The 57671-nt window shown below is 61.2% G+C and carries 49 protein-coding genes (1 of these 49 running past the window's edge); 37 read left to right on the top strand and 12 right to left on the bottom strand.

All coding sequences use genetic code 11. The annotated features are described in order from the left end of the window. Positions 1-733, bottom strand: the 5' portion of a protein-coding gene (locus tag WBF69_RS08945) for a hypothetical protein (RefSeq protein ID WP_424263337.1). Its footprint begins 179 nt before the window's first position; only the first 733 of its 912 coding nucleotides appear in the window; it begins with the start codon at positions 731-733; the stop codon falls past the left edge of the window. Between the two features lie 40 nt (positions 734-773). On the opposite strand from WBF69_RS08945, the gene WBF69_RS08940 reads away from it, so the two are divergent. The 14 genes from WBF69_RS08940 (at position 774) to purL (ending at position 22496) form a co-directional block, all read left to right on the top strand. After that, positions 774-2045 carry a lipoprotein-releasing ABC transporter permease subunit gene (locus WBF69_RS08940; protein ID WP_424263336.1) on the top strand — a complete coding sequence of 424 codons (1272 nt, stop codon included), beginning with the start codon at positions 774-776 and terminating at the stop codon, positions 2043-2045. Next, complete coding sequence (locus WBF69_RS08935; protein WP_424263335.1) at positions 2038-2730, top strand: ABC transporter ATP-binding protein; 693 nt, start codon at positions 2038-2040, stop codon at positions 2728-2730. The genes WBF69_RS08940 and WBF69_RS08935 overlap by 8 nt, the downstream gene beginning before the upstream one ends. Before the next feature lie 63 nt (positions 2731-2793). After that, complete coding sequence (locus WBF69_RS08930; RefSeq protein ID WP_424263334.1) at positions 2794-3630, top strand: TatD family hydrolase; 837 nt, start codon at positions 2794-2796, stop codon at positions 3628-3630. A gap of 77 nt (positions 3631-3707) precedes the next feature. Beyond that, positions 3708-6398: a ComEC/Rec2 family competence protein gene (locus WBF69_RS08925; RefSeq protein ID WP_424263333.1), complete on the top strand. Its 2691-nt coding sequence runs from the start codon at positions 3708-3710 to the stop codon at positions 6396-6398. Positions 6399-7809: 1411 nt separating this feature from the next. Continuing rightward, entirely contained in the window at positions 7810-9939 is a 2130-nt protein-coding gene (locus tag WBF69_RS08920) for a P-loop ATPase, Sll1717 family (protein WP_424263331.1), read from the top strand. Positions 9940-10200: 261 nt separating this feature from the next. Then, positions 10201-10551, top strand: a complete 351-nt coding sequence (locus WBF69_RS08915; protein WP_424263329.1) for a Spx/MgsR family RNA polymerase-binding regulatory protein — start codon at positions 10201-10203, stop codon at positions 10549-10551. 211 nt (positions 10552-10762) lie between these two features. Beyond that, the gene (locus WBF69_RS08910) at positions 10763-11995 is read left to right on the top strand and encodes a 3-methyl-2-oxobutanoate dehydrogenase (2-methylpropanoyl-transferring) subunit alpha (protein ID WP_424263327.1); all 1233 of its coding nucleotides are present in this window, start codon (positions 10763-10765) and stop codon (positions 11993-11995) included. A 2-nt stretch (positions 11996-11997) separates the two neighbouring features. Further along, positions 11998-13035, top strand: a complete 1038-nt coding sequence (locus tag WBF69_RS08905; RefSeq protein ID WP_424263325.1) for an alpha-ketoacid dehydrogenase subunit beta — start codon at positions 11998-12000, stop codon at positions 13033-13035. Next, positions 13036-14382: a dihydrolipoamide acetyltransferase family protein gene (locus WBF69_RS08900; RefSeq protein ID WP_424263323.1), complete on the top strand. Its 1347-nt coding sequence runs from the start codon at positions 13036-13038 to the stop codon at positions 14380-14382. Between the two features lie 5 nt (positions 14383-14387). Then, positions 14388-15800: a dihydrolipoyl dehydrogenase gene (gene lpdA / locus WBF69_RS08895; protein WP_424263321.1), complete on the top strand. Its 1413-nt coding sequence runs from the start codon at positions 14388-14390 to the stop codon at positions 15798-15800. 106 nt (positions 15801-15906) lie between these two features. After that, a complete protein-coding gene (locus tag WBF69_RS08890; protein ID WP_424263319.1) occupies positions 15907-16845 on the top strand; it encodes an alpha/beta fold hydrolase in 939 nt (312 codons plus the stop codon). Between the two features lie 46 nt (positions 16846-16891). Further along, positions 16892-17722: a PHP domain-containing protein gene (locus WBF69_RS08885; protein WP_424263317.1), complete on the top strand. Its 831-nt coding sequence runs from the start codon at positions 16892-16894 to the stop codon at positions 17720-17722. Positions 17723-17737: 15 nt separating this feature from the next. Continuing rightward, complete coding sequence (gene greB / locus WBF69_RS08880; protein WP_424263315.1) at positions 17738-18298, top strand: transcription elongation factor GreB; 561 nt, start codon at positions 17738-17740, stop codon at positions 18296-18298. Between the two features lie 151 nt (positions 18299-18449). Continuing rightward, positions 18450-22496: a phosphoribosylformylglycinamidine synthase gene (gene purL, locus WBF69_RS08875; RefSeq protein WP_424263313.1), complete on the top strand. Its 4047-nt coding sequence runs from the start codon at positions 18450-18452 to the stop codon at positions 22494-22496. On the opposite strand, the gene WBF69_RS08870 is transcribed toward purL, so the two are convergent. Then, positions 22497-24833 (bottom strand): acyl-CoA dehydrogenase, encoded by a 2337-nt coding sequence (locus tag WBF69_RS08870; protein ID WP_424263311.1) that lies wholly within the window; start codon positions 24831-24833, stop codon positions 22497-22499. A gap of 188 nt (positions 24834-25021) precedes the next feature. Between WBF69_RS08870 and guaB the strand changes: the two genes are divergently transcribed. Then, on the top strand, positions 25022-26482 hold the full coding sequence (guaB, locus tag WBF69_RS08865; RefSeq protein WP_424263309.1) for an IMP dehydrogenase: 1461 nt from the start codon (positions 25022-25024) through the stop codon (positions 26480-26482). Between the two features lie 50 nt (positions 26483-26532). Here guaB and WBF69_RS08860 read toward each other — a convergent pair whose 3' ends face one another. Both WBF69_RS08860 and WBF69_RS08855 read right to left on the bottom strand, forming a co-directional pair. Further along, positions 26533-27264, bottom strand: a complete 732-nt coding sequence (locus tag WBF69_RS08860; protein ID WP_424263307.1) for an alpha/beta fold hydrolase — start codon at positions 27262-27264, stop codon at positions 26533-26535. Continuing rightward, positions 27261-28490: a YbfB/YjiJ family MFS transporter gene (locus tag WBF69_RS08855; RefSeq protein ID WP_424263305.1), complete on the bottom strand. Its 1230-nt coding sequence runs from the start codon at positions 28488-28490 to the stop codon at positions 27261-27263. The genes WBF69_RS08860 and WBF69_RS08855 overlap by 4 nt, the downstream gene beginning before the upstream one ends. Before the next feature lie 181 nt (positions 28491-28671). Here WBF69_RS08855 and guaA point away from each other — a divergent pair, with 181 nt between their 5' ends. The 4 genes from guaA (at position 28672) to WBF69_RS08835 (ending at position 31668) form a co-directional block, all read left to right on the top strand. Then, on the top strand, positions 28672-30264 hold the full coding sequence (guaA, locus tag WBF69_RS08850; RefSeq protein ID WP_424263303.1) for a glutamine-hydrolyzing GMP synthase: 1593 nt from the start codon (positions 28672-28674) through the stop codon (positions 30262-30264). A 182-nt stretch (positions 30265-30446) separates the two neighbouring features. Beyond that, positions 30447-30767 (top strand): ArsR/SmtB family transcription factor, encoded by a 321-nt coding sequence (locus WBF69_RS08845; RefSeq protein WP_424263301.1) that lies wholly within the window; start codon positions 30447-30449, stop codon positions 30765-30767. Next, positions 30764-31195, top strand: coding sequence for an SRPBCC family protein (locus WBF69_RS08840; RefSeq protein WP_424263299.1), 432 nt, complete (start codon positions 30764-30766; stop codon positions 31193-31195). The genes WBF69_RS08845 and WBF69_RS08840 overlap by 4 nt, the downstream gene beginning before the upstream one ends. Before the next feature lie 80 nt (positions 31196-31275). Continuing rightward, positions 31276-31668 (top strand): VOC family protein, encoded by a 393-nt coding sequence (locus tag WBF69_RS08835; protein WP_424263297.1) that lies wholly within the window; start codon positions 31276-31278, stop codon positions 31666-31668. Here the strand turns inward: WBF69_RS08835 and WBF69_RS08830 are convergent. Both WBF69_RS08830 and WBF69_RS08825 read right to left on the bottom strand, forming a co-directional pair. Then, positions 31646-32065, bottom strand: a complete 420-nt coding sequence (locus WBF69_RS08830; protein ID WP_424263295.1) for an ACT domain-containing protein — start codon at positions 32063-32065, stop codon at positions 31646-31648. The two genes, WBF69_RS08835 and WBF69_RS08830, sit on opposite strands and share 23 nt — an antisense overlap. A 59-nt stretch (positions 32066-32124) precedes the next feature. Next, a complete protein-coding gene (locus WBF69_RS08825; protein ID WP_424263293.1) occupies positions 32125-33528 on the bottom strand; it encodes an MFS transporter in 1404 nt (467 codons plus the stop codon). Here WBF69_RS08825 and WBF69_RS08820 point away from each other — a divergent pair. After that, positions 33527-34681 carry a GGDEF domain-containing protein gene (locus WBF69_RS08820; RefSeq protein WP_424263291.1) on the top strand — a complete coding sequence of 385 codons (1155 nt, stop codon included), beginning with the start codon at positions 33527-33529 and terminating at the stop codon, positions 34679-34681. The two genes, WBF69_RS08825 and WBF69_RS08820, sit on opposite strands and share 2 nt — an antisense overlap. An 85-nt stretch (positions 34682-34766) precedes the next feature. After that, positions 34767-35993 (top strand): chromate efflux transporter, encoded by a 1227-nt coding sequence (gene chrA / locus WBF69_RS08815; protein ID WP_424263289.1) that lies wholly within the window; start codon positions 34767-34769, stop codon positions 35991-35993. A 22-nt stretch (positions 35994-36015) separates the two neighbouring features. On the opposite strand, the gene WBF69_RS08810 is transcribed toward chrA, so the two are convergent. Further along, a complete protein-coding gene (locus tag WBF69_RS08810) occupies positions 36016-36882 on the bottom strand; it encodes an aldo/keto reductase family oxidoreductase (protein ID WP_424263287.1) in 867 nt (288 codons plus the stop codon). 76 nt (positions 36883-36958) lie between these two features. On the opposite strand from WBF69_RS08810, the gene WBF69_RS08805 reads away from it, so the two are divergent. After that, positions 36959-37606, top strand: coding sequence for a TetR/AcrR family transcriptional regulator (locus WBF69_RS08805; RefSeq protein WP_424263285.1), 648 nt, complete (start codon positions 36959-36961; stop codon positions 37604-37606). 14 nt (positions 37607-37620) lie between these two features. On the opposite strand, the gene WBF69_RS08800 is transcribed toward WBF69_RS08805, so the two are convergent. Genes WBF69_RS08800 through rfbA form a run of 3 tightly spaced genes read right to left on the bottom strand, consistent with a single transcriptional unit; the run spans position 37621 to position 39718 of the window. Continuing rightward, positions 37621-38310 carry a DNA-3-methyladenine glycosylase I gene (locus WBF69_RS08800; protein WP_424263283.1) on the bottom strand — a complete coding sequence of 230 codons (690 nt, stop codon included), beginning with the start codon at positions 38308-38310 and terminating at the stop codon, positions 37621-37623. Beyond that, the gene (rfbC, locus tag WBF69_RS08795; protein ID WP_424263281.1) at positions 38307-38843 is read right to left on the bottom strand and encodes a dTDP-4-dehydrorhamnose 3,5-epimerase; all 537 of its coding nucleotides are present in this window, start codon (positions 38841-38843) and stop codon (positions 38307-38309) included. Before rfbC ends, WBF69_RS08800 begins: the two co-directional genes overlap by 4 nt. Further along, positions 38840-39718, bottom strand: a complete 879-nt coding sequence (gene rfbA, locus WBF69_RS08790; RefSeq protein ID WP_424263279.1) for a glucose-1-phosphate thymidylyltransferase RfbA — start codon at positions 39716-39718, stop codon at positions 38840-38842. The genes rfbC and rfbA overlap by 4 nt, the downstream gene beginning before the upstream one ends. Positions 39719-39938: 220 nt before the next feature. Here rfbA and tehB point away from each other — a divergent pair, with 220 nt between their 5' ends. Next, positions 39939-40499, top strand: a complete 561-nt coding sequence (gene tehB / locus WBF69_RS08785; RefSeq protein WP_424263277.1) for a tellurite resistance methyltransferase TehB — start codon at positions 39939-39941, stop codon at positions 40497-40499. A 1-nt stretch (position 40500) separates the two neighbouring features. Here tehB and WBF69_RS08780 read toward each other — a convergent pair whose 3' ends face one another. Continuing rightward, entirely contained in the window at positions 40501-41391 is an 891-nt protein-coding gene (locus WBF69_RS08780) for a lipid A biosynthesis lauroyl acyltransferase (protein WP_424263275.1), read from the bottom strand. 76 nt (positions 41392-41467) lie between these two features. Then, on the bottom strand, positions 41468-42850 hold the full coding sequence (gene dbpA / locus WBF69_RS08775) for an ATP-dependent RNA helicase DbpA (RefSeq protein ID WP_424263273.1): 1383 nt from the start codon (positions 42848-42850) through the stop codon (positions 41468-41470). Positions 42851-43020: 170 nt separating this feature from the next. On the opposite strand from dbpA, the gene WBF69_RS08770 reads away from it, so the two are divergent. The 14 genes from WBF69_RS08770 (at position 43021) to WBF69_RS08705 (ending at position 57496) form a co-directional block, all read left to right on the top strand. Next, entirely contained in the window at positions 43021-43293 is a 273-nt protein-coding gene (locus WBF69_RS08770) for a type II toxin-antitoxin system Phd/YefM family antitoxin (RefSeq protein WP_424263271.1), read from the top strand. Further along, a complete protein-coding gene (locus tag WBF69_RS08765; protein WP_424263269.1) occupies positions 43290-43610 on the top strand; it encodes a type II toxin-antitoxin system RelE/ParE family toxin in 321 nt (106 codons plus the stop codon). Before WBF69_RS08770 ends, WBF69_RS08765 begins: the two co-directional genes overlap by 4 nt. Positions 43611-43808: 198 nt before the next feature. Then, positions 43809-44582, top strand: coding sequence for a glucose-1-phosphate cytidylyltransferase (gene rfbF, locus WBF69_RS08760; RefSeq protein ID WP_424263267.1), 774 nt, complete (start codon positions 43809-43811; stop codon positions 44580-44582). Further along, the gene (rfbG, locus tag WBF69_RS08755; protein WP_424263265.1) at positions 44564-45667 is read left to right on the top strand and encodes a CDP-glucose 4,6-dehydratase; all 1104 of its coding nucleotides are present in this window, start codon (positions 44564-44566) and stop codon (positions 45665-45667) included. The genes rfbF and rfbG overlap by 19 nt, the downstream gene beginning before the upstream one ends. Further along, positions 45664-46230: a dTDP-4-dehydrorhamnose 3,5-epimerase family protein gene (locus WBF69_RS08750; RefSeq protein WP_424263263.1), complete on the top strand. Its 567-nt coding sequence runs from the start codon at positions 45664-45666 to the stop codon at positions 46228-46230. The genes rfbG and WBF69_RS08750 overlap by 4 nt, the downstream gene beginning before the upstream one ends. Then, positions 46227-47450, top strand: a complete 1224-nt coding sequence (locus WBF69_RS08745; protein WP_368641924.1) for a class I SAM-dependent methyltransferase — start codon at positions 46227-46229, stop codon at positions 47448-47450. The genes WBF69_RS08750 and WBF69_RS08745 overlap by 4 nt, the downstream gene beginning before the upstream one ends. After that, complete coding sequence (locus tag WBF69_RS08740) at positions 47447-48562, top strand: DegT/DnrJ/EryC1/StrS family aminotransferase (protein WP_424263261.1); 1116 nt, start codon at positions 47447-47449, stop codon at positions 48560-48562. The genes WBF69_RS08745 and WBF69_RS08740 overlap by 4 nt, the downstream gene beginning before the upstream one ends. Next, a complete protein-coding gene (locus WBF69_RS08735) occupies positions 48563-49318 on the top strand; it encodes a WbqC family protein (protein ID WP_424263259.1) in 756 nt (251 codons plus the stop codon). A gap of 10 nt (positions 49319-49328) precedes the next feature. Next, the gene (locus WBF69_RS08730) at positions 49329-50051 is read left to right on the top strand and encodes a class I SAM-dependent methyltransferase (protein WP_424263257.1); all 723 of its coding nucleotides are present in this window, start codon (positions 49329-49331) and stop codon (positions 50049-50051) included. Further along, positions 50048-50932, top strand: a complete 885-nt coding sequence (locus WBF69_RS08725) for an NAD-dependent epimerase/dehydratase family protein (protein ID WP_424263255.1) — start codon at positions 50048-50050, stop codon at positions 50930-50932. Before WBF69_RS08730 ends, WBF69_RS08725 begins: the two co-directional genes overlap by 4 nt. Positions 50933-50973: 41 nt before the next feature. Then, entirely contained in the window at positions 50974-51936 is a 963-nt protein-coding gene (locus WBF69_RS08720; protein ID WP_424263253.1) for an ATP-grasp domain-containing protein, read from the top strand. After that, positions 51917-52633 (top strand): metallophosphoesterase family protein, encoded by a 717-nt coding sequence (locus WBF69_RS08715; protein ID WP_424263251.1) that lies wholly within the window; start codon positions 51917-51919, stop codon positions 52631-52633. Before WBF69_RS08720 ends, WBF69_RS08715 begins: the two co-directional genes overlap by 20 nt. Beyond that, a complete protein-coding gene (locus WBF69_RS08710) occupies positions 52620-53402 on the top strand; it encodes a cephalosporin hydroxylase family protein (protein WP_343835055.1) in 783 nt (260 codons plus the stop codon). Before WBF69_RS08715 ends, WBF69_RS08710 begins: the two co-directional genes overlap by 14 nt. A gap of 113 nt (positions 53403-53515) precedes the next feature. Next, positions 53516-57496, top strand: coding sequence for a glycosyltransferase (locus WBF69_RS08705; protein WP_424263249.1), 3981 nt, complete (start codon positions 53516-53518; stop codon positions 57494-57496). Positions 57497-57671: the final 175 nt, after the last annotated feature.

The following is a 57671-nucleotide window of genomic DNA, read 5'->3' as shown; positions in this document are numbered from 1 at the left end:
AGTTTTGCGTGGTGGCCGCATCCTGCAGTGTCGTGTCGATGCGCAGATCGGCAGGCGGGGACTGGGTCAACTGGCTGGGCCGGGCGCCGCCATACAGCCAGAGGCTGTTGATGGGCGGCAGGCCGTCCTGCTGGCGGGCCTGATTGACGGGGTGGTCGAACCAGGCCATCTGCAAGGTGTTGACCAGGCGGCGCCAGGGTTGCGCCACCGGGTCCTGCGGCCACCAGTCGTTGACGGCGCTGACGGCGACCAGGGCGGGGCTGGCGCAGGCCAGTTGCACGGGTTGCGGCCAGCGCAGCCGCCAGGTGTCGGGGCGCAGCATCTCCAGCTGCAGGCCGCTGTCGTCCAGGTATTCCTGCGCCGTGTGCAGCAGCGCGGCGGAATGTTCCGCCGTCATGTTCAAAGAGGCCGCCGGCAGCAGCGCCGCGCCGTCGCGCGAGGGCGCCATATGGATCAGTTCGGCCAGCCAGACGGGTTCGTCGTCGGGCTCTTCGGCGCGCAGGGGACCCAGACCTGCGCTAATATGCTCGGCTTGTGCTGCGACAAAACCGTGTGCTTGCAAATGCCAGTGTTCCAGCGGCGTGCACCAGGTGTCGGCGGCGGGACTGGCGGTCGCCACGGCCTTGCCGCGTGCCAGCCAACGAGCCAGCGTGGGCGCGCGTTGCGCCAGATGGGGCGCCAGTTCGGCAGCCACTTCAGGATCGGGCCAAGCCCCGGGAATCACGATATGCATGTCGGAATTGTAGAGTCAAACAGAACAAGAGGCGGTGCGCATGGCCTATGAGTGGTGGATAGGGGCGCGGTATGCCGGTCTGGCCCGCGTCGGGCGCGGCGGCCGCCGGGGCGACCGCTTCGTGTCGTTCGTGGCGGCCAGTTCCATGGCCGGTATCGGGCTGGGGGTGGCGGCCCTGATCATCGTCCTGTCGGTCATGAATGGCTTCCAGACGCAGGTGCGCGACCGCATGCTGTCGGTGCTGCCGCACATTGAACTGTATGTGCAGGGCGGCAATCACCAGCAGGTCCTGGATCATTGGCAAGATCTGGCGCAGGCCGCCAAAGAAGACCCGGATGTGCGGGGGGCGGCGCCCTTCGTCGCGGCCCAGGCCATGCTGGCGCGCGGCCAGTCGCTCAGCGGCGTGCAGATCCGGGGCATCGATCCAGCCATCGAACCGCAGGTCTCCGATTTGAAAGGCCAGTTGGAATCCGGTGCGCTGGACAGCCTGTCGCCTGGCTCCTTTCATGTCATCATCGGCAGCCAGATCGCCCAGTCCCTGGGCCTGATGGTCGGCGATACGGTGCTGATGCTGGCGCCGCAAGGCTCGATCTCGCCCGCCGGTTTTGCGCCGCGCATGCGCCAGTTCACCGTGTCAGGCGTATTCGCCACCGGCTATTACGAATATGACGCCACGTTGGCCTTTGTGAATGTGCAGGATGCGGCCCGCGTCTTTCGCGACAGCGGCGTGAGCGGCGTGCGGTTGCGCATCGCCGACATGCAGCAGGCGCCGCAGGTGGCGCGGCGTGTGTTGAACCTGATGCCCTCGGGCGTCCAGGCGATGGACTGGACGCAGAACAACCGTACCTGGTTTGCCGCCGTGCAGACGGAAAAACGCATGATGTTCCTGATCCTGACGCTGATTGTGGCCGTGGCGGCCTTCAATCTGTTGTCGTCGCTGGTGATGGCGGTCAAGGACAAGCAGTCCGATATCGCCATCCTGCGCACCCTGGGGGCGACGCCCGGAGAGATCGCCCGGATCTTCCTGATCCAGGGCAGCCTGATCGGTGTCGTGGGCACGGCGGCGGGCGTTGCGCTGGGTACCCTGACCGCCTACAACATCGATGTCATCGTGCCTTGGATCGAACGCCTGCTGGGCATTCAGTTTTTGCCGCAGCAGATCTATTTCATCAGCGAACTGCCATCCAATCCGCAGGTGAACGACATCGCGGTGATCGGCGTCACGTCGCTGGTGCTGTCGCTGCTGGCGACCCTTTATCCCAGCTGGCGGGCATCCCGCCTGCAGCCTGCCCAGGTGTTGCGTCATGACTGATGTGGTGAACGATGTGAAAACGGTGCTGCGCGCCGAACACCTGGTCAAAACCTATGACGAGGGCGCAGGCCGGGTCGACGTCCTGCAAGACGTCAGCCTGGACGTCCGCGCACACGAAATGGTGGCCATCGTGGGCGCGTCCGGTTCGGGCAAGAGCACGCTGCTGCACGTGCTGGGCCTGCTGGATCAGCCCGATGACGGGCAATTGTGGATCGCCGGCGAGGCCAGCAACGGCCTGAACGAGCGCAAGCGCAGCCAGCTGCGCAACCGGGCGCTGGGGTTTGTCTACCAGTTCCACCACCTGCTGCCCGAGTTTTCCGCGCTGGACAATGTCGCCATGCCGCTGATCGTGCGCCGCCTGAGCCGCGCCCAGGCGCGGGAACAGGCCGCCCATCTGCTGGAACAAGTGGGCCTGGGCAATCGCGCCACCCATTTTCCCGGTCAATTGTCGGGGGGCGAACGCCAGCGGGTCGCGCTGGCCCGCGCCCTGGTGACGCAGCCGGCTTGCGTACTGGCCGACGAACCCACCGGCAATCTGGACCGTCATACGGCGGACGCCATGTTTGACCTGCTGGGCAGAATCAATCAGGATCTGGGGACGGCTTTTGTCATCGTGACTCACGACCCGGCCTTGGCGGCGCTGGCGCATCGCCAACTGCACATGCAGGCGGGGCGGCTGGTCTGACGATTGCGGAACAGGGCGGCTGGCGCGGGTCCAGGGGGCCTTGCAGGCTGAACGGAGGCGCGGATGCTCATCGATACGCATTGCCATCTGGATGCCGCCGAATTCGATGCGGATCGGATTCAGGTCATCCGTCGGGCGCAGCAGGCGGGCGTGCGCAGCATCGTCATCCCCGCCGTGTGCCGCAGCAATTTCCAGACGGTGCGAGATCTGGCCGCGTCTTTGCCGGGCGGCGCGTATGCGCTGGGCATCCATCCCCTGTACATGCTGCAGGCGGATGAGGCCGATCTGACGGTTTTGGAAAACTGCTTGCAGGCCTGGCGGGACGATCCCCGCCTGGTCGCCATTGGCGAAATCGGCCTGGATTTTTTCGTCCCCGAAATCAGCACTCCGGCGTTGCGGGCGCGGCAGGAATGGTTCTATACCCGCCAACTGGATCTGGCGCAGCGTTTTGATTTGCCGGTGCTGCTGCATGTGCGCAAATCCCAGGACATGCTGTTGAAACACCTGCGCCGTCGCCCGCCGATCGGCGGCATCGCTCATGCCTTTAACGGCAGCTTTCAACAGGCCGAACAGTTTCTGGAACTGGGGTTTGCGCTGGGGATCGGCGGGGCCATGACTTTCGACCGTGCTCTGCAGATCCGCCGCCTGGCCGCGCAGTTGCCCGCGACGGCGCTGGTGCTGGAAACCGATGCGCCCGATATTCCGCCCGCCTGGCTGGGGCGCGATGCGGACGGTCGGCGACAGCCCGCCCGCAACGAACCGGCAGAGGTCGCTCGGATCGCCCAGGAGTTGGCTGCCTTGCGGTCGGAATCTCAGGACGACGTGATCGCGCAGTGCGCTCGCAACGCGGTGCGGGTGCTGCCGCGTTTGAACGGGTTGCTGCCTACCGACCGGGTGTGATGAAAATGGCCTGAGGGCCTGGTTTTGTCGCACTCGCGCCCCTTAGTCTTGGTGGTCTGGGGCTTCAGGGGCGGGACATGATCGGACGGCTGGCGGGGGTGGCAGGGCTGCTGGGGGTGGGGGCCGTGCACCAGTTGCCTGAGCTGCCTGACTGGCCTTGGGCTGCGGCGGCGGTGCTGATTCCGGCGGCTTTGTTGGGACTGGCCTGGTATCTGGGGCATCGGCTGGGTATTCGCGCGGTTTGTGTGCTGCCTCCGGCAGGTGCTGCCGGTTTGTTGCTTCGCCGGTTTTCCCTGCCGATCCGCCTTTTGCGCATTCTGGCGTTCTGGCTGCTGGCCGCCGGTCTGGCCTTTGCTATCACCGTTTTCTGGGCGCAGCAGCGGCTGGATCAGCGCTTGGCCGACGATAATGTGGACCGGGTGTCGCGGGTCACGCTGCGCGTGCAGGGGCTGCCCCGTCTGCAGCCGGACCGGGTTCGCTTCGAGGCCGACGTGCTGGATGCGCATCCGACCGGCGTGCCGCCGCGGATCCTGGTCAGTTGGTCCGCTTCAGGCTGGCGCAGTCCTTATGCGGCGGCGCAGCCTGCCGATCCCCCGTTTCCCGAGATCCGGGCGGGGCAGGTGTGGCGCATGGCGCTGGTCCTGCGTCCTGTGCGGGCAGCGCAGAACGTGGCAGCTTTCGATTACGAAGGACATGCCTTTGCGGCAGGCATCCGGGCGACCGGGACGGTGCGCGGCGAGCCGGAGCATCTGCATAACGATGACTGGCACAGCATTGCGGTCGTCGCAGACCGGGCGCGACACCGGATCCGCCAGGCCATGACGCCGCACCTGGATGGCAAGCGCTACGGCGCCGTGCTGCGGGCGCTGGCGATCGGGGATCAGGATGGGATGGGCGACGCCGACTGGCGCATCTTCAACCGCACCTCGTTGACACATTTGGTTTCAATATCCGGGTCCCATATCACGATGCTATCCGGCGCGGCTGCCCTGGCCGCATACTGGCTATGGTGCCGTCTGTCCTGGCGCGGCAGAGTGCTGGCCGAACGCTGGCCCGCCCGCAGGGCGGCGGCCTGCGCCGCCCTGATCACTGCCTGGCTGTATTGCCTGCTGGCCGGCTGGGGCGTGCCCGCTCGCCGCACCTTCATGATGTTGGCGGTCGTGGCGGGCGCCCAAGCCCTGCAGCTGCGCCTGAATGGCTCGCGGGTGTTGGCCTTGGCCGCCGTCGTCGTGGTCGCGCTGGATCCTTGGTCGGTGTTGGCCAGCGGTTTCTGGCTGTCTTTTGCCGCCGTCGCGGTACTGCTGGCCGTGGGGCGGGATGCCACGGCCTCATCTCTCGTGCTCGACAGCCAGCAGGGCGCCGTCGCAGTGGCTGCTCCTCCGGTCGTGTCGCGTTCAGGCCGCTGGCTGCGCGGCCTGCGCCTGGCAGCCCGTTTGCAATGGGCCATCACCCTGGCTCTGGCGCCGGCTCTGGCCTGGCTGTTTCACGAGGTATCCCTGGTATCGCCGTTGGCCAATGCCTATGCCATTCCCGTGATCGAACTGCTGGTCACGCCGCTGTCCTTGTTGCTGGCTGCCGTCTCCCTGGCGCCGGGTCTGGAGGGGGCTGCCGCCGGTCTGGCCTGCTTGGCCCACGGTGTGCTGTCCCTGATGATGCAGCCCACCGAATGGCTGGCGGGTTTGCCGACCTTGCCGGTGGCGGCAGTGCCGGTGTGGCTGTATTGGCTGGCAGCGGGCGGGGCGGTGTGTGCCTTGTGGCCGGGATCGCACGCCTTGTGGCCGGGTTCGTCGACCAGGCAGGACTCGGGTGAGCCGCCTTTGGGTTGGACAGGGCGGGTGGGCGCGACCGTACCGGCTGCGGTGCAAAGCCTGTGGCGTCGGCGTCGTTGGGCCTGGTTAGCCCTGCTGCCGATGGCGCTGTGGACGCCGCCGCGTCCCGCCGAGGGAGAATGGGACCTGCACGCTCTGGACGTCGGCCAAGGCAGCGCCCTGTTGCTGCGCACCGCCCGGCACGCCATTGTCTTTGACGCCGGCGCCCGCCATGCGCGAGATGCGGACGAGGGCGCCCGCACCGTCGTGCCTGCCTTGAAGGCGCTGGGGGTGCGGCGGCTGGATGCCCTGATTATTTCCCATGCCGATCTGGACCATGCCGGCGGCGCGCGCAGCGTGTTGGAAGCCGTACCGGTAGAACAGACCTTCAGTTCCTTTGATCTGGACCGCTGGCTGGACAGGGAATCCCGACTGCTGCAGGCCGAACCCGCACCGCGCCCCTTGGCCGTCAGCCCCTGCCTGTTCGGCGGACGCTGGCAAATTGACGGTGTCAGTTTTGAATTCCTATGGCCGCTGGATGTGCGCCGCGAACGCAAGGGCGTGCAGGCCAACGCCGGCAGCTGTGTGCTGCGGGTGCGCGGCAAATATCACAGCCTGCTGCTGACGGGCGATATCGAGGCCCGCACCGAAGCGGCCCTGGTGCAACGTGGCCTGACGCCCGCCGATGTGGTGGTGGCGGCGCACCACGGTTCTCGGACTTCTTCGACGGCGCCCTTTGTCCAGGCGGTGAGGGCGCAGCATGTGATTGTGCAGGTGGGGCGCTGGAATCGTCATGGGCATCCGAATGATGCCGTGCTGGAACGCTGGGGGCAGGGGGGTGCGGTGATTTGGCGTACTGACTGGCAGGGGGGGATTAATGCACAGTCGACCGGGACTGGGCTGACGGTGAGCAGTGTTTTGGAGTGGTCGCGGCGGTATTGGCATGGGGGGCGCCCGTAGGTTAACTCTCAGCGTTCTTTATAAAAAATGCATTCTTAAAGGCCTTGGCAGAGGTGGGTGGTGGGGACGACTTCTTTTCAGGCAGCTATCTTCCAAAAGCGGAATCTTGTATGAACCTAAGAAATTAGAAGCAATTGATTCGCACCGGTTGCCGAGTGCGCGGTGAAGCTTTGTGAGCGTTACAATCGGAGTTTCAAGAGAACGATTTATAAATTTTGACTAAGGCCGCTACGTTAAGCGTATGTCCATCTAGATCACTTAATCGCTGCTGACCATTAACGGGGGCCATGGTTTAGTGGCGCGTAATATTCTGAAGCAGATTGGCCTGCGTACTAGCATTTTGGAGTTTCATTTGGATCTGCCTCTTCCGTTCAACTTGATCGTGAAAGCCGCTTCCTGGGTTTGGCAGCGCGTAACCAAGGTGCTGCTATACAAGACCTATGTTGGGTCACATCGAAAATGGAATTCTCGTCATCAACTAGGATCCTGGTGGGAGCCATTAGGAAACCACTTAGAGTATTCCTTGAGACTGGCGCAGCCTACAGATCACAAGCCCCAGGTCTCTAAGCTTGCCTTAAGATCAACCGGTCAGAAACTGTCAAATGTGAGTCTTTATTTCGAGGCCCGTGGCGCTGGCGTCCGCTATCAGGATAAAATATCTGTTTGTGACGTTGACCAAACACCAATGGTCTGGAACTTGATAAATGTTCCAGTTCTAAATTTTGTTGGAGGTCCTCGAGAGGGGATAGCATTCTCTGTCGAAGAGGTCGAGTTGCGGCAGTGTGTTGTAAGGCTTTCGAGCGGAGAGGCTTTGCCACCTTGCAATACTATGTGTTCTTACCTATCTCAAAGTTGGATCCTGAGTGACGAGTGGGTGTATCAGTGGGGGTATTGGTGGAACTGTAACACGATAAAATTTGCTAAGGAAGAAATTGCTATATATTGGTGTTTCTGCTTTGGGCTTCTCAGAAATCGAGTGCATTCGCCTTATGTGATAGGCCCACGTCGCAGAGCATTCATGCAGGTACTCATTCGAGGTATTGGGTGGGTCATGGCACTACCCCCGCTTGTGACAGCTCAGTTTTGGTTGGCTATCTGGTCAGGACTGTTTGTGATAGATCGCGATGACATTCTCAGCTTCAGGTGGGCAGCAGGCAAGAAGGATAAAGTCGACACTGTTTGACTGTCCCGGCGGACTCCCTTGGCCGGAGGTGGCTTGGGGCCATATGTTTCTTGCTACTGGCCTTAGCATAGGCGACAATCGGCCAGGATTGGTCGTTAAGTATCACTTTCCCTGTATCACTCAATGTTTTCGGCGGACCCCAGAACTTGAGGTAGGTATGTGTCATTAAGCGTATTAATTGGCATGTAAGAAGGTGTGCAGAAAAATTTTTCTGAGGAAACAAATTAAATGGCTAAACCACTATCAAATCCGTTAGGGGATATTCGAGCAGAAGCTGATCACGCCATGCTTGCAAAAGCCTTTTATGAAACTCCAGACTATCTTTCGCTACTGGAGTCCGATGAAAAAATAGTAGTGGTTGGTCGACGAGGAACTGGAAAAAGCGCTCTTACTTATCGACTCAAAAAACAGTGGTCTGATCCAAAAAATTCTGTTTTTTCATTGATCTCTCCTGAGGAACATCAAACTCTCGCTCTTGCCCCCCTCATCGCCAGAACTGGGAGTAAATTTCTTTCAATTCGTGCTAGTTCGCGGCTGCTATGGCGATATGGCCTAATGCTCGAAATAACACAGATATTAAGATCAAAGTACAAGCTTCGAGATATGGTTAATAATTCAAAGCTTTTAACAAAACACCTGTCCAGCTGGGGGAAGGTGGATCAACCATTTTTCGGGAAGCTTCGTACCTTACTACAAAAAAATCTGCTCAGCACACTTTCCCCCGATGATGTGATTGGTCATTTAGCTGATGTGCTGGAAATAGCGCAAATAGAAAAAGAACTAAAAAAAATTCCTCCAGCAGCATCGAAAATGTATTTAATAGTGGATCGCCTGGATGAGGGTTTTGATCCAGACGGTACAAACATCGCATTTATCGATGGGGCGATAACGGCTGCCATCGATGTGGGTACGATTTTTAAGGGGGTGATTCGCCCAGTTGTTTTCTTGAGAGACAATATCCATAGAGCCGTTGCACATTATGATCAGGATTACGCCAGGAATATTGAAGGGCAAACTTTACGCTTGCACTGGGATGCTGGAAATTTGTTTTACTTGGTTTGTAATCGTCTCCGCGCTGCGTTCGGTGATGAAACTCAAAATAACAAGCGTTTGTGGAGTAGGTATACTGCCCATGAGCTGCAGGGTGAGGATGGGTTTAAGCAGTGCCTCAAGTTCACGCTTTATCGACCGCGTGATATCCTAATACTATTAAATTCAGCCTTTGAAAATGCGAGCAAAAGAGACCCAGAAGCTGCGGTGACTACCATTTCCCTCGTTGATTTGGAAAAGGCTGCGAAAACAATTTCAAATAATCGGCTTGATGATCTTCAGAAAGAATATCGCCATATATTTCCTTCTATTGAATCTGCAATTTCTGTTTTTGGAAATAGAAATCCTGAGTTGCTGTTTCCGGAGGCTTGCGAGCTGCTAGATGGGGTTATAACTTCTCCGCCTCCTGGCATTGAAAGCCATATAGAGTTGGCAATTCTTAATCAGGCAGAAGATTTGGTTCGCGCATTATATGGAATTGGATTCCTTGGGGTTCAAGATGCCTCCACTGGGAGCTATGTATTTTCCCATGATGGGCGACGTCCAGATACAGAGTTTGAGTCAAACCATCGTCTTCTTATACATCCATGCTATTGGATAGCGCTTAATCTTACTCGTAACGTACTGAGCCAAGATGAAGCAACCGATATTAATGACGAGTATGAAATTAAAGTCTCATCGGTTACCCCAATTCTGCGAAATGCGCGCCTAGGTAGGCTCATCTCAGAATACCAAAAAATAAACAGTGGTGCAGAAGGTGCTGCCGATTTTGAGCAATGGTGCTTAGATGCTTTGAGAATATGCTTTGCGGGTAGATTGGATAATATAGTTCTCCACCCTAACAAAGATGCCGTTAATCGTCGAGACGTAGTGGGAACTAATCTTGCTCAAACTTCATTTTGGAAGCGAATCCAACAGGATTACGAAACTCGACAGGTCGTATTTGAGATAAAAAATTACGAATCCCCTACACTCGATGACTATCGTCAAGTGCTTTCATATTTGTCGGGTGGATATGGTAGGTTGGCATTTATCATTTGCCGAGGCTGGAATACAAATCTTGAAAGGGATAAAGAGCTTTCATGGGTAAAGAGTATTTATTCTGATCATCGAAAGATAATTGTAAAAATCACGGGAAAGTTTCTTTCAGACATCCTTTCAAAATTTAGGAATCCACAGAAGCATGATTCTGCAGAGATTGCTCTAGGGTCGCTAATGGATACCTATGAAAGAATGTATTTGGGTCAACAGTCCGGGGGGACAGCAAAGAGACCACGGCAATATCGGAGCAGAAGTCGTAAAAAATAGTGTTACATAGCTCGCTTAGAAAGCGTTTTGAGATTAAATCCCATAAAGCTTGGTGGCGACATTGCTAATGTTGCGTTACGGATGGCCGCTTTGAGTCGGTACCTGACTTTCTCAGGGCCTTCTAACCGTTAGCGGACATCCTCAGCTCCTATGGGCAACTGCCGTATAGTCGCCTGTCACTCTCCCCAACAGTCAGCATCGGCGCGGCCCTCACGCCCCCCTCCCAAGAACAAATCCACACCCAAAAACGAGCACTCCAATATGACGGTTACCATCTACGGCATCAAGAACTGCGACACGATGAAAAAGGCCTTCGCGTGGCTGGGTGTTCAGGGCATTGATTACACATTCCACGATTATCGCGTCGCGGGCATCACCCGCGCCGAGGTCGCGGCGTGGGTTGCCGAAGCGGGGCTCGACAAGGTGCTGAACAAAGCGAGCAAGACGTTTCGCGCTCTGCCTGAAGCGGTACGCGACGGTCTGGATGAAGCCAAGGCTATCGATCTGATGGTCGCGGAACCGACGATGATCAAGCGTCCGGTGCTGACGACGCCGCACGGTATCGAGGTCGGTTTCAAGCCCGAGCGCTATGCAAGGATTTTCGGGCGCTGAAAGGACTGGGTAAATGCCCAGTCGCGCAGCACCGGTCTGTCGATGTACAGTGGTTCCAGAGTCGTCCCGCCGGGTTGGACACGGACGGCGCCCGTAGTGGTTTACGCGATCTTGCGCTGCCTGGCGGGATCGGCGATCATGCGGCAGCCGTCCACAAGACGACTGCTGCCCGCTAACGGGCCTCTGGCAAATCCACAAGATTCTTGCGACCATGACACAGACACCGCTGAAGTTCTACGTCCCTGAACCCTCGGGGCGTCCCGGTCAGGAAACCGATTTTTCCTATCTGCGGCTGCAGCCGGCTGGCGCTGCCCGCAAACCTCCCATCGACACCACTCCCTACGACACCCGTGATCTGGCCCAGGGCCTGATTCGTGTGCTGGATGATGACGGTCACGCGCAGGGGCCCTGGGCCGAAGATCTGCCCGATGATGCGATCCTGCGGCGCGGCATGCAGGCCATGATCAAGACGCGCATCCTGGATGCGCGCATGGTGATCGCGCAGCGGCAGAAAAAGACATCTTTTTACATGCAGGCGCTGGGCGAGGAAGCCATCGCCATCGGTCAGTCTCTGGCGCTGCAGCCAGGCGACATGCATTTTCCGTCCTATCGCCAGCAGGGGCTGCTGATCGTCCAGGATTACCCCCTGTTCGACATGATGTGTCAGATCTTCTCGAACGACAAAGACCCCCTGAAGGGCCGCCAGTTGCCGGTGCTGTATTCGGTGCCGGAAAAGGGTTTTTTCACCTTGTCGGGCAACCTGGGCACACAGATGCCGCAGGCGGTCGGCTGGGCGATGGCGTCCGCCATCAAGGGCGATACCCGCATCGCCTGCGGCTGGATCGGCGATGGCGCCACGGCTGAATCCGACTACCAGACGGCGCTGCTGTTCGCCCACGTGTATCGGGCGCCGGTGATCCTGAACGTCATCAACAATCAATGGGCCATTTCCACTTTTCAGGCCGTGGCCGGGGGCGAGGGCACCACGCTGGCGGCGCGCGGCATCGGGTCCAATGTGGCGTCTTTGCGGGTGGACGGCAACGATTTTCTGGCGGTGTACGCGGCGTCGCGCTGGGCGGCGGATCGCGCGCGCGGCAACTACGGTCCGACCTTGATCGAATGGGTCAGCTACCGCGCCGGGCCGCATTCCACGTCCGACGATCCGTCGAAATACCGGCCCGCCGATGATTGGTCGCGCTTTCCCCTGGGGGATCCGATTCCCCGCCTGAAGCAGTACATGATCGGGCGCGGCATCTGGTCCGATAAAGAACATCAGGACACGCAAAAAGCCTGCGAGGCCGAGGTCGTCGCGGCCCAGAAAAAAGCGGAAGCCCACGGCACGCTGGCCACGGGACGCACGTCCAGCGTGGCCACCATGTTCGAGGACGTCTACAAAGACATGCCGGAGCATCTGCGCCGGCAGCGTCAGGAATTAGGGGTGTGATCATGGCAAAAGACCAGATGAAGACACGCCCCATGACCATGATCCAGGCCTTGCGGTCGGCCATGGACATCATGCTGGACCGCGATGACGATGTCGTCGTGTTCGGCCAGGACGTGGGGTATTTCGGCGGTGTGTTCCGCTGCACCGAAGGCCTGCAGGCCAAATATGGCCAGTCGCGGGTGTTCGATGCGCCGATTTCCGAAAGCGGCATCGTCGCCGCCGCCGTCGGCATGGGGGCCTATGGCCTGCGCCCGGTGGTGGAAATCCAGTTCGCCGACTATTTCTATCCAGCCGCCGATCAGATTTTTTCAGAAGCCGCCCGGATGCGGTATCGCTCGGCGGGCGGGTATACCGCGCCCCTGACCATCCGCATGCCCTGCGGCGGCGGCATTTTCGGCGGGCAGACCCATAGCCAGAGCCCCGAGGCCCTGTTCACGCACGTGGCCGGCCTGCGCACCGTCATGCCGTCCAACCCCTACGATGCGAAAGGCCTGCTGATCAGCTCCATCGAAAATGACGATCCTGTCATCTTCCTGGAACCTAAGCGTCTGTATAACGGCCCGTTCGACGGCCATCACGACCAGCCGGTCGTGCCCTGGTCCAAGCACCCGTTGGGCAACGTGCCCGAGGGCTATTACAGCGTGCCGCTGGACAAGGCCGCGCTCTATCGCGAAGGCCGGGAATTGACCGTGCTGACCTACGGCACCATGGTCTATGTGGCGGAAGTCGCCGCCCAGGAAGCCGGCATCGAGGCCGACATCATCGACCTGCGCAGCCTGTGGCCGCTGGACCTGGACACCATCCTGGCCTCGGTGCGCAAGACCGGGCGTTGCGTGGTGCTGCACGAGGCCACGCGCACCAGCGGTTTCGGCGCTGAATTGTGCTCGCTGGTCCAGGAACATTGTTTCTATCATCTCGAAGCTCCGATCGAGCGCATCACGGGGTGGGATACGCCGTATCCGCATTCCCATGAATGGGCGTATTTCCCCGGCCCCAAGCGGGTGGCCGAGGCGTTCAAACGTGCGTTCCGGGAGGCATAAATGGGTATTCACATCATCAAGATGCCGGATATCGGCGAAGGCATCGCAGAAGTCGAACTGGTTGAATGGCACGTCAAGGCGGGCGATGCGGTGGTCGAGGATCAGATCCTGGCCGACGTCATGACCGACAAGGCCACCGTGCAGGTGCCGTCGCCCGTCCACGGACAGGTTGTGTCGTTGGGCGGGCAGGTCGGTCAGATCATGGCCGTGGGGGCGGAACTGATCCGTCTGGAAGTCGAAGGCGAGGGCAACGAACACCTGTTCAAGACACGCGCGGCGCCGACTCAGGCGCCGGCATCTGCAAAGCCCGCGACGGCCAGCGCCACCGCGCCCGCCGCTCCGCAAGCAGCGCTTGAGCCAGCCGCTTCGGCGCCGGTCCAGCAACAGGCCGCCGCTCACGTTGAACCGGCTCTTGCCGTTGAAGCGCCCGCTGCCCCGGCATTGCATGCGCCCGCACGACCCGAGGGCCAGCGGCCCCTGGCTTCGCCCGCCGTGCGCCGCCGCGCCTGGGATCTGGGCATCACCCTGCAGTATGTGCCGGGCAGCGGGCCGGCGGGCCGTATCACCCAGGGGGACCTGGATGCCTGGCTGGCGCGCGATCGCAACGATACCTCGCAGCGGACCACGGGGTCTTTGTACCAGTCCCACGACGAAGAAACCGCCGTGCCCGTCATCGGCCTGCGCCGCAAGATCGCGCAGAAGATGCAGGAATCCAAACGACGCATTCCGCATTTCACCTATGTCGAGGAAATCGACGTCACGGAACTGGAATCCCTGCGCGCCCGGCTCAATACCCGCCACAGCACCGAACGCGGGAAACTGACCCTGCTGCCGTTCCTGGCGCGGGCGATGGTGCTGGCGTTGCGGGAATTTCCGCAGATCAATGCGCGGTTTGATGATGATGCGGGCGTCGTGACGCAGTTCGGCGCCGTGCATCTGGGCGTGGCGGCGCAGACGCCCTCGGGCCTGATGGTGCCGGTAGTCCGTCATGCCGAAACCCTGGATCTGTGGTCTTGCGCGGCGGAAATCGCCCGCCTGGCAGAAGCGGCCCGCGAGGGCAAGGCCGCGCGCGACGAATTGACGGGCTCCACCATCACCATCACCAGCCTGGGGCCGCTGGGCGGCATCGTGTCCACCCCGGTGATCAATCACCCCGAGGTCGCCATCGTGGGCGTCAATCGGGTGGTCGAGCGCCCGGTCTTCCAGGAAGGCCGGGTCGTGGCGCGCAAGCTCATGAATTTGTCCTCGTCCTTTGATCATCGCGTGGTCGACGGCATGCACGCCGCCGAGTTCATCCAGTGCATCCGGCGTTATCTGGAATGCCCGGCGCTTCTGTTTGTGGAGTAAGCAGCATGTCCAATCCGATCACTACCACCTTGCTGATCATCGGCGGCGGCCCCGGCGGCTATGTCGCCGCCATCCGGGCGGGCCAGTTGGGCATTCCGACCGTACTGGTCGAAGGCGACACCCTGGGCGGCACCTGCCTGAACATCGGCTGCATTCCGTCCAAGGCGCTGATCCACGTGGCGGAACAATTCCATGCCCTGCAGGGTTATGCCGGGGATTCTCCCTTGGGCATCCGCGCCCAGGCGCCGGAACTGGATCTGGAGCGCAGCATCGCCTGGAAAAACGGCATCGTCAAAAAACTGACGACCGGCATCGGGGCGCTGCTGAAAAAGCACAAGGTCACGGTCGTTCAGGGCTGGGCGCATATCGTCGACGGCAAGACCGTGGACGTGAATCCGGTGGCCCAGGGCAAGGCGGGCGCGCCCCAGCGCATCCGCTGCGAACATCTGTTGCTGGCCACGGGGTCCGAGCCGGCGGCTTTGCCCTTTATGCCCTTCGGCGGTCCGGTGATTTCGTCCACCGAAGCCTTGTCACCCAAAAAACTGCCCAAATCCCTCGCCATCGTTGGCGCCGGATATATCGGGCTGGAACTGGGCACGGTCTATCGCAAACTGGGCGTCAAGGTCGACGTCATCGAGTCCCAGGACCGCATCTTGCCGGCTTATGACGCGGATCTGGTCAAGCCCGTGCACAAATCCCTGAAGTCCCTGGGCATGGGGCTGCATTTGCAAACCCAGGTGCTGGGGCTGACGGAAGACGGCAAGGGGCTGCGCATCCAGCCGCCCAAGGCCGAAGAACAGGTGCTGGCCGCCCAGCAGATCCTGGTGGCGGTGGGCCGCAAACCTCGCAGCCGGGGCTTCGGACTCAGTTCTTTGATGCTGGATATGGACGGTCTGGCCGTGCGGGTGGATGATCGCTGCCGTACTTCCATGAACGGCGTGTGGGCCATCGGCGACGTGACCGGCGAGCCCATGCTGGCCCATCGCGCCATGGCGCAGGGCGAATGTGTGGCGGAACAGATTGCCGGTCAGACCCGGCGCTTCGCGCCCGCCGCCATCCCGGCGGTGTGCTTCACAGACCCGGAAGTCGTCACCGCCGGACTGTCGCCGCAGCAGGCTGCTGCAGCCGGCGTCGACGTCATCGAGGGCGTCTTTCCGCTGGCGGCCAACGGGCGGGCGATGACGCTGGAATCCACGGATGGCTTTGTGCGGGTGGTGGCGCGACGCGACAATCACCTGATCCTGGGCTGGCAGGCTGTGGGGCGGGGCGTGTCTGAATTCGCTGCCGCGTTTGGCCAGTCCATCGAAATGGGCGCCTGCCTGGAAGACGTCGCCCATACCATCCATGCGCATCCGACTCAGGGTGAAGCCATCCAGGAAGCGGCCCTGCGGGCCTTGGGGCAGGCGTTGCATATATAGCGGGCAGGCGGTTTGCCTGCGCCGGATGGTCGCGGGCAAACCGCCGCGCGAATACTGGCCGGACGACTACAATCAAAAGATCGTGTTTCAGCCAAAGGCCGTGCCCATGTCCGTCCCTTCGATCACCGAGCCCCGCCTGGATTCCGTCGCCTGCGCCAGTCCCGCCGGGCTGCACCGTATGGCCTACTGGGAATGGGGCGACCCGGACAATGACCGGGTGCTGCTGTGTGTGCATGGCCTGACGCGCACCGGGCGTGATTTCGACCTGCTGGCCCAGGCGCTGCAGCATGACTATCGGGTGGTGTGCCCGGATGTGGTCGGGCGTGGGCGGTCCGACTGGCTGATCAATCCGGCAGGCTATGTGGTGCCGCAGTATGTGGCCGATATGGTGACGCTGATCGCCCGCCTGGCGCCGGCCCGGCTGGATTGGGTGGGCACGTCCATGGGCGGGCTGATCGGTCTGGGTCTGGCAGGCGCGGCGGTGGCATCGCCGTTGATGCGCCCTGGGCGAGATGCCTGGGGGCTGGGCGGCGCGCCGGACATTCCCTGGGGCCGCATGGTGTTCAACGATATCGGCCCCGCTCTGAATCTGGATGGCCTGGCGCGCATCGGCGCCTACGTGGGCCAGGATCTGCGCTTTGCCTCGTTTCAGCAGGCGGTGGATTACGTCCAGTCTGTTTCCCAAGGTTTCGGCCCGCATGATGCGGCTGGCTGGGCCGCGTTGACCGAGCACGTCTTTCACGAGCAGGACGGACAGTGGGTCAAGCATTACGATCTGCGCATCGCCCAGCCCTTCGCCCTGCAGACGCCGGAAGCCATGACGGCTGCCGAAGCGCTGCTGTGGCAGGCCTGGGATCATCTGCCGATGCCGGTCCTGGTGGTGCGGGGCGCGCAGTCCGATCTGCTGTTGGCGGATACCGCGCAGCAGATGATTCGCCGCAACCCCCATGCCCGCTGCGTGGAATTCCAGGGGGTCGGGCATGCGCCCACGCTGCGTGCCGATGAGCAGGTTGCCGCTGTGCGGGAATTCTTGCTGGCGCCGTGATGGGCGGCACGATCCAGCGGGGTCGTGTACAGTCTGGTGAATGACTTTGAATATCGATTTACATAGCCATTCCAGGCAATCCGATGGCGTCCTGTCGCCTGCGGAACTGGCTGCGCGGGCGCATGCCAACGGGGTGGACTGGTGGGCTTTGTCGGACCATGATGAGACCAGCGGTTTGGCCGAGGCCGCCCAGGCAGCTTCCGATCTGGGGCTGGGCTTTATTCCCGGCGTGGAAATTTCCGTCACCTTCTGCGAAAAAACCGTCCACATCCTGGGGCTGCAGATTGATCCCGGCAATCGCGATCTATCCGCAGGCCTGGCGGCGATTCGCCGCAGTCGTTTCGAGCGGGCGGGGCAGATGGCCGATCGCCTGGCCGATTGCGGCATCCCGAATGCCCTTGAAGGCGCCTTGCGCCATGTGGATAATCCGGACCTGATCAGCCGGGTGCATTTCGCCCGCCATTTGTTGGAACAGGAACACGTCAAATCCTTGCAGCAGGCCTTTGATCGTTACCTGGGAGATGGCAAGCGAGCCTTTGTTCCGATTCAATGGGTCAGCCTGGAACAGGCGCTGGGCTGGATTCGGGCAGCAGGCGGCAAGGCGGTGATCGCGCATCCGGGGCGCTACAAATACACGCCCCAGCAGCACGACGCGCTGTTTCAGGTCTTCAAGGATCTGGGAGGGCAGGGGGTGGAAGTGATCACCGGCGCCCATACGCCGGCGCAAAGCAAGCGGTACGCCAAACTGGCGGCGGCCTATGGTTTTCAGGCCTCGCGCGGTTCGGATTTTCATGCGCCCGGCGTTGGCAGAGTGGATCTGGGCGCCATGCCGGATCTGCCCGAAGGCCTGGTTCCGGTCTGGCAAGACTGGATTTGAGGTGGGGAAGTCATCATGAACAAAGCCTTCGTCAAAGAGTCCGACCGGGATGACGACGATGATCTGCCCGAAGTCCAGCCGCTGCCGTCCGGGACAAAGAACTACATGACCACGACGGGCTACAGAACCCTGAGCGCCGAATTGACGCATCTGCTGAATGTCGAGCGCCCCGAGGTCGTGCAGACTGTGTCCTGGGCGGCGTCCAACGGCGACCGTTCGGAAAACGGCGATTACATCTACGGCAAAAAACGTCTGCGGGAAATCGACCGCCGTGTCCGCTTTCTGACCCGTCGCCTGGAATCGGCAGAGGTCGTAGACCCCTCGCAGCAGCCCAATCGCGATCAGGTGTTCTTTGGCGCCACCGTGCAATATTGCGACAGCCAGGGTCAGGAATTCACCGTCACCATTGTCGGGGTGGACGAGGCCGAGCCGCTGAGTGGGCGCATCAGTTGGGTGTCGCCAGTGGCTCGCGCCCTGATCAAATCGCACGAAGGCGATACCGTGACCCTGCGCACCCCGGCAGGACCCGAAGAGCTGGATATTCTGGCGATCAGCTACCCGTCTGCGCAGGGCTGACACGCGACACGGGGCGTGGGGCTTGTCTGTCCGCGCCCTTCTGGTCAGACAGGGCGGTCTACCGCGAGGACGGCGGGGGTATCCGCCTGCTGTCGGCCCGATCCCGGTAAAATGCTGGATTCTTCCTTTTGTTTGCCTTGGGCCTTCTGTCGTGACCTCAGTATTGATCATTTCCGGTTCTGCCGCTTTGTCCGATTTTCGCCGGCAGCGCCTGCTGCGCACCCTGACGGATCTGGGTTTGCCGGTCGCGGCGGTGACGGCTCAGGCCTGCTATTTCGTCGGGGTCGACGAGGCCTTGTCCGAAGCCGATCAGGCGCGGCTGGACGCCTTGCTGGACGACGGCCGCCGGGAATCCTGGCAAACCGGTCGCCATGCGGTGGAATTTCTGGTGGTGCCGCGCCTGGGCACGATTTCCCCCTGGGCCAGTAAAGCAACCGACATCGCCCGACATTGCGGTCTGCCGCAGGTGCATCGCATCGAACGCGGATTGCGCTACGCCATCCAGCCCGAACGCAGTCTGCTGGGTACGCAAAAACTGACCGACGCCCAGATCCAGGCCATCGCCGCCTGCCTGCATGACCGCATGACGGAAACCGTCGTTCCCGCCGATTTCGATGGCCAGGCCCTGTTCGCCCCGGTGGACGGCCAGCCGGTGCAGGCGGTGCCCGTCATGGCTCAGGGCCGCGCGGCCCTGGATGACTGCAATGCCCGCCTGGGTCTGGCGTTGTCGGCAGATGAAATCGACTATTTGCTGCGGGCCTATCGCGACTTGGGGCGCGATCCCACCGACGTCGAACTCATGATGTTCGCCCAGGCCAATAGCGAACACTGTCGCCATAAAATTTTCAATGCGCACTGGTCGCTGGACGGTCAGGCGCAGCCGCAGACGCTGTTCGACATGATCCGCGCCACGCATGCGGCCCAGCCCGAAGGCACGGTGGTGGCGTATTCCGACAATGCCGCCGTCATGGAAGGCGGTCCGGCATCGGTGTTTCATGCCGGCAGTGCGCAGGACACCGCCTATCGCCGTCACGACATCACGGCGCATGTCCTGATGAAGGTCGAAACCCACAACCATCCCACCGCCATTGCGCCGTTTCCCGGTGCGGCGACGGGCGCGGGCGGCGAAATCCGCGACGAGGGCGCCACGGGACGCGGCTCCAAACCCAAGGCCGGTCTGACGGGGTTCACGGTGTCCAACCTGCGGGTGGACGGTGCCGTCGAACCCTGGGAAGGCCCGGCCAGCGCGCCGGAGCGCATCGCCACGCCGCTGGACATCATGATCGAAGGCCCCATCGGCGGGGCGGCGTTCAACAATGAATTCGGGCGCCCGAACCTGCTGGGGTATTTCCGCAGTTTCGAGCAGACCGTGGACGGCGTGCGCTGGGGGTATCACAAGCCCATCATGCTGGCCGGCGGCCTGGGGCAGATCGATGCCCGGCTGACGCACAAGGACCCCTTGCCTCCCGGCGCCTTGCTGGTGCAGCTGGGCGGGCCGGGCATGCGCATCGGCATGGGCGGCGGCGCCGCGTCCAGCATGGGCGCCGGCACCAATCAGGCCGACCTGGATTTCGATTCCGTGCAGCGCGGCAATCCGGAAATGCAGCGCCGCGCCCAGGAAGTCATCGACCGCTGCTGGCAGCAGGGGGGCGACAACCCCATCCTGGCCATTCACGACGTGGGCGCGGGCGGCCTGTCCAATGCTTTCCCCGAGCTGGTCAATGACGCCGGGCGGGGGGCTGAATTCGAATTGCAGCGCGTGCAGCTGGAAGAATCCGGTCTGTCGCCCGCTGAAATCTGGAGCAACGAATCTCAGGAGCGCTATGTGCTGGCCGTGCTGCCGGCGGATCTGGATCGTTTCGCCCGGATCGCGGATCGCGAGCGCTGTCCCTATGCGGTCGTGGGTATCGCCACGGAAGAACGCCGCCTGCGTGTGACCCTGGGCGAGGGCCTGCCCGGCCTGGATCGCCCGGAAGGCGAGCTGCCCGCCACCAGCCTGCGGCCCGTGGATGTGCCGGTGGACGTGATCCTGGGCAAACCGCCGCGCATGCAGCGCGAAGCGACCCGTTCAACGGTCGCCAGCCAGCCGCTGGATCTGTCCGGTGTTGAACTGCCCGATGCGGTGGAACGCGTGCTGCGCCATCCGACGGTGGCCAGCAAATCTTTCTTGATCACCATCGGCGATCGCACGGTGGGCGGCCTGACGGCCCGCGATCAGATGGTCGGTCCGTGGCAGATCCCTGTCGCCGATTGCGCCGTCACTCTGCGCGACTACGAAGGCGTGGCCGGCGAGGCCATGGCCCTGGGCGAACGCAGCCCCATCGCCGTGATCAATCCGGCGGCTTCCGGTCGCATGGCGGTGACGGAAGCCCTGACCAACCTGGTCGCCGCCGGAGTGGCCCGCCTGGAAGACATCAAACTATCCGCCAACTGGATGGCGGCCTGCGGCGCGCCGGGCCAGGATGCGGCCTTGTTCGATACCGTGGCAGCCGTCAGCGACTGGTGCCAGACCCTGGGCCTGTCGATTCCGGTGGGCAAGGATTCCCTGTCCATGCGCACCGCCTGGCAGGACGATGCCGGTGATCAGCAGGTCGTGTCCCCGGTGTCGCTGGTCGTCACGGCGTTTGCGCCGGTGGCGGACGTGCGCGCCACGGTTACCCCGCAGCTGCGCACCGATGCGGGCGATTCCGTGTTGCTGCTGATCGATCTGGGCGAAGGCCGTCAGCGCATGGGCGGTTCCGTCCTGGGTCAGGTCTATGGCGGCATGGGCGCTGAAACCCCCGACATGCAGGACGGCAGTCTGCTGCGCACCGCCTTTCTGACGGTGCGTGAACTGGTGGCGCGCGGCTGGGTGCTGGCCTGCCACGATCGTTCCGATGGCGGGCTGCTGGCCGCCGCCGCGGAAATGGCCTTTGCCGGTCACGTGGGAGTGTCCTTGAATCTGGACATGCTGACCATCGACCCGCACACCGCCGACGCCGGCGACTACAAGATCCGCAACGATCAGGTCGCGGTCCTGCATCACGAACACAATCTGACGGCGCTCTTCAACGAAGAAGCCGGCTGGCTGCTGCAAGTGCCTCGCGCCCATCGCGACGAGATCCTGCAGTTCCTGCGCCAGGCCGGTCTGGCGGCCATCACGCAGGTCGTGGGCATGTTGAACACCAGACAGGAACTGCAGGTGTTCCGCGACGGCGCCATTCTGTATCACCGGCCCTTGTCCGAACTGGGGCAGATCTGGAGCGAGACCACCCGCCGCATCATGGCGCGGCGTGATCACCCCGATTGCGCTCAGGCGGAATATGACACCTGGCTGGACGTGGACAATCCGGGGCTGACGCCGACAGTCGGCTTTGATCCGCAGCAAGACGTGGCGGCGCCGTTCATCGCCAGCGGCGTGCGTCCTCGGGTCGCCATCCTGCGCGAACAGGGCTGCAACAGCCAGGTGGAAATGGCCTGGGCCTTCGACGTGGCCGGCTTCCAGTCCGTGGACGTGCACATGACCGACCTGCTGACCGGGCGCATCCGCCTGGACGATATGCAGGGCCTGATCGCGGTGGGCGGTTTCAGCTACGGCGACGTGCTGGGCGCAGGCGAGGGCTGGGCGCGCACCATTCGTTTCAATGCGGCCTTGTCCGATCAGTTCGGCGGGTTCTTTGCGCGCCCGGACATCTTTGCCCTGGGTGTCTGCAACGGCTGCCAGATGCTGGCCGCTCTGGCCGATATGATTCCGGGCGCGCAGCACTGGCCGCGTTTCACCCGCAACATCTCGGAAAAATACGAGGCGCGGCTGTCGCTGGTGGAAATTCTGGATTCACCGTCCTTGTTCTTTGCCGGCATGGCCGGGGCGCAAGTGCCCATCGCCGTGGCGCATGGCGAGGGCTACGCCGATTTCAGCCGCCAGGGCGATGCCAGGCAAGCGCTGGCGGCGGCGGCCTTTGTGGACAATCGCGGGGTGCGTACCCAGGCGTATCCGGCCAATCCCAACGGCAGTCCCGATGGCCTGACCGCCGTCACCACGGCGGATGGCCGCTTCACCGCCATGATGCCGCACCCGGAACGGGTCACGCGCAACGTCGCCATGTCCTGGCGTCCAGCCCGTTGGGGCGCGGCGGATCAGGGCGGGGATGACACGGTGCACGGCGGCTACACCCCCTGGATGCGGATGTTCCGCAACGCCCGGGTTTTCCTCGACTGATCAACCCCGTGCCTGTGCTCCCGACGGCCCCTGGAAGTCGGGGGCGAAATCGTCCACGGCAATCACCCGGTCGCGCAGGGCGTTGCGTTCGCGCAGACGTTCGTATTCCTCGTCCGTCAGCCCGCCTGCGGCATGAACGGCCTCGGCGATGTCGCGCACGTTGGCGCGCGGATCGGCGGCGGGGATCTGCCCCGATTTTTCGAATGCGCGTACGCGGGCGTCCAGCGATTGCGTGTCCAGCACGGCCTGCAGCGCGGCTTCCAGGACGCCTATGGGATCTTCCAGATCCGTGGGCACGTGGACCAGTCGGGTCAGGCGATCTCGGGCGGGGCCTGGCGCGCAGAGCGCATCCGCCACGGCGGCGGACAGCGCGTCCGAGGGCGGCGAGAAGCTGCGGCCCCAGGGGAACAGCAGCACTTTCAGCGTGCAGGCCAGGAAACGGTTGGGGAAATTGCGCAGCACCCCGTCGATGGCGTCCTGCGCCCGGCAGAACGCATCCTGGATGGCCCAGTGCGCCAGCGGCGCATCGGCGGTCTGGCGGCCTTCATCCTGGAAGCGCTTGAGCGTCGCGGAAACCAGGTAGAGCTGCGACAGCACGTCGCCCAGGCGGGCGGACAGGGATTCACGGCGCTTCAGCGATCCGCCCAGCACCAGCATGGCAACATCCGCCAGGGTAGCGAAGGCGGCGGAAAATCGTGTCAGTTGCCGGTAGTAGCGCGCCATGCCGGGATCGACGCCGGTGTCGGGGCGGGCCAGCAGGGCGCCGGTCCAGCCGTGCCAGATCGCGCGCATTTTATTGCCTGCGGTATGGCGCATGTGCCCCCAGAACGCCGTGTCGAAATCCGCCAGCCCCTGTTCCGGGTCGCTGGCCTGCGCCGCCCGCATTTCCGCCAGCACGAAGGGGTGGCAGCGGATGGCGCCCTGGCCGAAGATGATCAGGCTGCGCGTCAAGATGTTGGCGCCTTCGACGGTGATGCCCACGGGAATCTGCTGGTAGGCCCGCCCCAGAAAGTTCTGTGGTCCCAGGATGATGCCCTTGCCGCCGAGAATGTCCATGCCGTCGTTGACCACGTCCCGCCCGCGTTCCGTGATGTGATATTTGGCGATGGCCGACAGGACGGCGGGCTTCTCGCCCAGATCGACTGCGCCTGCGGTCATGGAACGCACGGCGTCCATCAGATAGGTGTTCGCGCCGATGCGGGCCAGCGGTTCGATGACGCCTTCGAAATGATGGATGCGGGTGCGGAACTGATCACGGACCGCGCTGTAGGCGCCGACCGTCCGGGCCGTCAGTTGCGCCATGCCGGCATAGGATGCGGGCAGCGAGATCGAGCGCCCGGCTGCCAGGCATTCCATCAACATGCGCCAGCCCTGGCCTGCGCGTTCCGGGCCGCCGATGATGAAGTCCAGCGGCATGAAGACGTCGCGCCCTTGTGTGGGGCCGTTCATGAACATGGCGTCCAGCGGAAAATGGCGCCGACCGATCTCGACGCCGGGGTGGTCGCGCGGCACCAGGGCGCAGGTGATGCCGATGTCGGGTTCATCGCCCAGCAGCCCGTCCGGGTCATAGAGCCGGAACGCCAGGCCCAGCACCGTGCAGACCGGCCCCAGCGTGATGTAGCGCTTGTCCCAGGTGACGCGCATGCCCAGGGTTTCCCGGCCTTGCCACAGTTCTTTGCAGACGATGCCGTGATCCGGGATGGCGGCGGCGTCCGATCCGGCCCAGGGGCTGGTCAGGCCGAAGGCAGGGATCTCTTCGCCGCGCGCCAGGCGGGGCAGGTAGTGATTTTTCTGTTCTTCCGTGCCGTAGTGCAGCAGCAATTCTGCAGGCCCCAGGGAATTGGGCACCATGACGGTGACCGACAGTGCGGAATTGCGCGATGCCAGGCGGGTCACGACCGCTGAATGGGCGCTGGCGGAGAACTCCAGCCCGCCGTATTGCTTTGGGATGATCATGCCGAAGAAACGGTGCGTCTTGATGTAGTCCCAGGCCTCGGCAGGCAGGTCCAGGTCCTGGCGCGTGACCTGCCAGTCGCGCACCAGGGCGCACAGCGTTTCGACTTCGTGATCCAGAAAGGACTGTTCTTCGTCCGACAGCCGGGGCGCAGGGATGGCATGCAGGGCGCGGGCGCTGGGCCGTCCGGAAAAGAGGTCGCCGTCCCACCAGACCGTGCCGGCCTCCAGGGCCTCGCGTTCGGTGTCCGACATGCGGGGCAGGATGCGCCGGAACAACCGGTACAAGGGCCGGCTGAGAAATCTCAGGCGCCAGTCCCGCCGCGTCAGCACGCAAGCCAGCGCAATCAGGATGAGGATGATCAGAAGCAGCACGACAGTCATGACGCGACTCCAGGTTCGGGTTTTCGTGTTCAGACGTTCAGAACATGATACCGCTTGAGGATTGCGGTCAATGCGGGCCTGTGCCCTGGTTCCTGCGCTGCGGCCAGGCGCTTGCCGATATTGTCTAGGGGTTTATCCGTAGGCCCCTACGGCGTATAATCCTGCTTTGCCCGGAGTCTATACAGTCTATGCGTCTGATCAAAAAAGCGCTCACCTTCGACGACGTTCTCCTGATTCCTGCCTTTTCCCAGGTTCTGCCGCGCGACACGCGCCTGACCACGCAGCTGACGCGTGGCATCCAGTTGAACATCCCCCTGGTTTCCGCCGCGATGGACACCGTGACCGAATCCCGCCTGGCCATCGCCATGGCTCAGGAAGGCGGCATCGGCATCATCCATAAGAATCTGGGCGCCGACGAGCAGGCCCGCGAGGTCGCTCGCGTGAAACGCCACGAATTCGGCATCGTCATCGATCCCATCACCGTGACTCCCACGATGAAGGTCCGCGACGTCATCGAACTGCAGCGCCTGCACGGCATCTCCGGCCTGCCGGTGGTCGAAAGCGGCAAGCTGGTGGGCATCGTCACCAACCGCGATCTGCGATTTGAAGACCGCCTGGATGTGTCGCTGCGCGAAATCATGACGCCCCAGGATCGTCTGGTCACGCTGCGCGAGGGCGCCACCCTGGAAGAAGCTCAGGCCTTGATGCACAAGCACCGTCTGGAACGTGTGCTGATCGTCAATGAAAAATTCCAGCTGCGCGGCCTGGCCACGGTCAAGGACATCGTCAAAAATACCGAGCATCCCCTGGCCAGCAAAGACGCCCAGGGCCAACTGCGCGTGGGCGCGGCGGTGGGTGTGGGCGAGGGCACCGATGAACGCGTCGAAAAACTGGCGGCTGCCGGGGTCGACGTCATCGTGGTCGATACCGCGCACGGCCATTCGGCAGGCGTCATCGACCGTGTGCGCTGGGTCAAAAAACACTATCCGAACATCCAGGTGGTGGGCGGCAACATCGCCACGGCAGCGGCGGCTCGTGCTCTGGTCGAGGCTGGCGCCGACGCCGTCAAGGTCGGCATCGGGCCGGGTTCCATCTGCACCACCCGCATCGTGGCCGGTGTCGGCGTGCCGCAGATCACGGCCATCGCCGACGTTGCTCAGGCCCTGGAAGGCACGGGCGTGCCGCTGATCGCCGATGGCGGCATCCGCTATTCCGGCGACGTGTCCAAGGCCTTGGCCGCAGGCGCATCCACCTGCATGATGGGCGGCATGTTCGCCGGCACCGAAGAAGCCCCCGGCGAGGTCGTCCTGTTCCAGGGACGGTCCTACAAATCGTACCGGGGCATGGGCAGCCTGGGCGCCATGGCCGATGGTTCGGCGGATCGCTATTTCCAGGATCCGAACAACAACGTCGACAAGCTGGTGCCCGAAGGCATCGAGGCGCGTGTGCCCTACAAGGGCAGCGTCATCGCCATCATCTATCAGCTGGTAGGCGGCATCCGGGCCTCGATGGGCTATTGCGGCTGCGCCACGATCGCCGATCTGCATGCTCAGGCTGAATTCGTCGAGATCACGGCAGCCGGGGTGCGCGAATCCCATGTCCACGACGTGCAGATCACCAAAGAAGCCCCCAACTACCGGGCCGATTGATATCAGGCCTTGGTTGGACACAGCGCCCGCCTTATTTTGGCGGGCGTTGTTTATTCAAGGGGGGCGGCGCCTGCGTCCAGCAAGGCTTCAACCACCAGATCCGGGTCGCTGATCATGGCGTCATGACCGCAGGCCAGGTCGCGCCAGCGCCAGCGGGATCCATACTGCGCGCGCGCCCATTCGTAGCCTTGCCCAACCGCTTGAAAGGGTGTCCCTGTGCAGCGCAAATAGGTCGCCGGCAGGTTGTTGCCTAGTGGGTGATTCAGGTGCAGCGCTTCGCGGTAGGTGCCGATCGGTTGGGGCGTCAATCGCGCTTGCACGTACGCAATGTCCGCCGCCGTGGTGAGTCCCAGGCTGTCTGGCCGAAGCGGGGGGATGCCGCCGCTACGGGCGGCGCTGAGTTCCAATCGCTCGACTGTCGTCTCGGGCAGCGTATCGAATGTTGATTTTCCCGGCGGCAGCAGAAAAGCATCCAGATAGACCAGGTGCTGGATGCGTTCGGGCAGGCGGTCGGCGGCGCCGGATATCACCAGCCCGCCAAAGCTATGACCCACCAGAATGATGTCGCGCAGGTCATGCCGGGCCAGCAGGTCGCACAGATCCTGGATGAAAGCGCTGAGCGTGATGGCCGGGCTGAGCATGTCGCTGCGCTCGGCCAGGCCCGGCGAGGTGGGGGTGTATACCTGATGGCCTGCATGGCGCAGCTGGTCGGCGACGACGGACCAGCACCAGCCGCCGTGCCAGGCGCCGTGGACCAGGACATACGTCTGTGGTGCGGTCATGTGGAAACCCCCGTCTGTTTCTGCAAGCGCAGGATAGGCGCCGCGCCGCCCAGCAGGCCTAATGCGCCCAGCACCAGGGCGAATTCCAGCGGTGCGTTGAACCAGGCGTGTGTGAGGCTGAAAAACAGCGGTCCGATCAGCTGTCCCAGTGCGAAGGATGCCGTCATGGCCGCCATTTGCCGTTTGGCTGCGGGGGGGCCGACGGTAGCCTGGGCTTCCTGCAGGCCGACCATGGTGATCACCATGAAGGTGCTGCCGACGCAGGCGGCGGCGATCAAGATCGCCGGCAGGGCGTGCCAGATGGCCGGCATCAGGACGCCGATGGCCATCACGACCTGGGCGCCTGCCCAGACCTGTGGGCGGCTGAATCGCTGCGCCAAGCGGCTGGCGATCAAGGTGGAGACGGCTCCGGCCAGCCCGAAGACCGGCCAGGCCAGGCTGAACAGCCAGGGGTCGGGCACCAGCAGGCGAGCCTGAGCAGGTAGAAACGTAGCCGGCAGGATATAGCCGAAGCCATACACGCCGTAGCACAGGATCAGTCCCCAGTGCAGCGGTGTCGGTCCCTGGTCTGGGGGGGTGTCAGCAGCGGGGACGGGGGGATTCGGAGTCGGGGTGTCGTCCGTGCCGGGTGGGATAGGGGCGGCTGCAGATTGGCAGGGTTCGGGCGTCGTCCACAGCATGGAGGCCCCCATCAGGCCCAGCAAGGCCGCCGCAGCCAGCCACAGCCAGGCCTGCGAGGCCGTCGTCCCCAGCAGTGTCAATCCCATACAGGCCAGCCCCGCGAACATGATTCCGCAACCCACGCCGGCGAAGACGATGCCGCTGTGCCTTTCCTGGCCTTGGGCGTTCAGACGGGCGATACACAGCGACGCGGTGCCGATCAGCACCCAGGCGCTGGCTACTCCGGCCAGCAGCCGCCAGATCAGCCAGCCGGCCCAGTGTGTGTCCAGCCCCATCGCAGCGGTCATCAGCACGACCAGCCACAGGCCCCGGCGCAGCAGCGTGGCGGGCGGCCAGCTCATGTGCGTCACCAGCAAGGCGCCCAGCAGATAGCCCAGATAATTGGCGCTGGCCAGCCAGCCGCCTTGGGCCAGCGTCAAGCCCAGATCAGCCTGCATCATGGGCAGCACCGGCGTAAAAGCGAAGCGACCGATGCCCATGGCGACCGCCAGGGCCAGCAGCCCGGCCAAGGGCAGGGGAAGAGTGAGTATGCGGAGGATGGCCATGGATGGGATTGTTGGCAGCAGACCCAGCTACTGTAATGGCTGCGGGCGCTTCAGGCCAAGTCCAGTCGGCGAGACATGGTCAGAAGAGCGCCCGGTGCACGTCTGATCGTGCTTGTCCGTGGAAGGGGAACTCATCCATGGGTTACATTAATGCCTTGAATAGCCTTCGACGTCAGCCATCATGCATCAGCGCATCCTCATCCTGGACTATGGTTCACAGGTCACCCAACTCATTGCCCGCCGCGTGCGCGACACCGGTGTCTACTGCGAGATCCATCCGGGCGATGTAGACGACGACTTCATCCGCAATCAGCTGGCGCAGGGCTTGAAGGGCATCATTCTGTCGGGCAGTCATGCCTCGGCCTATGCCGACGAATCCTTGAAAGTACCCGGTGCGGTCTTCCAGGTCGGTGTGCCGGTGCTGGGCATCTGCTACGGCATGCAGTCGATGGCGATGCAATTGGGCGGCAAGGTCGAATTTTCCGATCACCGCGAATTCGGCTATGCCGAAGTGCGCGCCCACGGTCACACCCGGCTGCTGAGCGGCCTGCAGGATTTCGAAACCCCCGAAGGCCACGGCATGCTGAAGGTCTGGATGAGCCACGGCGACCGCGTCACGGCGTTGCCGCCGGGTTTCGTCCGTATGGCGTCCACGCCCTCGTGCGAGATCGCGGGCATGGCCGATGAAACGCGCGGCTTCTACGCCGTGCAGTTCCACCCCGAAGTCACTCATACCCTGCAGGGCCAGGCCCTGTTGCAGCGTTTCGTCACCGAGATCTGCGGCTGCGCCCGCGACTGGAACATGCCCGACTATGTGGCCGAATCCGTCGCCCGCATCCGTGAGCAGGTCGGTTCCGACGAAGTCATTCTGGGTCTGTCGGGCGGGGTGGATTCTTCTGTGGCCGCCGCCCTGATTCATAAAGCCATCGGCGATCAGCTGACTTGCGTGTTCGTCGATCACGGCCTGCTGCGTCTGAACGAGGCCAAGCAGGTCATGGACACCATGGCGCGCCATCTGGGCATCCGCGTCATCCATGTCGACGCCAGCGAACAGTTCATGAGCAAGCTGGCCGGCGTCGCCGACCCGGAAGCCAAGCGCAAGATCATCGGTCGCGAATTCGTCGAGGTCTTCCAGGCCGAATCCGCCAAACTGACGTCCGCCCGCTGGCTGGCCCAGGGCACCATCTACCCGGACGTCATCGAATCGGCGGCATCCAAGACCGGCAAGGCCGTCGCCATCAAGTCCCACCACAACGTGGGCGGCCTGCCCGACACCCTGAACCTGAAGCTGCTGGAACCCCTGCGTGAGCTGTTCAAGGACGAAGTCCGCCACCTGGGTCTGGCCCTGGGTCTGCCGCCCGAAATGGTCTTCCGCCACCCGTTCCCCGGCCCGGGCCTGGGCGTGCGCATCCTGGGCGAAGTCAAACAGGAATACGCCGACCTGCTGCGCCGCGCCGACGACATCTTCATCACCGAACTGCGCAACACCATCGATTCGGCGTCCGGCAAGTCCTGGTACGAATTGACATCCCAGGCCTTCACGGTGTTCCTGCCGGTGAAATCCGTGGGCGTGATGGGCGATGGCCGCACCTACGACTACGTCGTGGCTCTGCGCGCCGTGCAGACCACCGACTTCATGACGGCGGATTGGGCGGAATTGCCGTATTCGCTGCTGAAGAAGGTCTCGTCGCGGATCATCAATGAGGTCCGGGGGATCAATCGGGTTACGTATGATGTGTCGAGCAAGCCGCCGGCTACGATCGAGTGGGAATGATCCGCTTGGCCTTTTACTGGAAACCGCTCTGACAGAGCGGTTTTTTCATAGGTGGCCCCCCATTCGCCTTGGTGCATATCAATAGCAAGTCTCGACGATGCCAAGGACGCCGCGACAGATTTCGCTTGATTAATACATAGCCGTATGATTATTATATAGTCTAATGGTTATGGATTTGAACAGTGAACACACACGACGCCCTGTTTAGAACGCTGGCTGATCCGACGCGCCGGGCGATCTTCGAGCGGCTATGTCGCGAAGGCGAACAGACGGTCGGGGCGCTGACGGCTCAGGCGGGAATTTCGCAGCCGGCGGTGTCGAAGCATCTCGGCATCCTGAAACAGGCTGGCCTGGTGCAAAACCGTCATGAAGGGCGGCAGACGCACTACAGCGCGCAGCTCGACGCGCTTGCCCCGCTGATCGACTGGACAAATCAGATGACGCGCTTCTGGCAAGACAGGTTTGACGATCTCGAAGACCTACTCAATCGGATGGACCAATGAACGACATACCGACCGACACACGCACCGTCGTTGTTGAGCGCGAAATCGCGCATCGGCCAGAAAAAATCTGGCGGGCGCTCACGCAGCCCCACCTGATCCAGGAATGGCTCATGAAGAACGACTTCAGTCCGGTCGTCGGCCACCGCTTCAAGCTGCGTGGCGATTGGGGCGGTGTGCTGGATTGCGAAGTGCTCATCGTCGATCCGAACACGACTTTGTCCTATACGTGGAATTTTACGCACGACGATCCCGCCTTCGATCTGCAAAGTGTGGTGACCTTCACTCTCGAACCTATACGTATAGGAACCCGCTTGCGGGTGGAGCAAGCAGGTTTCCGGCCCGATCAAAAACGGGCACTCGGCGGCGCGAAGGCGGGGTGGCGGGACTTCTTCGAGAAGCTGGAGCAGATTTTGCCCCAGGTCGATTAAAAGCCATCCATGCGATTCCAACCGATGCGTCTGTGGTTCTGGGCGCAACTTCATCAACGCAAATAGCGAAGGAAGCACTCATGAAGATCAAATTGACCAAGGTGTATGTAGACGACCAAGAGAAGGCTTTGCACTTCTATACGCAGGTTCTGGGCTTCGCCAAGAAGGCCGACTTCAGCAACGGGGCGTTTCGTTGGCTGACGGTGGCTTCGCCCGACGAGCCGGAGGGGACTGAGCTGCAGCTTGCGCTCAATGACAATCCGGCGGGCAAGGCGTACCAGCAAGCCATCTTCCAGCAAGGTCAGCCCGCGATCAATTTCTACACCGATGACATTCAAGGCGACTATGAACGCATCAAAACGCGCGGCGGCGACTTCGCAATGGCGCCGACCGAAGTAACCGGCTCGACCATCGCCCAGTTGTATGACGCCTGCGGCAACATCCTCCAGATCACCCAGTTGGCGCGTTGGTAGCGTCGGCGGCCTGTGCGCCCAGAGTATGGCCCGCCTGCTTTAGCAGGCTGCGTGTTTTTTCCAGGTTGCTCGATTTCACAAGCAGGTGGTCTCCATCAAAGGTGGAAACCACAAAGATCCCGATACCGTTGGTCGATAAAGGCTCGATCACGGACAGCACGATGCCGGTTTCATCAAAGGCAAACGGGCCTTGGAATTTGAAGCATGACCAGTCGCCATCCACCTGCACATCGTGCGGGATGCGATCTTGCAGGCAGACGATGGAAAGCTCGTCGTCGGTGCGGCTGATGCTGACGAATCCGCTCCCGTCGGCCCATGCCGGAACAGGATCGGAAGAGCGCAGCCGAGCCACCCCATAGGCTCCGTTCAAAAGCCGCAATTTAACGTGAGACGCCATTTGCATTTACCTTGTCTGACAAAATCGAAAATTTCGCCTGTCGTCTACGACGACCCTGACTACGCAGAACTGTAAAGCCGCCTTAGTGCAATCATCGCGCCGAGTAGCGACAGGGCCGTCAGGCAGGCGAAGGCGAAGGGGAACCCCGCCGCAGTGGCAAGGGCGCCGGCAGCCAGCGCGCCCACGCCTGTGCCCAGGTCAAAAGAGACGTTCCATAGCACCGAGACGCGCGTCAGCCGAGTGGATCCTCCGCGCCTGAAAGCCAGAACGAGAGACGTGCTTTGCAGCCCGCCGTAGGCCAGTCCAAGCAGGACGCTGCCAAGATAAAGCGTCCATTGCGCCGTATGTGGATCGCCGATCGACAGGGCGATACTGAGCGCTGCCATGCCGAGCACCAGCACGACGCACAGTCCGGTGATCATCTTCAGGATGTCGTGGCGGTCGCTGAGCACACCGAAGATCCATCGGGTAGGGGTGGCAAAGCCGGTCAGGCACAACAGCATGATCGCGGCAGAGGGCGCATCCAGGGCCATTTGGCTGGCAAAGGTCAGGACAGCGCCCCCACCGCTGGTGGCGATCAGCAGGACCAGCAACGAGGGGGCGATCAGGCGGAACGTGGAAGGCTGCTTTGATAATCCGGCGTCAGCCGGCGCCTGATCCGAGGCGGCGTGCCGGCCCAGGATGCCGCCCAGCGGGCGGACCAGAACCAGGCCCGCCAAAGGAAGGGTCGCGATCAAGGTCATGGCAAGGCTGCCAAATCGTTGCTCCAGCACGGGGGCCGACGACATGAGCAGCAGCTGGGGCAGTGCAAGCGCCAGGCCGTACACGCCGACGGCGGCGCCCCGTCTGGCGGCGGGTACGAGGAGCGCGATAGCCGTGGCGCCGCCAACCGTCAGGATGCCGAAGCCGATGCCGCGCAGGGCGCTGGAAATCAGGATGGCGGCGGAGCCCGTGCCCAGGGCCTGCAGCGTGGCCGGCGCGCCAAGCGCGATCAACCCCAAGGCCAATACCTTCGCCCACCCGAATGTCCGCAGGGCCTTGTTCATGGCGAATTGAGTCATGATGGTGCTTGCCATCAGGACCGTGGTCACGCTGCCCGCAGCGGCCTCGCTGGCTCCCCTGGCCAGCGCCCACGCAGGCGAGAGCGGCAAAAGAACGCTGAAACTGGCCACGCCCAGGATGATGACGATCAGCAGAAGATTGACGCCCTGAATGCTAAGGATGGGGGTATGGCTGTTGTGTGCGTCCACTCGCGGCGTTTCCTTCGGTTCCAGCTGATCGTCCGCGCAGCGCGGGTGTGCGAGGGCGATCATATCGTATTGGGACGGACCAAGGCGGCGCTTCCAGTCGCGGTGAAAGTCTCTAAAGACTTTCTTGAAACATTCAAGCACAATCTCCCTGACGAAAATCTTTAATCCATGCTTAAAACAGCTCACAAGTGCAGAAAGACTTAATTGATTCATGAATGCGACTGTCATCCTGGGCATGCTCTGCGTGCATCTGATGTGTTTCTGCGTGATGTTCCTGCTGATCAGCACCCGGCTGAACGACAGGAAAATGGGCACGGACGTCTTTGCTGCCGGCCATCTCCTGCTGGGACTGGCCTATCTTCTGCAGTTGCTGGGTGACGGGGGGGTAGCAAGCGTCGTCAATCACACGCTGACGTTCTGCTCGCCCGTGGCGTATATGCTGGGGGCGATTCGCTTCTTTGACCGTCCCGTCCCGGTGTGGCGGCCATTGCTCACAGTGGCCGGCCTCTACACCTTGGCTCAGGTGCTGGTGCAGGCTACCCTGGGGACCGAGGCCCGTCATGCCTTGCTGGCCGCTTCCTGCGCAGCCTTGTTCTTTGGCATGTCCGTGATCTTGCTCTACGGCGTCCGTACGTTCGCCAGAGACCTGCGCGTCGAGATGATCCTGTTTGCCGTTTTGATCGGCGGCATCTGCGCGCTGAATGCTGCGAAATTCATGATGATTCTGCAAGGTGGGCTGCAGGCTCTGGATATGAACAGCCGCTTTCAGATCGCGTTCTACATCTATATGTCGTTCCTGGGCACGGTGCTGCCGCCGGCAGCCGTTTGGCTGGTGTTGAGCCGCCTCGTCGAGCAGTTGCGGGTTCTGTCCGTCAAGGATCCTCTGACCGGCCTGTTGAACCGGCGCGGCCTGACGGAAGGACTGGCTGCGCATTTCCGCTCCAGGGTCGCAGGGTCCGCGCATCTGCTGATCGTGGACATCGATCATTTCAAGCAGATCAACGATGACCATGGCCACCAAATGGGAGATGCCGTCCTGTGCCGCGTGGCGGATGCCCTCAAAGGCACGGCCCGGCAAGGGGATCTTGCCTGCAGGTTGGGGGGTGAGGAGTTTGTCGTGATTGCGCTGAATACCGACCGTGGCGGCGCGCTGTACCTGGCCGAGCGCATGCGCGAGGCGGTGGCATCCAGCCAGGTGAGCGGCAACGATCCGCGCGAACCGGTCCGGTGCACGGTCACCATCGGGGTGTCTCTGGGTTTTGCCAACGCCGAAGCGTTGGACGAAGTCCTGCGGCAGGCGGATGCTGCGCTCTATCGCGGCAAGGCTTCGGGGCGCAATCGTGTGGAATGGGCGCTGGCGGTTTGAATGCAGGACAGCCAGCTTCCCGCAAATCTCGCCATTGCCGCCAAAACCCCGGACGAGTCCGCTCTAAGATGGCGCAGCTGAAGACATGAACGATCAAAATGAGACCGTGATCGATACCCTTCGGACGGACGGCAGCCCTTGGGCCGTCTTTCTGATTTTCCTGCGGCTGGGTCTGACCTCTTTCGGCGGTCCGATTGCGCACCTGGGCTACTTCCGCGATGAGTTCGTGACGCGACGGCGGTGGTTGAACGAACAAAGCTATGCGGATTTGATCGCCCTCTGTCAATTCCTGCCAGGACCGGCCAGCAGCCAGGTCGGCATCGCACTTGGGCTGTCCCGATCCGGCTATGCCGGAGCGTTGGCTGCATGGGCAGGCTTCACGCTGCCTTCGGCGATTGCGCTGATTCTGTTTGCGCTGGGCATTGCCGGTTACGGGGATGCCATGCCGTCTGGCGTGCTGCATGGATTGAAGGTGGTGGCCGTGGCGGTGGTTGCGCAAGCCGTATGGGGGATGGCGCGCAATCTCTGCCCCGACGCGCCGCGCATCACCATCATGGCGGCGACAAGCTGTTTCGCGCTGCTGGCGCCGTCCGTCTGGGGGCAGGTGGGAGGCATCGCCCTTGCAGCGATCATTGGCTTGTGGCTGTTCAAACCACGGCAGGGGTCCGCGCATGACCCGTTACCGATTCCCCTGCGGCGCCGCGCGGGCTTGCTTTGGCTGACGCTGTTTTTTACCTTGCTGATGGGTTTGCCCTTGCTGGCATCCATGCTCCCGAATCAGCCGTTGGCGATGGCGGATGCCTTCTATCGGGCCGGATCGCTGGTGTTTGGTGGCGGACATGTGGTGTTGCCGCTGCTGCAGGCTGAAGTGGTGCAGGCCGGTTGGGTCGGCAACGACGCTTTTCTGGCGGGCTACGGTGCCGCGCAGGCTGTCCCTGGCCCGCTTTTCACCTTTGCGGCGTTTCTCGGCGCCTCGATGAATCAGGCTCCCGCTGGCTGGGTCGGCGGCCTGATCTGCCTGCTGGCGATCTTCGCGCCGTCCTTTCTGCTGGTCATGGGGGCGCTGCCGTTCTGGGAAACTCTGCGCCTCAATATCCGCATGCGGGCGGCACTGTCGGGCATCAATGCCGCTGTGGTCGGTCTGCTGCTGGCAGCGCTCTATCAGCCGGTATGGACGAGCGCGATTCATGCGCCGCAGGATTTCGGCTTGGCTCTGGTGGCCCTGATCGCCCTGATGTTCTGGAAATTGCCGCCGTGGCTGGTCGTGCTGGGCAGCGGTGTTGTTGGCGCCGTATTCAGTACGATTCTGTGAGGCCCTGAAAAGAATCACCTGTCTACGCCGTGATGCCATTCAGTTCGGTGATCACCTCGGATGGCAGCTCGAGTTCGGCGGCGGCCAGGTTTTCGCGCAGGTGCGCGACTGATGAGGTGCCGGGAATCAGCAGGAGATTAGGCGATCGGTGCAGTAGCCATGCCAGCGCCACCTGCCTCGGCGTTGCGCCCAGTCGGCCCGCAATCGCCGCAAGCGTAGAAGATCGCAGCGGTGAAAATCCGCATAGAGGGAAGAACGGCACGTAGGCGATCCCATCGCGGGCAAGCATGTCGATCAAGTCGTCGTCCTGTCGATGCGCAATGTTGTAGTGATTTTGTACGCAGACGATCTCAACAAGCCGGCGCGCCTCGACCACTTGGGCGGTCGTGACGTTGCTCAGGCCGATGTAGCGCACCAGCCCTTGCCGCTGCAGTTCGGCCAGGGCGGTCAACGGCGCCTCGATCGAACCCTCGGTCGGTCCCATGATGTCGAACATGATCCGCAGATTGACCACGTCCAGCACATCGAGGCCGAGATTGCGCAGATTGTCGTGTACGGCCTGCGTCAACTCCTCGGCTGAGAGGGCAGGCAGCCAGGAAGCGTCGTTGCCGCGTCGGGCGCCGACCTTGGTCACGATGACAAGATCGTCGGAGTAGGGGTGGAGGGCCTGGCGGATGAGCTGGTTGGTGATGTGGGGGCCATAGAAGTCGCTGGTGTCGATATGGTCGATGCCAAGTGCGACTGTCTCGCGCAGTACCGCCAGTGCCGCATCGTGGTCCTTGGGCGGCCCGAATACGCCAGGGCCTGCGATTTGCATGGCGCCGTAGCCGAGTCGCTTTACGCAGCAGGTGCCCAGAGAGTAGGTGCTGGTCTGCTTGGAATGACTCATGGTTTTCCTTGGTAGGTTGCGGGACTTGCTGTAAAGCAGTATATGAATGATTCTTCAGTTTTTGAATTCGCATTCCATGAGTAAAGACAGAGCGGCTCTGCAGCCGCGCAAATCCCCGGTCCAGGCCAGATCATCCGCCACCGTCGAGGCACTGCATATCGCTGCCGTTCAGGTTTTGATGCGGGAAGGCCTGGGCCGCTGCACGACGACCAGGGTCGCGGTGCGCGCGGGCACGTCGGTCGGCAGCCTGTATCAGTACTATCCGAATCGCGATGCGCTGCTTGCCGCCATATTGAAGCGACATTTGGATGGCATCGCCGATGCCTGCGCCCGTGTGTGCCGAGAGCAACAAGGCAGGCCGGTCTCTGATATGGCATCGGTGCTGGTTCGCGCCTTTCTGGCTGCTAAGCTGCGCGACCCCGAGGAATCGAAAGCGCTCTATGCCGTGGCGGCGGAACGTGGTGGCGCCGAATTGTGCGCACACGCGCAGGCGCGCATGGCGGCGTCGATCACGGACATGCTCGCCAGCGCGGTCGATGTGCATTTTGACGATCCTGCGATGACGGCCATGATTGCGCTCAATGCGATGATTGGTCCCGTGCGGGCCGTGCTGGAGGGGATGGCCAGCGCCGGAACCGAGGATGGGCTAGAAGCGCAGCTTACGCTGTTGTTGGCATCTTTTTTCCAGGCGCACCCCCGCCGGATGACAGCGGTATCGCCCTAGCTTGTCGCTTGCAGTTAGAACGCCGGGTGGATGCTGAGCGCCAGCATGGATGACAGCTGGCACAATGGCCTGCCGGAGCTTTGCTGCAAGGCATTGAACGCATCCTGCACGGCCTGCAGATCGCGCCGACTGCTGGGGGTTCGGGTGATGGCGCCGGCAAGCACCAGGCGTTCGACCACATGGCTGGTCAGCAGAAATGTATCCTTGCCCGCCAGACGCAGGAATCCAGCCCCGGATCGCCCCCCCAGGCGCGCCCCGTCCTGGGCAAGCCGACGCCATAAGCCGATGATGTCGGTCACAGGCCAATCGGCGATCCAGGCGCCGAAGCTGCCGCCATGTTCCCGGCGGATGTCCAGGATGAATCGGGCATTGCCGGGGATGGTCTGCAATTTGGCGGCGTGGCGGATGATGCCTGTGTTGCGCAGGTGGTGTTCAATGTCCGCCGCGCCGATCATGGCCATGGCCTCGGGATCAAAGCCCGCAAAGGCCTCTTCGAAGGCAGGCCATTTGGCATCCACGACCGAATGCTGCATGCCCGCCTGAAACACCCGCTGCGTCATCGCGGACAGGTATCGATCATCGCCTTTGCGCTTCAGCGCGTCCGGCGCCAGCGCCTGCGGCAGAAAGGCTTCCATGGCCTCGTCGGAATCGAAACGCGCGCGGACCGTGTCGTAAAGCCAGGGATAGCTCAGATGGTTTGTCATTTGACGAGGCTTGCCAGCCCTGGATGCCGCCGGTCTTTGTCCGACAGCGCCGGATCGTTGATCGGCCAGGGGATGGCCAGATCCGGGCAGTTCCAGGCCAGGCCGCCCTCGTCAGCAGGGTCGTAGTAGTCCGTGCATTTGTATTGAAAGATCGCCGATTCGCTCAGGACGCAGAAACCATGCGCGTAGCCTGGCGGAATCCAGATCTGGCGATGGTTGTCGGCGGATAGTTCAGCGGCGACGTGCTGTCCAAAAGTGGCGGACTGCGGATTGATATCCACGGCCACATCAAAGACGGTGCCCTCGATCACCTGGATCAGTTTGCCCTGCGGGCGTTGGCGCTGAAAGTGCAGGCCGCGCAGTACCCCGTAGGTGGATCGCGAGACATTGTCCTGCACAAAATCCAGTGTGATGCCGACCTCCTGGCGGTAGCGGCGGGCGCTGAAGGATTCCAGGAAAAATCCGCGCGCGTCGCCGAATACCTGCGGATCGATCAGACGCACGCCTGGCAGGATGGTGTCGATGACCTTCATTGCCCGCCGCCCTCGCGGCCCAGCGCCAGCAGATATTGTCCGTAGTCCGTCTTGGACAGCCGTTGGCCCCGTTCGATCAGGCCGACGCGATCCAGCCAGCCGTTGTTGAAGGCGATTTCCTCCAGGCAGGCTACTTTCTGACCCTGGCGATGTTCGATCGTCTGCACATAGGTGCCGGCGTCCAGCAGGCTTGCGTGAGTGCCGGTGTCCAGCCAGGCAAAACCGCGCCCCAGCACTTGCACATGCAGATCGCCGCGCTGCAGATAGGCGTTGTTGATATCGGTGATTTCCAGTTCCCCGCGCGCCGACGGGCGCACTTGGCGGGCGATGTCTACAACGTCGTTATCGTAGAAGTACAGGCCGGTGACGGCATAAGGGGATTTGGGCCGCTGCGGTTTTTCCTGAATGGAGATCGCCTGACCGTCGGCATTGAATTCGACCACGCCAAATCGTTCCGGATCTGCCACCCGGTAGCCAAAGACCGTCGCCCCGGAGGGGCGCTGCGCGGCTTCGCGCAGCATCTGGCTGAAGCCGTAGCCGTAAAAGATATTGTCCCCCAGCACCAGGCAGACGCGCTCGTCGCCGATGAAGTCCGCCCCGATCAGAAAGGCCTGGGCCAGACCGTCGGGCGAGGGCTGTTCCGCATACGACAGCGAGATGCCAAAGTCGGACCCGTCGCCCAGCAGGCGCCGGAATCCCGGCAGATCCTCCGGTGTCGAGATCACGAGCACGTCGTGGATGCCCGCCAGCATCAGCACCGACAGCGGGTAGTAGATCATGGGCTTGTCGTAGATCGGCAGCAGCTGTTTGGACACGCCGCGGGTGATGGGGTGCAGCCGGGTGCCGGAACCGCCGGCCAAGATGATGCCTTTCATGGGGCCTGCGCAAGGAGGGAAGCAAGACCCGTAGTTTAATGGTTATGGCTGGTTACAGGTGCGGCTGCGCCATGAGGGCGCTGTTTCCGCAGGAAAATAGGGTCTTTAGGGATCGCGCGGCCCCTGTTTGCTACTATCGCCGCTGTTGATGAAGTACCGGGCAGGCGGTCGATGGCCGCTTTGGCGCCCGGTGGCGTTTGAATGGACAGGATGTCAATCGATGGAAGATTTGAATAGCCGCTACGGCCTGAATCAGGCCCATAGCGAAGTCGTGCAGGCCTGCGCGGTCATCACGCCCTGCGATGCGCTGGACATGGGGTGTTCCAGCGGTCGCAACGCTCTGTATCTTAGCCAGCGGGGGTTCCGTGTCACGGCAGTGGATGCCAACCCCCAGGCCATTGCCACGCTGCAGTCCATCGTCGATCAGGAAGGCATCCAGACGATCGCACCGCAGGTTTACGATATCCAGCAGGCCGACATCGGGGCGGATTATGGTTTTATCGCCTGCACCGTGACGTTGATGTTCATCGACCCGTCGCGCGTGGGCGCCGTGCTGGCCGATATGCAGCAGCGCACCTTGCCGGGGGGATACAACCTGATTGTGTGCGCCATGGATACGGCGGAATATCCTTGCCCCATGAATTTCCCCTTTACCCTGAAACCGGGGGAACTCAGCGCCCAGTATCAGGGATGGGATCTCGTCAAATACAATGAGGACCTGGGCACCATGCACAACGGCGCCCAGCTGCAGTTCGCCACCATGCTGGCGCGCAAGCCCTGATTCAGTAAACCGGCGCTTCGCCTGGCGGGCGCCGTTTGAACCGGCGATGCACCCAGTAGTATTGCTCGGGTATTTCGCGAATGCGCGTTTCCAGGAATTGATTCATCGCCAAGGCGTCGGCCTGATCATCCCCGCTGGGGAACGTCGGCAGGGCGGGATAAATGCGCAGCTTGTAGCCCTGATAGTCTGGCCGCACTTCCGATACAAACGGGACGACGCGCGCGCCGCTTAGCCGCGCCAGGCGCGATACGGCGGTCAGCGTGCAGGCCTGCACACCGAAAAACGGTACGAATACGGAATCACGCAGCCCGAAATCCATATCGGCGGCCAGCATGATGGGCTGCCCCGATTTCAGGACCTTCAAGATCTGGCGGGCGCTGTCATGGCGCGGGATCATGATTGTACCGAATCGCGCGCGCTGCGCCATCGATATTTCGTTGGTCACCTGATCCGACATGGGCGTATAGATGGACGCGACCGGATGACGTGTCGAATAGTACATGCAGGCGGCTTCGATGGCCGCGAAGTGGAACCCCAGGAAAATGGTGGGTTGATCGTAGCGGTCCTGCAGATCGATGGCGCTGTCCAGTTCCACCAGATCCGAGATGGCCTGTGCGCTGCCATACCATTGCACGCCGCGTTCCAGGTAGCTGCGAATCACATGCTGGAAGCAGGCGCGCGCCAGGCGCTGACGGTGGGATTCGGAGTGTTCTGGAAAACACAGGCGCAAATTGGTGTGCAGGATGTGCCGGCGTTTTCCGGGGATCAGGTAGAGCAGGGACCCCAGCCCCTCGCCCAGACGGGCAACCCAATGATAGGGCAGCAGGGAAAGCGTACGGAGCAGGCCCGAAAGCATGCCTGAGAGCAGGGCGGATCGGGCGCTGTGTGTCATGGCGTGAGCAGGTTCCAAGCAGGAAGCCCACATCGGGCCAAGACGTCCATGCTAGCACGCCAGGGCCTGTCCCCCGTCACGACAGCAGCTTCATGCGCTGCTTTTTGCCCTTTATCAGAATGTTGTTCAGATGCGGAAAGGCCCGGTGCGCAATAGCGCGGCTAAGCGCCACATAGGACACCTGATCCGTGATGTGGATCTTGCCGACCTGGTCGCGTGTCAACCCGCCGTCTCCGGTCAGGGCGCCCAGCAGGTCGCCCGGACGCAGCTTGGCCTTTTTACCGCCTAGCACCAGCAGCGTCACCATCGGGGCCTGGGCAGGCCGTCCACCTGTGGATTTCTGGCGGGGCAGCGGTTCCAGTTCCAGGAGCTGTTCAAGCTGCTGCGCGATGCGCGACGCCACGTATTGCTCGTCCGGGGCGCATAGGCTGAGCGCCAGCCCCGATTCCTGCATCCGGCCCGTGCGGCCCACCCGGTGCGTGTGCACCTGGGGATCGCGGGCCAGTTCGACGTTGATCACCATCGGCAGCGACGGAATATCCAGCCCGCGCGCGGCCACGTCCGTCGCCACCAGAATATTGCTGCTGTGGTTCGAGAACTGCACCAGCACATCGTCGCGGTCGCGCTGATCCATGTCGCCATGCAGCGCCAACGCGCTGAATCCTGCCTGTTGCAGGTGGGCAGCCAGATCCGCGCAGGCGGCTTTTGTGTTGCAGAAAACCAGCGCCGATTCCGGCTGAAAATGGCGCAGCAGCATCGCGGTCGCGCTGGCGCGATCCGTCGTGCCGATATCGTAAAAGTGCTGTTCGATCTGCGCCTGGGTATGCACTGCATCGACTTTGACAAATTCCGGGTTGATCACCAGGTGGTCGACGTCGTCGCGGATGCTGTCCGGGTAGGTGGCGGAAAACAGCAGCGTCTGGCGTTGGGTCGGGCAGGCGTGGGCGATCTCGATCACGTCCGCGAAAAACCCCATGTCCACCATGCGGTCTGCCTCGTCCAGCACCAGCGTGTGCACGGCGGACAGATCCAATGTCTGTCGCGCCAGGTGATCCAGCAGGCGGCCCGGTGTGCCGACGATGATGTGGGCGCCATGCGCCAGCGATTCATTCTGGGGGCGTGCAGAGGCGCCGCCCGTCAGGGTCAGCACCTTGACGTTGCCAGCGGCGCGCGCCAGGCGCCGCAGTTCGACGGCGACCTGTTCAGACAGTTCGCGGGTCGGGCAGACGACCAGCGCCTGCGGCGCCCACCGCGCGGGGTCCAGACGGTGCAGAATGCCCAGGCCGAACGCCGCCGTCTTGCCGCTACCGGTCTTGGCCTGCGCAATCAGATCGCGGCCATCCAGGATGATAGGCAGGCTTTGCGCCTGGATCGGCGTCATGGTGGCATACCCCATCTGCGCCAGGTTATCGAGCTGGGCGGGGGAAAGGGGCAGGGTGGAGAAGGTGTGTGTGGTCACGATAGGGCTTGGAGGAGAACCGATGGGGGCAGTCTACCGGTTTATGCCAGATCGAGTGGCGTTCGGGTGACTGATTGCCCGTAGCCAGGGCACAGCCTTGCGGAGAATCGGCTATTGGGATAAATTCAGTCCTTATTATTCCCCACTGCACGGATCATCAAGGATTTGCCATGAAACTAGCCACCCACGTCAGGCCCATCAGTTACTTGAAAGGCCATGCAGCCGAAATCGCCAAAGACATTACAGAAACCGGTGAACCCATGCTCATTACTCAGAACGGCGAGGCCCGCCTGGTCGTCATGGATGTGAGCAGCTATGAACAGAAAGAGCAGACCCTGGCGCTTCTGAAAATGCTGGCGATGGGGCAGCGAGACATCGAGCAGGGTCACTACCGTGATGCGGAAGAGTTCTTGGCCGAACTGGACAAGGAAGACTTGACGTGAAAGCGGTATTGCTTGGCGAGGCTCAGGCCGACATCAGGGAATTGCGCCAGTATGTGACCAAAACCTTTGGCAAGACTACGTGGCAAGAGACCTACGCGGGCATCCAGGTCGCAATCCGTAATATGGCGGCCTTTCCGCTTGGCGGCCATGTTCCGCCTGAACTGACTGAATTGGGACTCTCCCAGTACCGGCAAGTGCTCTCGGGCATGAATCGCGTCATCTACGAAGTGCAAGGCGGGGTGCTTTATATTCACATCGTTTGTGATACACGCAAGGATTTGCGAACGTTGTTGTCAAGGCGGTTGTTGAACCGCTGAATCCTTGTCGACCATTTGTGTAACAAAACACAAAGCTCGCTCTCAACCCTGCTTTCCCTACCTATTCCCTCAATTCCACGCGCCTCCCAGCCCCTATACTTCACCAAGTAGCCTAAGGAGCTAATCAGCACAGCGCTAAAACTCCACCGCCACAAGCCGTAAGCACACTAAGCCACCGTAATATCAAAGGAATTCATCGTGAAAGCCGTCATCCTGGCCGGGGGGCTGGGCACCCGCATTTCCGAGGAAACGCACCTCAAGCCCAAGCCCATGATCGAGATCGGCGGCAAACCCATCCTTTGGCATATCCTGAAGATGTACTCGCATCATGGCATTCACGACTTTGTGATCTGCTGCGGCTACAAGGGCTATGTGATCAAGGAATACTTCGCCAACTATTTCCTGCACATGTCGGACGTGACCTTCGACATGAGCACCAACCGGATGGAAGTCCACCATCAGCATGCTGAACCTTGGCGGGTGACGCTGGTGGACACGGGCGAGGACACGCTCACGGGGGGTCGTTTGAAGCGGGTGCGCGACTACGTCAAAGATGACGAAGCCTTTTGCTTTACCTACGGGGATGGCGTCAGCGATGTGGATATTGGCGCGTCGATCCGCTTTCACCAGCAGCATGGCCGCCTGGCGACGGTGACGGCAGTGCAGCCACCGGGGCGTTATGGTGCGCTCAAGCGCGATGGCGATCAGGTGGCGGGTTTTACGGAAAAACCCCGTGGGGACGGCGGGTTGATCAATGGCGGATTTTTCGTGCTGTCACCCAAATGCCTGGATCGCGTCCAGGGAGATCAGATCAGTTGGGAAGGCGAGCCACTGACGTCGCTGGCGCGTGACGGCCAGCTGATGGCGTTTGAACACAATGGCTTTTGGCAGCCTATGGATACTTTGCGGGAAAAGAACCTGCTGGAAGATCTTTGGGAGTCGGGCAAGGCGCCATGGAAGACCTGGGCATAGCGCACGCCATGGCGGCCAGCACGCCTGACCCTGCCTTCTGGCGGGGGCGGCGCGTGGTGCTGACGGGCCATACGGGGTTCAAAGGCAGTTGGCTGGCCTTATGGCTGCACCGCTTGGGCGCGCAGGTGACAGGCATGGCCCTGCCGCCGTCTGGCGAACCGAACCTGTACACGCTGGCGCGGGTGGGCGAGATGTGCGATTCCCATTTCGTCGATATTCGCGACGCGCAGGCTGTGGCAGATCGGATACGCCGAGCGGAGCCTGAAATCGTCTTTCACCTGGCCGCACAGGCCTTGGTGCGGGCCGGCTACGCGGACCCGCTGTCGACCTACTCGACCAACGTCATGGGGACCGCGCATGTCCTCGATGCCTTGCGTGGCCTAGGAAGTGTGCGGGCTGCTGTGATGGTGACGACCGACAAGGTCTATCGCAATCTGGAACGCGCCTACCCGTATCGCGAGGACGATGCGCTGGGCGGGCATGACCCCTACAGCGCCAGCAAGGCGGCCAGCGAACTGGTGATTGCCAGCTACCGCGATGCTTTTCTGGCGGAGCAGGGCGTGGCGGTGGCCGCGGCGCGCGCGGGCAATGTGATTGGCGGGGGCGATTGGGCGGCGGACCGCCTGATCCCTGATGCCGTGCGGGCTTGGCAGGCTGAGCAGGCCTTGCCGATTCGCCGTCCGCAGGCGATCCGGCCCTGGCAGCATGTGCTGGAACCCATCAGCGCCTATCTGCGCCTGGCCGAATGCCTGTGCGCCACCCCCGCAGTGGCGGGCGCCTATAACTTCGGCCCGCATACGCACGAGGCCGCCACCGTGCGGCAGGTGGTTGAATGGGCGCGTCAGGCCTATGGCAGTGGCGATATCCAGTGGGGCGACGGCACCGAGGGGCCGCACGAGGCTGCTTGGCTGGCGCTGGAAATCGCCCAGGCACGCACCGTCTTGGGTGTGCAGCCGCGTTGGGGCTTGCAGGACGCCATCATGCGGACGATGGCCTGGTACCGCCAGCAGCAGGACGGCACGGATGCCCGCGCCTTGTGCGAGGCGGATATCGTGGCCTTTGAATCGACGGGCATCGCGTCATGAGCCGCTTGACGATCAGAGAGACCGGCATCGAAGGCTTGCGTATTGTCCAGCGCCAACGCCTGGGCGACGAACGAGGATTCTTGTCGCGACTGTTCTGCGCCGAGGAACTGGCGTCCGCCGGCTGGCACAAACCTGTCGCCCAGATCAATCACACCTGGACGCAGGCGCGCGGCACGGTGCGCGGCATGCATTTTCAGCATCCGCCGCATGCCGAGATGAAGCTGGTGAGCTGCCTGCGCGGCGCGGTATGGGATGTGGGCCTGGATTTGCGCGCCGGGTCGCCTACTTTTTTGCAATGGCGCGCCGCCGAACTCTCTGCCGATAATGGCCAGGCGCTCTTGATCCCGGAAGGCTTTGCGCATGGCTTTCAGGCGCTGACGGACGATTGCGAGTTGCTGTACCTGCACACAACCCCCTATACGGCTCAGGCTGAGGATGGCCTGTTGGCCGCCGACCCGATGCTGGCGATCAACTGGCCCTTGCCCATTGCCTTGCAGTCCGGGCGCGATCTGCAGCATCCCAGGTTGACCCCGGACTTTGTTGGACTGGATTTGAATTCATGAATTGCCGTCACTGCGGCGCCGCGTTGCGCCATACGTTTCTGGATCTGGGCTTTGCGCCGCCTTCCAACGCCTATCTCAAAGCCGATGAGCTCAATCGGCCCGAAACCTGGTTTCCGCTGAAAATCCGTGTCTGCGAGCAGTGCTGGCTGGTGCAGACCGAAGACTACGCCCAGGCCGACGCCTTGTTCAGCCCGGACTATGCCTATTTTTCCAGTACGTCCAGCGGGTGGCTTGCGCATGCGCAGCGCTACGCGCAAATGATGATGCAGCGTCTGGGCCTGAACGATAAAAACTTTGTGATCGAAGTGGCCGCTAACGATGGCTACCTGCTGAAGAATTTCGTGGCTGCCGGCATTCCCTGCCTGGGCATCGAGCCCACGGCCAGCACGGCCGCCGCCGCCGAGGCGATCGGCGTGCCGGTGCTGCGCGAGTTCTTCGGCGAGGCGCTGGCCCGTCGGCTGGCCGATGAAGGTCGCCAGGCTGACCTGATTGCCGGCAACAACGTCTATGCGCATGTGCCTGACATCAACGATTTCACGCGCGGCCTGGCCGCCGTCCTGAAACCCGGGGGCACGATCACGCTGGAATTCCCGCACCTGTTGCGCCTGATTCAGAACAATCAGTTCGACACGGTCTATCACGAACATTTTTCGTACCTGTCGATTCATGCCGTGCAGCGTATTTTCAATGCAGCGGGCTTGCGCATCTACGACATAGAAGAACTCCCCACGCACGGCGGCAGTGTGCGAGTGTATGGCTGCCATGCCGCCGCCGCCTTCGAGCAACAACCCGCAGTCGAGCGCGTATTGCAGTCGGAAGTAGAAGGTGGTTTGCTGGATCTGGCTACCTATCAGGCCTTTCAGGCACGCGCCGACCGGGTCAAGAACGAACTGCTGGCTTTCTTGCTGGAGCAAAAGCGACTGGGCAAGACCGTGGCGGCCTACGGCGCGGCGGCCAAGGGCAATACCTTGCTGAACTATGCGGGTGTGAAACCCGACCTGCTGCCGTTCGTGTGCGATGCGGCGCCGGCCAAGCAGGGCAAGTACCTGCCGGGCAGCCACATCCCGATCCTGGCGCCGCAGGCGTTGGCTGAACAGCGGCCCGACTATGTGCTGATCCTGCCGTGGAATATTGCGCCGGAGGTCCGGGAGCAGAACAAGGCGCTGGCTGTCCAGGGGACGAAATTCGTGACGGCGGTGCCGCAGTTGGAGGTCCTGTGAAATCCCGTATCCACTACACCAAGCCATCGATCACCGAGCTGGAGGTGCGCTACGCCACGGATGCCGCCGCCAATGGTTGGGGGGATCGCTGCTATGAATACATTGGGCGCTTCGAACAGGCGTTCAAGGCGCATCTGGGCGCCGAGCATGCCATCGCCACGTCGAGCTGCACAGGCGCCTTGCACCTGGGCATGGCGGCGCTGGGGATCGGGCCGGGCGACGAGGTCATTCTGGCCGACACCAACTGGATTGCCACCGTTTCGCCGATCGTGCATTTGGGCGCGACCCCGGTCTTCGTGGATATTTTGCCCGATACCTGGTGCCTGGATCCCGCCAGAGTCGAGGCAGCCATCACGCCGCGCACGAAGGCCATCGTAGCGGTGCATCTTTATGGCAATCTGTGCGACATGGATGCGCTGTTGGCCATCGGCGCGCGTCACGGCATTCCCGTCATCGAGGATGCCGCCGAGGCGATCGGCTCGGTCTATCGCGGCAAGCGGGCGGGGACGATGGGGGCTTTTGCTTCGTTCTCGTTTCATGGTTCCAAGACCATGACGACCGGCGAAGGGGGCATGTTCGTCACCCAGGATGCTGTGTTGTACGAACGGGTCCTGACCTTGAGCAATCATGGTCGCGCCCGGGGGCAGACGAAGCAGTTCTGGCCGGATGCGGTGGGGTACAAATACAAATTGTCCAACATCCAGGCGGCGATCGGTTGCGCGCAGATGGAGCGCATTGATGCGCTGATCGAACGCAAGCGGGATATCCTGGCGGCCTACCGGGATGCCTTGTCCGACATGGATGGGGTATCCATGAATCCCGAGCACCCTGGCACGATCAATGGCGCCTGGATGCCGACGGTGGTGTTCGACGCACGCACCGGGGTGACGCGAGAAAAGCTACAGGCGGCCCTGACCGCCGAGAACGTGGATGCGCGCGTGTTTTTCTGGCCCTTGTCGGGCATGACCATGTTCACGCCGGTGCGCGACAACGTCAATGCCTGGTCGATTCCGGGGCGGGCGATCAATTTGCCTAGCTATCATGAGATGGATGCGAGCGAGCAGGCGCGCGTCTGCCGCGTGATCCGCGCCTGCGTGGGCGAGGGAGCATAGATGCGCGAGTCCCTGGGCCGAACGGTGGTCGTCTCTCAGCCTATGTATTTTCCTTGGGTGGGGCAATTGGAGCAGGTCCGCTTGGCCGATGCTTTTGTGTTCTACGACGACGTGCAATTTGCACGGGGATTTTTCAATCGGGTTCAGATCAAAACTGCGGGCGGCATCCGTTGGATGACGGTGCCGTTGCGAGACCAGCACCGGGGACAATTGATCAGCGAGACACAGATCGACGAGCGCGTGGATTGGCGCCGCAGTCATCTGGACGCCTTTCGGCAGGCCTATGCGAGAGCGCCTTTTCTGGATGATGCCATCACGGTGATGGCTGACGTCTTTGCCAAGCCGGTGGCGAATTTGGCCGAGCTGTCGATGGCCAGCACATTGGCGTTGGTGCAATATTTCGAGCTTGAGTCAGCGTGCGAGTTTCTGCGATCCTCGGAGGGCTCGATCGAGGGGCATGGTACGCAGCGCCTGATTGATCTGTGCGCGGCAGAGCAGGCTAAACAGTATTTGACTGGCCACGGTGCGCGTCATTACCTGGATCATGAGCAATTCGAGGCGAGGGGCATGGGCGTGTCCTATATCGAATACGGATGCGCGCCGTATCCGCAACAGCATGGTGCCTTTACCCCCTATGTAACCGCTTTGGACCTGGTGGCCCACTGCGGGCGACAAGGGCGGGAATTGATTGGCGGGCGGGCAGTGTCATGGCGCGAGTTTGTCGGACAGCAGGCACCGGCACAGGACAGGAAATAACGAGGTGAAAATGGCGCGAGATCTCAATGCCGAGGCATCGGAATACAAACCGAATGCCGCAACGGAAATCGAAAACGACCTGATGCTGCACTGGTATCCCAAGCGGATCATCGAACGCATGGGCTGCGTGGATCGACTGTTGGAATTAGGGCTGGGGCATGGTTTTACCGCAAAAATATTCAACGAGGCCTGCGCTGAGCACGTCATCGTCGATGGCGCCTCCAGCGTCATCGAACAGTTTCGTCGCGCACAACCCGGGTTTTCTGGTCAGATCGTGGAGGGCTACTTTGAGGACTATGAGCCGCAGGCGCCCTTTGACGTCATTGTCATGGGCTTCATCCTGGAGCATGTGGATGACCCGGATTTGATTCTGCGCCGTTATCGGCAGTACCTGAAGCCGGGTGGGCGCATGTATGTGGCGGTGCCCAACGCCAAGTCGCTCAATCGCAGGCTGGGGCTGGAGTTGGGGCTGATCGACGATATCTACAGCCTCAATGCCAATGACTTGGCGCTGGGACATCAGCGGCAGTATTGCCGGGACACATTGCGGGCTGCTTTGCAGCAAGCCGGTTATGCAGTCACACATGAGGAAGGCATCTATCTCAAGCCCTTACCTCTGGCGGTCTTGAAAACGCTGCCGGACATGCAGGCCAATCTGCAGGCGATGCTGCAGGTCGGAATTGAGTTTCCCGATTTGTGCGTGGGCTTGCTGATGGAAGTGGAGCTTGTGTGAAGACGGTCGCGGTGATCGGAGCGGGGTCGATGTTGGGCACGGAGCTGGTTGAACAGTTACGTGCCGTGGGTGTGGTGGTGTTGTGCATCGGTCGCAGCGCTGACTGTGATATCACGCTGGATCTGGACAAGACACTGGGCGCGCTGCCGGCTACTGCACCCGCTGTCGATGCCATATTCCATTGTGCGGCTGCTTTTGCGGATGATTCGGGTGAAGGCCGTGTGGCTAACGGCAGGGTCAATGCGCTGGGCTGCTTCGATGTGCTGAGATTGATGGCACATTTGCAGTGCTCAATTTGCATCTATGCCGGCAGCCTTTCCTCGACGGTGGGTGTGGAAGCGCAGGGCCGATCAAGCTACGGGCTGTCAAAGGCACTGGGGGAGCAGGTGTTGGCCTGGGGGCTGATGGAGCGTCAGGCTGGCGGAGTGTTTTGCAGTCTCAGGTTTCCCCAACTCTACGATGTGGAGGGACGTTGCTGCCGGCATCAGCCCTGGTTCGGACGGATTGTGGCCTATGCGTCACGTGGCATGGACCTCAATATGCCGGCACCGGGTGGCGTGCGTAATTTTTTGCATGTGCGCGATGCTGCCCGGCTGCTGATTCAGGCCTGGCAGGAAGGCGTGAGCGGCGTATGGGATATTGTTCACCCAGAGTCACTGGATTATTGGCAGATTGCGCAGTGTGCTTATGGCGTGTTTGGCTCAGGTGGGCACATCGAGATCGCACAGGCCAAGCAGCCATTTCGCGCTTTAAACCTGCCTTCGGGAGAAGCCTTGTTTGATCGCCTGGGCATGTGGCCGGAAATCAGCATGGAGCAGGGTTTGAAAATGATTCGAGATACGGGCTGCGCCGGCGCCTTTGGTCCCTTGGATGTGATATGAGCAGGGCAAACGCTTCTGCGGTTCATGTGCTGGTGACAGGGGTGGGAGCCATCATCGGACAGGGCATTGTCCGCAGTCTGAGAGCCAGCGGCTATCCCGTCAAAATCATCGGCCTGGACCGCAGCACCCGGCCTCCGGGGCCTGACTGGTGTGATGTGTTCGTCCAAAAGCCGATCTGCGACGAGCGCTCCGATGGATATCGGGACTTCTGGCAGAATTTGATCAGGAAGGAAAGCATTGATCTCGTCTTGCCGGGGCTTGAGGTCGATATGCTGTTTCTGGATGGACAGCGGGAAATGTTTGAAAAAGAGCATGGTGCTTGCGTGCTGGCGCTCAATCACAGTGCCCTGATTGCATTGACCGGCGATAAGTGGCTGATGCACCTGTTCTTGGAAGACCATGGTCTGTCGGCCATCCCGACGATGATCGACGCAAGCTGGGATGACGCCCTGGCAACGCTGGGCGCGGCGCCGATTTTGCTCAAGCCTCGCCAGGGCAATGGCTCGCGCGGGATCGTGCGCTTGCATGATCGGGAGGATTTTGCTTACTGGACTCGCAAGACCGCAGAACCGTGGATGCTCCAGCGTATCGTGGGCAGCGAACACGAGGAATACACGGTGGGCTCGTTCGGCTTGGGTGATGGTCAGGCCGTGGCGCCGATCATCATGCGCCGGCGTCTGTCCGCAGCCGGCAATACGCAGCAGGCCGAGGTGGTCGACCATCCCCTGCTGCAGGCAAAAGTGGCTGCCTTCAATGCCTTGCTCAAACCGATAGGGCCGACGAACTACCAGTTCCGGGTGCACGATGGCGAGGCCTATCTGCTGGAGGTCAATCCGAGGTTTTCCAGCAGTAATTCCCTGCGCACCGGCTTTGGGTACAACGAGGCGCAAATGGCGTTGGAATACTTTGTGTTGAATCGCCTGCCACAGCCGCCTGAGATCCGTCATGGCATTGGCTGGCGCTATAGCGAGGATTACATCGTTTATGATCGCGATCCTGTCTGATATTCATAGCAATTTGGCCGCTTTGCGCGCGGTGCTGGATGATGCCCGCACGCGTGGGTGCACGCGCATCCTGTCTCTGGGCGATGTGGTGGGGTACCACGCGCAGCCTGGGCCATGCATTGATCTGCTGGCGCAGCACGATGCAATCAATATTCTGGGCAATCACGATCACTACCTGATCAGTGAAGAGAATTGTTCGCGCTCCAAGGTGGTGGCCAGCATCATTGATTATCAGAAACGCATCGTGACGCCGGCACAATTGACCTGGCTGCAGGGTTCCCTGCCCAGCTTGAGGGAATCCGGCTCTTTGTTCGTGCATGGCGGACCCGAGGACCCGCGGGATCAATATCTCTATGTCATTGATGACGACACGGTGCCAGAGGATGTCGATCGGCTGTTCTCCGGGCATACGCATGTGCAGGCACTGATACCGGTAGCGCAGGGGAAGTGGTATTGCAATCCGGGATCGGTCGGCCAGCCCAGGGATGGCGACAGCCGGGCGGCTTATGCTATTTTCGATGGGGATCGGATTGAATTGAGGCGTGTTGCCTACAACATTGAAGAAACGGTCGAATCCATGAAAGAAGCAGGATTTGAACCCTTTCTATATGAGAATCTCTACCACGGCGCCCAGATCGGCGGGCGCATCGACAAGATAAAATACATTAACAGGAATAAGCGGCATGAATCCAATTGAACAGTTCCAGGCAGAGGTCGAGCAAAACATCGCCCGGCTGGGGGCCGATACAAGCTTGAAGCAGGCATCCCTGGACTGGATGCTGCAAACGGGGGCCGCTGGCGCCTATACCTATAATTTCAGCTGGATGGGACGCCCAATCATCCAGTATCCGCAAGACATGGTGGCCATGCAGGAGCTGATCTGGGCGATCAAGCCGGATCTGATCATCGAGACCGGGATCGCGCATGGCGGTTCCTTGATCATGAACGCCTCGCTGCTGGCATTGCTGGATCTGTGCGAAGCTCAGGAACAGGGGCGCGTACTTGACCCGCGGAAACCAGCCCGTCAGGTACTGGGGATCGACATCGATATCCGGGCGCACAACCGCGAGGCGATCGAATCGCACCCGATGGCCGCGCGTATTCAGATGCTGCAAGGCTCAAGCGTGGATCCGGCGCTGGTGGCGCAGGTCAAGGACATTGCGTCCAAATATCAACGTGTCCTGGTCAGTCTGGACAGCAATCATACCCATGAGCATGTACTTGCTGAACTGGAGGCGTATGCGCCGCTGGTCAGCGTAGGCAGCTATTGTGTCGTGTTCGATACGGTGGTGGAAGACATGCCGCCGGAATTGTGCGAGGGGCGCCCTTGGGGGCCAGGCAACAGCCCGTTGACGGCGGCTCGCGAGTATCTGGCGGGGCATCCCGAGTTCGAAGTAGACCGGAACATTGAGCACAAACTGCTGATCACTGTCGCTAGAGAAGGATTCCTGCGTCGGGTTGGGTGATATTTACCACAGCAGTTGAAGGTTTTGTTTAGACATGTAAGTCAGACAAAGATCATTTGAGTTTTTTGGCGGCATGATCGAGCTTTCATGGCTCATATGTTCAGAGATTGGTGATGGTTAAAGAATCTATTGTTTTTCCAGAAATTCCCGTGACGGCTAGGTGTGCGATATTGATTCCTACGTTTAGATGGGGGGGAGAGGTTAAGTCGATTCTTGCGTCATTTTGTGGCGTCGCCAGGGAAGATGTTGTTGTTCTTGTCGCGGACAATAGCGAAAACCCCGAGAAGCATGAATTTCTTGCCAAGCTGAATGAAATAAATAAGTATATTATTTTTTATTCGCATAAAAAAAATATTGGGGCGACTGAGAATTTTTACTTTCTTTTCGAGTGGAGTAAATCGGTTGAGTTTACTGCCATCATGGCGGATGATGACTCCGTGTCTCCAACATATTATTTGGATGGTTACGATTTTTTAAAAAAATCGAATAATGCCTCTTGTGTTTCAGTTGGGACTTCATTTGTAGACTTTGGGGATCATCGTCTGCTGGATATAAGTCAGAACTCTATGGTCGGGGAAAGCCCGGTCGAAAGAATGAGCTTTTGGAACGGGCTTTCTGCTAGAGTCACTATGTATGATGTCAGCAGAAGAGACACCCTAGATAACGCCATCGATTATTTGAAGGCCACCCCGATCTTTGGCATGACGTTGGCAGAGGATCTATTTGAGTTAAATAGATTGTCATATGGCAATTTTGTCAAAGAGTCTGGGCGTGGGTTTTTTGTGCACTATCCGCATTATGGTGCGCACACTGGCGATAGTCTCGATCGTTTTTATAAGTTGTTGTGTAAGGATGTTGGCCTTAGCCTGCCCATGATCAGATTCATGGGCGTAAGCACGGCGGTCCAGTGCGCGCTTTTCTTGCTCGGAAAATTTTCACCTATAGAAGATCTGCAGCAACGCTATCAAAGTGCGCAACATGTGTTCAAATTTCTATTTTTTAACGGCTTTCACCAAGAACTTCAGCAGGGTGGCTTGCTGCTGAATCTAAGAAAATGGCTCGCCGACGCTCCTGCTTGCTTGAAAGGCCTGAATAAATATGCGGCGTCGAACATCGACGATCTGGTGTTTGATGCGAATTTCCTGAAGTGGTTCATTGATATCATCAAGGCCTTTGAGTCTCGCGCGAAGATTGGCGAAACATTACTTTCCAGACGTTTCAGCAACTTTTGTGCGGATGTTCTGGATGTTGATGTGCAGCATGACGACAAAAATGCCTCGGGTCGTGGCGGTGATAGGCTCTCGCAAGGCTTGGCCTGGCTGGACGAATTAAACGCAAAATTTCAGGATACCTTGCCGGACGACATAGGCCGGTGGAAAGGCGCTACGGTGTCCGCTGGCTCCGCGGGTCCTGGCGTAGTTCCACAACCCACTTGGTCGGTTGCTGACTGGTTCAAAGATCGCGCGCCATCAGCTGCCAGAATCCGGCTGCTGCAGTCCTTGGTGAATGCGCATCCGGATGTTGGCACTTTGGGTGCGGTTGTGGTTCTGCCCGACGAACCAGAGCCAGAGTCCCTATCCAGAACGCTGGCTAGTCTGTATGCCCAGAGCCAGCCTTTGCATAAAATTTGGCTGATCGGGAAGACGGCGCCAGCCACGCTGCCGGATGGCAATTTTGAGTATCTGCCCGCTGAATCACACTGGTCTCAGCCGCTTGCAGATCAAATCAGCCAAGCACAAGCGCCAGATTTCATCTGGATACTGTATCCTGGCGACCAATTGCTTCCCCATGCTGCTTTGTTATTCGGGGAATACCGCCTGCGCCATCCGGATCCATTGGTTTGGTACGCTGACGAGGCCATGCTCGAAGATGGCGTGCCGGGCAAACCCATGCTCAAGCCGGATTTCAACCTGGATCTTTTGCGCAGCTATCCCTACATGGGGCGAAATCTGATTCTCAGTACTGCCGCTGTTCAGGCAGTCGGGGGGCTGCAGGATGCTTATGGGCAATTGGCTGCTCAGGATCTTGCCTGGCGATTGGTGGAACAGGCCGGCCCCCAACTGGTGGGACATATCCCCGAAGTCGCTGTTTACACGGATCAACAGTTGTTTTCCTGGCTGGCAAATGCAGATGTCGCATCGCACGCGCGATCGGTGACGCAGGCTCACCTGGATCGGATTGGCAGTACAGCCACGATCCAAGCCACCGGACGGGTGGGCGAATCCCGCCTGGAATATCCGATTTCGGGTGAACCCCTGGTATCCATCATCATCCCGACACGCGATCAACTGCCTGTGCTGCGGGCTTGCGTGGAAAGCCTGATGGAGAAAACCGCCTATACCCGCTATGAACTTTTGATTGTGGACAATGGCAGTCAGGACAAGGCTGCGGTTCAGTTTCTGCAGCAGTTGGAGGCGATGGGTCTGGAGCAGGTGCGCATCCTTCGATGGCCGCATCCTTTCAGCTTTTCAGCCATCAACAATTTCGCCGCTAAGCAGGCGCGCGGGGACGTCCTGCTATTTTTGAACAATGACACGGAAGTGATCGATCCGGAGTGGTTGGGCTTGATGTTGGGTCATGCCTTGCGCCCCGAGGTCGGTGCAGTCGGCGCACGCTTGGATTATCTGGATGGCCGCGTCCAGCACGCCGGCCTGGTACTGGGTATGGATAACAGCGTCGGGTTTGGGTTCCGAGGGGAATCAGATCAGACTCAAGGCTATATGAATCGCCTGGTGACGACCCAGAACGTCGGGGCGGTCAGCGCTTCATGCATGATGATGCGCAGGGATGTCTACCAGGAACTGGGCGGTTTCGATGAAACAGATTTTCCTGTCTTTTACGGCGATGCCGATTTATGCCTGCGGGTGACGCAGGCCGGTTATCTGATTACCCAGGCGGCTGAAGTCCGGCTTAAACATATGGGCGGGGCTACCCGTTTGCTGACCGAGCAATTTGGCCAGGAGGCGTTGCCGGATCTGGAACAGGGTGATCGTTTGTACGCGAAATGGCTGCCCAAATTGCTTGATGATCCTGCCTATCATCCTGCTTTTGGGCGCCTGTCGCCGGGCTTCAGCTTAAGCCGTGAAGCCAGCCGGATTCATAGACCCCTGCCGGGTCGGCCTTTGCCGGTGGTGTTGGCTTCGCATGGCGATTGGCAGGGGTGTGGGCATTATCGGATCATCCACCCGTATCAGGCGCTGGAGTCCGAAGGGCGCCTAGAGGGTGGCCTGAAAGACGGGAATTTTCATTTCACTGACGTGGCCGGAGCGCAGCCAGATACGGTGGTACTGCAGGGTGCTTGGGGTAATCCAGGCATTTTGGATGAAATTCGACGTATTCGAGAGACGGTCGGAGCCAAGGTGCTGCTTGAATTTGATGACTACCTGCCTAATGTGCCCGTACGCAGCATGCATAGAAATGCTATGCCAAAGGATCTGGCAAAAATGATGCGACGGGCGATTGAGCAGGTGGATTGGCTGGTGGTGTCCACTCCCGTTCTCGCCGAAGAGTATTCCGCTTGGCACTCTGAAATCAGGGTGGCTTGCAACGGTTTGCCAAAAAATGTTTGGGGTGATCTTGCTGGTCAGCGCCGGGCTGGTAAAAAGCTGCGCCTGGGCTGGGCGGGTGGTAACAGTCATACTGGCGACTTGGCTGTCATACGCGCTTTGATCAAAGACATGGAGGACGAGGTCGACTGGGTTTTCATGGGCATGCAACCAGAAGACATCCGTTGCGAATTTCACCCAGGGGTCGAAATTTCAAAATATCCCGCCGCATTGGCCGCACTGAATCTGGATCTGGCACTGGTGCCTTTGGAAATGAACCAATTCAATCGCAGCAAGAGCAATCTGCGCTTGTTGGAACTAGGCGCCTGCGGGGTGCCGATCATTTGCACGGATATAGAACCATACCACTGCGATCTGCCCGTGACGCGGGTGCGCAATCGCTATCAGGATTGGGAAAAGGCAGTCAGGGAACACCTGGCCGAACCCGAGGCCCTGGCTCGACAGGGCGACGCGTTACAAGCAGCGATTCGCCAATCCTGGATGCTGGAAGGCGCCTTTCTGGATCAATGGCTGGCGGCTTGGCTATGACATCGCATGCCACCTCGAAAAATTTTCGGGGAATCTCCTAAAGTTCTCTGTCCTTGTTCCGTTAACGAGTCAGAACAGGAGGTCACTCGGTTTGTCATCCTGGGCAATACGGGCGGATCTCCGCCGAATCACTTAGGAGTCTTTCATGGCTGTCATCAATACCAACTATCTTGCT

It is taken from the genome of Castellaniella sp. (assembly GCF_049673105.1).
Lineage (GTDB): Bacteria > Pseudomonadota > Gammaproteobacteria > Burkholderiales > Burkholderiaceae_B > Castellaniella.
The sequence above is the reverse complement of the archived record's forward strand: the minus strand, read 5'-3'. Positions and strand labels throughout refer to the sequence as shown.

Coding starts and splice junctions, on each gene's coding strand:
- WBF69_RS08940 (WP_424263336.1), top strand. CDS start 774: ATGGCCTATGAGTGGTGGATAGGGGCGCGGTATGCCGGTCTGGCCCGC.
- WBF69_RS08935 (WP_424263335.1), top strand. CDS start 2,038: ATGACTGATGTGGTGAACGATGTGAAAACGGTGCTGCGCGCCGAACAC.
- WBF69_RS08930 (WP_424263334.1), top strand. CDS start 2,794: ATGCTCATCGATACGCATTGCCATCTGGATGCCGCCGAATTCGATGCG.
- WBF69_RS08925 (WP_424263333.1), top strand. CDS start 3,708: ATGATCGGACGGCTGGCGGGGGTGGCAGGGCTGCTGGGGGTGGGGGCC.
- WBF69_RS08920 (WP_424263331.1), top strand. CDS start 7,810: ATGGCTAAACCACTATCAAATCCGTTAGGGGATATTCGAGCAGAAGCT.
- WBF69_RS08915 (WP_424263329.1), top strand. CDS start 10,201: ATGACGGTTACCATCTACGGCATCAAGAACTGCGACACGATGAAAAAG.
- WBF69_RS08910 (WP_424263327.1), top strand. CDS start 10,763: ATGACACAGACACCGCTGAAGTTCTACGTCCCTGAACCCTCGGGGCGT.
- WBF69_RS08905 (WP_424263325.1), top strand. CDS start 11,998: ATGGCAAAAGACCAGATGAAGACACGCCCCATGACCATGATCCAGGCC.
- WBF69_RS08900 (WP_424263323.1), top strand. CDS start 13,036: ATGGGTATTCACATCATCAAGATGCCGGATATCGGCGAAGGCATCGCA.
- lpdA (WP_424263321.1), top strand. CDS start 14,388: ATGTCCAATCCGATCACTACCACCTTGCTGATCATCGGCGGCGGCCCC.
- WBF69_RS08890 (WP_424263319.1), top strand. CDS start 15,907: ATGTCCGTCCCTTCGATCACCGAGCCCCGCCTGGATTCCGTCGCCTGC.
- greB (WP_424263315.1), top strand. CDS start 17,738: ATGAACAAAGCCTTCGTCAAAGAGTCCGACCGGGATGACGACGATGAT.
- WBF69_RS08870 (WP_424263311.1), bottom strand. CDS start 24,833: ATGACTGTCGTGCTGCTTCTGATCATCCTCATCCTGATTGCGCTGGCT.
- guaB (WP_424263309.1), top strand. CDS start 25,022: ATGCGTCTGATCAAAAAAGCGCTCACCTTCGACGACGTTCTCCTGATT.
- WBF69_RS08860 (WP_424263307.1), bottom strand. CDS start 27,264: ATGACCGCACCACAGACGTATGTCCTGGTCCACGGCGCCTGGCACGGC.
- WBF69_RS08855 (WP_424263305.1), bottom strand. CDS start 28,490: ATGGCCATCCTCCGCATACTCACTCTTCCCCTGCCCTTGGCCGGGCTG.
- guaA (WP_424263303.1), top strand. CDS start 28,672: ATGCATCAGCGCATCCTCATCCTGGACTATGGTTCACAGGTCACCCAA.
- WBF69_RS08840 (WP_424263299.1), top strand. CDS start 30,764: ATGAACGACATACCGACCGACACACGCACCGTCGTTGTTGAGCGCGAA.
- WBF69_RS08835 (WP_424263297.1), top strand. CDS start 31,276: ATGAAGATCAAATTGACCAAGGTGTATGTAGACGACCAAGAGAAGGCT.
- WBF69_RS08830 (WP_424263295.1), bottom strand. CDS start 32,065: ATGGCGTCTCACGTTAAATTGCGGCTTTTGAACGGAGCCTATGGGGTG.
- WBF69_RS08820 (WP_424263291.1), top strand. CDS start 33,527: ATGAATGCGACTGTCATCCTGGGCATGCTCTGCGTGCATCTGATGTGT.
- WBF69_RS08825 (WP_424263293.1), bottom strand. CDS start 33,528: ATGAATCAATTAAGTCTTTCTGCACTTGTGAGCTGTTTTAAGCATGGA.
- chrA (WP_424263289.1), top strand. CDS start 34,767: ATGAACGATCAAAATGAGACCGTGATCGATACCCTTCGGACGGACGGC.
- WBF69_RS08810 (WP_424263287.1), bottom strand. CDS start 36,882: ATGAGTCATTCCAAGCAGACCAGCACCTACTCTCTGGGCACCTGCTGC.
- WBF69_RS08805 (WP_424263285.1), top strand. CDS start 36,959: ATGAGTAAAGACAGAGCGGCTCTGCAGCCGCGCAAATCCCCGGTCCAG.
- WBF69_RS08800 (WP_424263283.1), bottom strand. CDS start 38,310: ATGACAAACCATCTGAGCTATCCCTGGCTTTACGACACGGTCCGCGCG.
- rfbC (WP_424263281.1), bottom strand. CDS start 38,843: ATGAAGGTCATCGACACCATCCTGCCAGGCGTGCGTCTGATCGATCCG.
- rfbA (WP_424263279.1), bottom strand. CDS start 39,718: ATGAAAGGCATCATCTTGGCCGGCGGTTCCGGCACCCGGCTGCACCCC.
- tehB (WP_424263277.1), top strand. CDS start 39,939: ATGGAAGATTTGAATAGCCGCTACGGCCTGAATCAGGCCCATAGCGAA.
- WBF69_RS08780 (WP_424263275.1), bottom strand. CDS start 41,391: ATGACACACAGCGCCCGATCCGCCCTGCTCTCAGGCATGCTTTCGGGC.
- WBF69_RS08770 (WP_424263271.1), top strand. CDS start 43,021: ATGAAACTAGCCACCCACGTCAGGCCCATCAGTTACTTGAAAGGCCAT.
- rfbG (WP_424263265.1), top strand. CDS start 44,564: ATGGAAGACCTGGGCATAGCGCACGCCATGGCGGCCAGCACGCCTGAC.
- WBF69_RS08750 (WP_424263263.1), top strand. CDS start 45,664: ATGAGCCGCTTGACGATCAGAGAGACCGGCATCGAAGGCTTGCGTATT.
- WBF69_RS08745 (WP_368641924.1), top strand. CDS start 46,227: ATGAATTGCCGTCACTGCGGCGCCGCGTTGCGCCATACGTTTCTGGAT.
- WBF69_RS08735 (WP_424263259.1), top strand. CDS start 48,563: ATGCGCGAGTCCCTGGGCCGAACGGTGGTCGTCTCTCAGCCTATGTAT.
- WBF69_RS08730 (WP_424263257.1), top strand. CDS start 49,329: ATGGCGCGAGATCTCAATGCCGAGGCATCGGAATACAAACCGAATGCC.
- WBF69_RS08715 (WP_424263251.1), top strand. CDS start 51,917: ATGATCGCGATCCTGTCTGATATTCATAGCAATTTGGCCGCTTTGCGC.
- WBF69_RS08710 (WP_343835055.1), top strand. CDS start 52,620: ATGAATCCAATTGAACAGTTCCAGGCAGAGGTCGAGCAAAACATCGCC.
- WBF69_RS08705 (WP_424263249.1), top strand. CDS start 53,516: ATGGTTAAAGAATCTATTGTTTTTCCAGAAATTCCCGTGACGGCTAGG.